Origin of the sequence: Duganella sp. CF458 (assembly GCF_900113115.1) — a bacterium.
Lineage (GTDB): Bacteria > Pseudomonadota > Gammaproteobacteria > Burkholderiales > Burkholderiaceae_D > Rugamonas.
Genome location: NZ_FOOF01000001.1, coordinates 1 through 57,671, shown reverse-complemented (window position 1 = coordinate 57,671; position 57,671 = coordinate 1). Strand labels below are relative to the sequence as shown.

Genomic DNA, 57,671 nt, shown 5'->3' with positions numbered 1-57,671 from the left:
TGCCGGCTTCTTTCAATTGCTGTTGTGCTGCCTGGAACAATTCCGTCTGGGTCTTGCTGGCAATGCTGAACAGCTCGCGGTTATAGGTGAACAAGCCATCCAGGCTCGGCACGCGTGCACTGCTCTTGGCGAAGAATTCTTGCGGATCTTTCGCCTCCAGCAGTTCGCGCGCGGCGGCGGAACTCTTCTCGACGGTGGCTTTGGTGGTGCTCAGGTTGAGCGCGATCACCTGTTGCGCGCCTTCGAAGGCAGTGGTGGCGAAGTGGTTGAGGATTTTCAGCTGCGCTTCCAGCTGCGACTTGGTGGCTGCGGAAAATTGCTCGGGAATCGAAAACATATTTTCTCCTGGATCGATGGGAAATGGTGCGCTGCAATAAACCCATTCTAGCGACGAAATATGGTAATGGAAAGACATTTTTGCCGACTATTGAAGCAAAAGTTATGCGGTGCAGCATTGCGTGCCCTGCGCGGCCTGCCTACAATCGGCCATCCTTACCTGTGGAGCGATGCAATGGATCTTGTAATCCGCAATGCCAGCTTGCCCGATGGCCGCCGAGGCATCGATATCGCCATCGACCAAGGCCGCATCGCCGATATGGCTCCTGTGTTGCAAGTAAGGGGCGCGCGCGAGATCGATGCGGAAGGCGACCTGGTCACGCCGCCTTTCGTCGATGCCCACTTCCATATGGATGCCACACTCAGTTACGGCCTGCCGCGTGTCAACCAGTCGGGCACGCTGCTGGAGGGTATTGCGCTGTGGGGCGAACTGAAGCCGCAGCTGACGCAGGATGCTTTGGTGGAACGCGCGCTGCAATATTGCGATTGGGCGGTGGCGCGTGGCCTGCTCGCCATCCGCAGCCACGTCGACGTGTGCGACGATCGCCTGCTGGCTGTGGAAGCGCTGCTCGATGTGAAACGGCGCATGGCGCCTTATCTCGATTTGCAATTGGTGGCCTTCCCGCAGGATGGCGTGCTGCGCAGCCCTACTGCAATGGCCAACCTGGAACGTGCGATCGCGATGGGTGTCGATGTGGTCGGCGGCATTCCGCATTTCGAGCGCACCATGGCCGATGGTGCGGAGTCGGTGCGCGTGCTGTGCGAATTTGCGGCGGAGAAGGGTTTGCGCGTTGACATGCATTGCGATGAATCGGACGACCCTCTGTCGCGCCATATCGAGACCTTGGCGTATCACACGCAACGCCTTGGCCTGCAAGGCCGCGTGGCGGGTTCGCACCTGACTTCCATGCACTCGATGGACAACTACTACGTCAGCAAGTTGCTGCCCTTGATCCGGGAAGCTGGCGTTGCGGCCATCGCCAATCCGCTGATCAACATCACGCTGCAAGGCCGTCACGATACTTACCCCAAGCGCCGCGGCATGACGCGTGTGCCGGAAATGCTGGCCCATGGCATTGACGTCGCCTTCGGCCATGACTGCGTGATGGACCCCTGGTACAGCCTGGGCTCGGGCGATATGCTGGAGGTGGCCCATATGGGCCTGCATGTGGCGCAGATGACCGGGCAGAATGCCATGCATGCCTGCTTCAATGCGGTGACGGAAGCGCCGGCGAAGATCCTTGGCCTGGAGGGCTATGGCCTGCGCCCGGGCTGCCACGCCGACCTGGTGCTGCTCGATGCGGGCGACCCGGTGGAAGCCATCCGCCTGCGCGCTGCACGGCGCCTGGTGTTGCGGCGCGGGCAGGTGCTGGCTGAAGCGCCGCGCGCCACAGCGCGCCTGGCCCTGCCGGGCAGGCCGCAGCAAGTCGATTTCCGCCTGTCCGGGCATGCTGGACTTGCACGCAAAAATGCATGAAAATTCAGCATCATTCCTGCAGCCGGGAGCAGACTTGAAAGACATCGTCATCCGCCTGGCCACCGAGGCCGATTTCGACCCCATGTGGACGATTTTCCAGGAGCTGATCGCCAGCGGAGATACCTATTACTTCGCGGCCGAGACCAGCCGCGATGACTGCCATGCTTTCTGGTTCGGGCGCGGCATCAAAACCTGGGTCGCGGTGCTGAACACGGGCCGCCTGCTCGGCATGTATCGCTTGCTGCCCAACCAGCTTGACCGTGGTTCCCATGTGGCCAACGCGTCCTTCATGGTCAGCCCCGCCGCGCAAGGCGTGGGCATCGGCAAAATGCTGGGCCGTCATTGCCTGGAGCAGGCGCGGCGCGACGGTTTTCTCGCCATGCAGTTCAATTACGTTGTAAGCACCAATGTTTCTGCCGTGCTGCTGTGGAAGCGGCTCGGGTTTTCCGTCCTAGGCACGCTGCCGCGCGCCTATCGGCACAAGCAGCTCGGTTTTGTTGACGTGTATGTGATGTACAAGTTCCTGGCCGACCCTAACGATTGGCCGGAGCAATGATCGATACCAAACGACTGACCCTGCGTCCCGCAACTGTTGATGATGCTTCGTTTTACCTCCGACTGGTGAACGAGCCTTCCTTCCTTGAGAATATTGGCGACAAAGGCGTGCGCGACCTCGATGGTGCGCGTGCCGCCTTGCTGGCCGGTCCGATCGCCATGCAAGCCCAGTTGGGCTATTCCTTGTGGATGGTTGTCCGCAAAGAGGATGGCGCCGCTATCGGCATGTGCGGCTTGATCAAGCGCGACACCTTGCCGGATACCGATATAGGCTATGCCTACCTGCCCGCCTTTTGGGGACAGGGATATGCGTGGGAGGCAGCGTCGGCCGCGCTGGAGTATGGCCGCGATGTTGTTAAACTGCCGCGCTTGCTCGGCATCGTTTCGCCCGACAATGCCCCTTCTTCAGCACTACTGAAGAAACTCGGCATGCACTTTGTCGAGCGGTTCGCCACGGGGAAAACCGACCTTTATCGCATGGAGTTTCCCCCGCGCCACAACTAGGTTGTAGCGAAAACAGGTTTCTTGGCTTTTAGTACTTTAGGGCGCATGATGAAGATTGCAGTCCTGAAGGCTTAATGCGGCCTTTTACCTAGGGGAGAATAATCATGAACTTCGGCAATCTCAAGATCGGAGTGCGGCTGGCCTTGCTGGGCGCTTTCTTCATGCTGGCCTTGTTTACGGTCGGCTACCAGGGCTGGAGCGCCATCAGCTTTATCAAATCCAGCAACGCCCAAAGCATGCAGCGTTCGGTCGACCTGACCCAGGCTGTCGATACTGCTCGCGGTGCGCAGGTGGAATTCAAGATTCAGGTGCAGGAATGGAAAAACATCCTGGTGCGCGGTCACGATCCTGCGCAGCTCGAAAAATACTCCGCGGCTTTCGTCAAGAGCGGCCAGGCCACCAATGCGGAACTGCAGAAACTGTCAGGCATGCTGAGCAAGCTGAACCTGCAGACCACCCTGGATGACGAAGCGATCAAGATGCATGAGGAGTTGGGCAAGAGCTATATGGCCGCGCTCAAACAGTTTGATCCTGCCAACCCGGAAAGCTACAAGATTCTCGACAAGGCCGTTGCGGGCATGGACCGGGCGCCGACCAAGAAGATCGATGAGATTGTGGAGTTCATCGATTCCCAATCCAAGAAGAATGCGGCAGAAGCGGTGGCGACAGCGGAAGCGGCCAACCGCTCCGCTACCATTACGCTGATGGTGGTGCTGCTGGTCACCACCGCGGTCGGCGCTGCCATCGTGTGGTGGATCGTGAAGGGCATCACGCGTCCGCTGGACCAGGCGATTGATATCGCCAAGAACGTGGCAGCGGGTGACCTGAGTGTCGACGTGGATGTGCGGACCAAGGACGAGGTGGGTGAGCTGTTGGCGGCCTTGAAGCAAATGAGCGGCAATCTTTCGGATATCGTGAGCCGGGTGCGCACGGGCACGCAGACCATTGCCAGCGCGTCGAGCGAAGTGGCCACCGGCAGCATGGACCTGTCGACCCGTACCGAACAGCAGGCCAGCTCGCTGGAGGAAACGGCATCGTCGATGACGGAGCTGACCAGCACCGTACGGCAGAACAATGAGAACGCGACCCAGGCGCGCAAGCTGGCCGACGAAGCTTCCAATGTCGCCGTGCGCGGCGGCGCCACCGTATCGGAGGTGGTGCAGACCATGGGCGCGATCAACGAGTCCTCCCGCAAGATTGTCGACATCATCGGCGTGATCGATGGCATTGCGTTCCAGACCAATATCCTGGCGCTGAATGCGGCGGTGGAAGCTGCCCGGGCTGGTGAGCAGGGCCGTGGCTTTGCCGTGGTGGCAGGCGAGGTGCGCAACCTGGCGCATCGCTCCGCTGCTGCGGCCAAGGAGATCAAGGAGTTGATCGGCAATTCCGTCGAGCGCGTGGAAGAGGGCAGCCGCCTGGTGGGCGAAGCCGGCGTGACGATGGAGGAAGTGGTCAACAGCGTACGCCGCGTTACTTCGATCATCGGCGAGATCGCCATAGCAACCGGCGAGCAGCGCGATGGCATTGAGCAGATCAGCGATGCCATCACCCAGATGGACACCGTGACGCAGCAGAATGCAGCACTGGTGGAGGAGGCTGCGGCGGCTGCCGAGGCTTTGCAGCTGCAGGCGGCAAGCCTCGAGCAAGCTGTGTCGGTGTTCAAGGTGCGCGAACAGGCCGGCACCAGCTCGCGCATGCAACTGTCGGCAAGCCGCGGCCTGCGGGTCTTGCCGGCTTAAGGCGCTTCCTGTTGCGTGGCGCGGCCTGGTTTGCCGAAGAACCAGGCCAGCGCAACGTGCACGCGGCCGGCCCACGATTGCTCGTTATGGCGTCCCCCCTCGTCGAGCAGGAATAGCAGGTCGCGTCCCTCACGATAGCCGTTCTTCTTCAAAGCCCGGCGGAAAGCTTCGCTGTCCTCCTGGCCGTCATATACCGTTCCCACGTCGATGTAGAACCTGAGCGGCATTTTCTTTGGCGGATGCTTCACGTGTTCCTGGTTGTTCCACCAGAAGGAGCTGGAAACGCCGCCTGCCATCGAAAATATTTGCGGGTAGCGCTGGGCGATACCGATTGAAGCCAGGCCGCCCAGCGATGAACCCATCACGGCCGTGTGCCGGCGGCCAGGCTGGGTGCGGTATTGCCTGTCCACCCATGGCTTGACGGTTTTCGCCACGAAGTCGGCGTAGGCATTCAGCTTTCCCCCGCCGTGTTTTGGGTCGCAGCAGGGTGTGTATTCGGCGATGCGGTCGGTGGTGTTGTCGATGCCGACCACGATCACTTCTTCCATATCGCCCTGGTGCGCCAGCCGGTCCGCCACTTCGTCGATATTCCATTCGGTGCCGTAGCTGGCGGACTTGGCATCGAACAGATTCTGGCCGTCGTGCATATAGAGCACAGGGTAGCGGCGCTTGGTGTCGCTGCCGTAGCTTGGCGGCAGGTAGATGCGGAGCGTGCGTTCGTTACCTAGTTGGGGGGATTTGAACTTTTCCACCAGTTGCAATGTGCCGTGCATTGGCGGCTTGGCAGCCGCGGGGGCGGGCAGCAGGCGCGCGGCCTGCACCTCGGCGTGGTTGCGCGGGCCGCTGCTGCCGCCGGCATCCGCATAGCTGGCGTTGGCTTGCAGGCTGCTCATATTGTAGAAGGGCTGCAGTTCGAGCCGGTAGCTGCCTTGCTTTAGCGTGGCGTGCAGGGGCGTCGACCACGATGGGCCGTTGGCTGGGGTGTTGTGCGGCATCTGGATAATGCCTTCCGCCGCGATCGCGCCATGTTTGTCGCGCAGTCGAAGGAGCTGCACGGCGTTGGTGATGCCCAGGTTGATCTGGTGGGCGTGGTTGTTGTAGCGGAGTTGGACGTTGTAGAGGCCGTCTTTTGCGGCGGTCACGCTGTCTGCCGCGCCGTCTGCGGCTGCAGGGCAGAGTGGTTGCGAGTGATGGCTGCGCAAACCGGTGGCCGGGTACACCGCCTCCACGGCGTAGCAGGATGCCATTGTGGATGGCCAGTTGCCGGCAGCGACGTTGGCGCCAACGAGTTGTCCGTCGCGGTACACATTGAAGCGGACATCTTCCTGCGTCCCTGCGCCCGGGGCGATGTGAAGCACGGTTGCGCCGGTTGATGGCGTTCGCTGGACGACGGGTTCCGGCGGTGCAGTGGAGGCGGCTTCGGGGCCTGCGAAGGTGATCTGCTTGCGCCCGGGCACAAGGGTCCCCATTTCCACTTCAATCAGGTTATCGTCCGCCAGCTCGCTCCAGGCAACGGGGCTGCGTGCATCTTTGCCATTCAGCTTGCCGCCGACCGGCATGTAATACCCTTCGAGCGCGACGGCCGGTGGCAGCTTGATCCTGATCTGCAGGCGTTTGCCGTGCAAGACCAATCCGGACAGTTCGATCACATCGCTGCCTGCAAACCACTCGCGCCGCAGCCTGGAGGTGATGAACGGATTAACGTGCAGACGCTCGGTATCCACACCGATGCCAAACACCTGCTGTACCACCATGCCCAGGAAGCCTCCCACCGACCAAAGCTGCCGGCGCGAATTGATGGCCGGTGCGGACGGATCGCCGCCCTGCCACTCCATGTTCTCCATATTCGACAGATTGAGTGCCGCGCCCTGCAGCAAGCTGGCGTAGGCGGCATCCGCCACCGCCACGTTCCCGTACTGCGCTGCCGCCTTCAAACCATAAGCGGTAACGAAAGGCCACAAGGCACGGTTGTGATACACCGGAACGCCCGGCTGCTGCGGCCAGATCACCGGCGCGCCCAATGGGCCGTGAGGGTAGCGGGCCAGTATCGATTGCGCCTGCTCGGCGTCGGCCACGCCGGTGACGATGGCGAGCGACTGTCCAAGCCAGTCGAACTTGTGCATGGCGGCGCCGTCGAAGTGTCCTGCGGACAGGCTGCTGTACATGCCCGCTTCCTTCAGCCAAAGGCGATCGTTGATGGAGATCTTCAGGGCGGATGCCCAGCGCGCGTAACGCTGCGTGCCTTCGTTGTCGCCGGCCTGCTGCGATAGCTCGGCCGCCAGCGTCAGCGCCTTGTAATGGGCGACGTTTGTGGACAGCGACTTGGACGTGGCCATGCTGGACAGGTCGTTCGGAATCCACGCCGCATACGACTGTTCGCGCCAGTCGAGGAAGGATTGCTCGCCGTTGTATAGGCCGCTGGCGGCGTCATAAGCAGCGATGCGGTCGTTCTCGACGGTGTTGCGCAGCGCTTGCAGGGCGGTGGCGGCAAACTGCGCCCGTTCTTCGGCCGGCAGCGACTTCAGCGCCTGTTCCGCGCCGAAGGCCCAGCTTACGCGGTCGGTGCTGACCGGCCAGCTTCCGCCGCTGCCGGTGTCCTGCACGATCTGCAGGCCATCGTCGCTGCCCGCGGCCGACGCCGGCTTGCCATTGCGGTAGACGGAGAGCTTGAACAACAGGGAATTGCGCGCGCGTTGCGGGTCGAGCATGGCCAGCCCGAGGTTGGCGGCATAGGACAGGTCGCGCGTCCAAACGTAATGCCATTTCTCGCCGGTTTCGAAGCACTCGCATGCTATCGGCTGCCCGCTGTTGTAGCTGCCGTCACGGATGGCTTGCACCGAATCCTGCTTCATCTCCGTGACTGCCAGCGCGAACAGGGCGTCGAAGGCCAGGCTGCCGCTGCGGACCTTGGGTTGGCCGGCCTGTTCGCTGAAGGTGATTGTTTGCGGCGCGTTGTCGCGCAGAGGCATCGTCGTGGACTGCGTGTAGCTGCGCAGCGTCGCTTGCGGGTCCGGCGTCGCGAAGCGCGCCTTGTAGGAGCCGAACGGCAGTTCGACGCTGGTATTTGCCAACGCGCCTGCGCTCACGAAGACGGCGCCGATGGCCGCCGCCAGCATCGCGCGGCCCGGCATTACTGGATCTCCATCACTAGCACTGCGCGGGCGGGAAGCGTGAATTTGCCCGTGAGCGGGACTTTCTGGCCGGTGATCACGTCCGTGCCGGCGCGAACGCCAGCCAGCATTTCACGGAAGCGGTGCGCATCGAGGGTGATGTCCTTGGCATTCTTGTTCAGCGCAACCATGACTTTCTGCTTGCCGTCATAGCGGAAGTACACATAGGTATCCTGTTCCGGGCCATATTGCATCATCTTCCCATGCTGCACCGCGCTGGAAGTCTTGCGCCAGTTGGCCAGCTTCTTCACGAAGGCTTGCATATCGCGCTGCCCGGCGCTCAGGCCTTCGCCAGTGAAGGCGTTCACTTTATCACCCGCCCAGCCGCCGGGCATGTCGTGGCGGTAGGATGGGTCGTCACGTCCTTTCACGGTGCTTGGCATCAGGATCTCGGTCCCGTAATAGAACTGTGGGATGCGCGGAACGGTGAGCGTGAAAGCCAATGCCATGCGCAGCAGGGCCGGGTCGCTGTTCACCATGCTGAAGCTGCGCGACAAGTCGTGATTGCCTTCGAACAGTACCAGGTTGGACGGATTGGGGTAGAGGTAATCCTGCGCCAGCGTCTCATAGACATCGTACAGGCGGTAAGTGCCGTCGGTATCGCCCAGCGCCTTGCGCAGCACGTCGTTGAGGGGGAAGTCCATCATGCTTGGCGCGTTCAGCGCCTGCCAGCGCGCCACGATAGGAATCCGCGTGCTCCATTCCTCGCCCACCATGTTCAGCCGTGGGTATTCCGCCAGCAGCCGTTTCGACCATTCGGTCAGGAATGCGGTATCGGAATAGCCGTAGGTATCGACGCGCAGGCCGGACAGTCCGGCATACTCGATCCACCAGATATTGTTCTGGATAAGATAGTTCGCCACATAGGGATTGGTCTGGTTCATGTCCGGCATATGCGGCCCGAACCAGCCCTGGGTGAAGTTGCGCGCATCCTCCTTGCTGCCATATGGATCGATGTTGGCGACGCGGTGGTGGGCAGTCGGTGTGTACTTGCCGTCGTAGCTGAGCCAGTCCTGCATCGGCATGTCCTTCATCCACCAGTGACGGCTGCCGATGTGGCTCAGCACCACGTCCTGGATCACCCCGATCCCGCGCGAACGCGCCTGCCCCACAAAGGCGCGATAGTCCTCGTTGCTGCCATAGCGGGCGTCGATCTTGTAGTGGTCGGTCGCCGCGTAGCCATGGTAGGAGTGCATATCCTGGTTGTTCTCAACAAGGGGCGTTGGCCAGACCTGCGTGAAGCCCATGTCCTTTATATAGTCCAGGTGCGCCGCCATGCCGGCCAGGTCGCCGCCGTGACGGCCGTTGCCCTCGGCGCGATTGGCCTTGTCCGGCATGCCGGCCACGTTGTCGTTGGCTGGATTGCCGTTGGCGAAGCGGTCGGGCATGACCTGGTAAATCGCGTCGGAAGTATTGAAGCCTTGCCGCTGCGCCGAACCCGCGTCGCGCGCCAGCAACCGGTAGCTGTATGTAAGGCCTTGCTTGCCCGGTGCGGTGAAGCGGATGTCGAAGTGTCCCGGCGCCACGTCCGGCGCCAGCACCAGGTCGATGAACAGGTAATTGCGGTTGGCCACCCGGCTCACGCTCCCGATCTGCACACCTGGGTAGTGAATGGACGGTTCCAGCTCCGCCACGTTTGGCGCATTCACCATCAGTTGCAGCTTGGGGTTCTGCATGCCAGCCCACCAGAACGGCGGTTCCATATGCTGGACGGTTGGCTGGGCTGCGTAAGCGGCTTGCAGCAGGGCGATGCCAAGCAGGGCGGCGCAGGCGGTCTTCTTCATCTGTTCTCCGGTGGGACGTCTTATGGGCCCGACAATACACCGAAATTCAATGTAGTTCTACTACACCTACATTTGTCTAAATTTGTAGCCGAAATACAACGTGACCGTCGCAATTCACAGAGAGAGCCCGCCGGGAAAGGCAGAAATACATGGTGATGATGATGGTCATTCATTGACATCAAATCTAGTTTTAGTACAGAATCCGCTTCAGAGCGTCCGTAAGAGCGTTCGCTTTCCAAGGATTCCCGTGTAGTCGAAATAAACCGGTCTGTGTAGGTTGCGGGAAAGAATGTTTAATGAGTGAGGGGACTTTGATGACTATCTTCGCCAACAAGCGAGGCAATACCGCTTTCCGACTGAGTCCGGTTGCGGCTGGGTGTGCAGTATTTGTATCCGCATTCGCGGGCTCTGCGTACGCGCAGACCGCAACCACCACCGGCCAGGCAGCTGACGCGCCGATGCAAACTGTGACCGTGTCCGGCATTCGCCGCGGTATTGAAGACGCGATCTCCGTCAAGAAAAACGCCACTTCCATCGTCGAGGCTATCTCCGCGGAAGACATCGGCAAGCTGCCGGATACCTCCATCGCCGAGTCCATCGCCCGCCTGCCAGGCTTGGCCGCACAACGTGTTGCCGGCCGCGCGCAAAACATTTCCGTACGCGGTCTCTCGCCGGACTTCGCTACCACCCTGCTGAACGGCCGCGAGCAAGTCTCGACCGGCGACAATCGCAGTGTGGAATTCGACCAGTACCCGTCCGAACTGATCGGCGCGGTCACCATTTACAAGACCCCTGACGCAGGCATGGTCGGCCAGGGCCTGTCCGGTACCCTGGACCTGCAGACCGTGCGTCCGCTGGCTTTCGGCGGCCGTACCGTGTCGCTGAACGCCCGCATGGAAAAGAATTCGCTGGGCAGCATCGCCGATACCGATTCGCGCGGCGGCCGCTTCAGCGCCACTTACATCGACCAGTTCGCAAACCGCACCATCGGTGTGGCGATCGGCTTTGCCCACCTGGATTCGCCGGTGCTGGCCCGCGAGACCGGGCTGTACGAGCCATGGAAGAATGAATCCCGCCCAGGCGTGCCTGCCGGTACCATGGTCACCGACGGTATCAAGTCCCTGGCGCGCAGCGGCTACAACAAGCGCGATGGCCTGATGGGCGTGCTGCAATACCGTCCGAGCAAGAACTTCACCTCGATGATCGACGTGTACGCGTCGCGCTTCAAGCATGAAGACACCGCCAACCAATTCGAAGTGCATGTTGGCGGCTATAACGGCAACAACACCCCTGGCCTGAATTTCGAGAACGTCACCACCAACAACGGTTCGTTCGCCACCGGCACCGCGACCGGCGTGTACCCGCTGGTGCGCGGCATGTACGACAAGCGCAAGGATGATATCCGCGCCATCGGCTGGAACAACGAATGGAAGATGGATGGCTGGTCGCTGGTGGCTGACCTGAGCCGCTCCACCGCCAAGCGCGATGAACTGAGCCTGGAAAACAACCTGCAGATCAGCGATGTAGCCGGCAATCCATACCTGGATTCCGTCGCCCTGTCATTGGGTACCGGCGGCTTCCCGACCATGAACCCGGGCCGCGATTACAGCAACCCGGCCAACCTGTACGTGCGCAACACCATCTACGGTTCCGGCTACGGCAAGACCCCGCACGTGGAAGATGAGCTGAACGGCTTCAAGCTGGCTGCGAATATCCAGTCGTCCGGCGCCCTGGAGAAGTACTTCTCGAGCTTCGATTTCGGCGTCCACTATTCCGACCGCAGCAAGGAGAAGCACCAGCCGGAAGGCGACATCAAGCTGGCCGGCGCCGCGTCGACGATTTCGTCGGACCTGCTGTACGCACCGGTTGACCTGGGCTTCGCGGGCGTAGGCACCATCCCTTCGTGGAACGTGCCAGGCGTTGTGGCCAAGTACATGACTTTCGCACCGAGCGAAGACAAGAGCTTCCTGATCGCCAAAGCTTGGACCGTGAAGGAGAAAATCACCACGACCTTCGCCAAGGCCAATATCGAGCACGAACTGGGTGATGTCAGCCTGCGCGGCAACTTCGGCGTGCAGGTGCAGCGTACCGACCAGTCCTCCGATGCCAAATACTGGGACGGCACCGCCCCAGCCGGCCAGGAAGTCAAGCCTGTCCATGACGGCAAGACCTACACCGACGTGTTGCCTAGCATGAACCTGGCGTTCCAACTGCCGAACGACCACACCGTGCGCATGGCCCTGGCCAAGCAGATCGCCCGCCCACGCGTTGACCAACTGCGTTCCGCGCTGGATTTCAACGTCGGCACCAACGACTTCAAACCAAGCGGCAGCGGCGGCAACGCCCAGCTGGACCCATGGCGCGCCAAGGCATTCGACTTGTCGTATGAAAAATACTTCGGCAAGAAAGCCTACGCGGCGCTGGCCTTCTACTACAAGAAGCTGGATACCTACATCTTCACCGAGACCCGCACCCGCGACTTCTCGGAGCAGATTCCAGGCACCAACGCGATTACCCCGTTCGGCAACTACACCGCTCCTTACAACGGCAAGGGCGGCAATATGAAAGGCCTGGAGCTGACCGCTTCGCTGCCGCTGAACATGGTGACCCCGGTACTGGACGGCTTCGGCCTGAGCGGCAGCTATTCGTACAACGACAGCGCCATCGTCATCAAGGAACCTAGCGCCAACCTGGGCCAGACCATCATGCTGCCGGGCCTGTCGAAGCACACCAGCAACCTGACCGTGTACTACGAGAAGGCCGGCTTCGAAACCCGCCTGAGCCAGCGCAAGCGTTCGGACTTCGTGGGTGAGATCGGCAACTTCGCCGGTGAGCGTTCGCTGCGCTACGTGGTTGGCGAGAACATCCTGGACTTCCAGGTTGGCTACACCTTCAACGAAGGCATGTTCAAGGGCGTAGGCCTGGTACTGCAGGTGAACAACCTGCGTGACGCGGCTTACGAGACCTACAACGGCAACCGTAACCAGCAACTGGAATACCAGAAGTATGGCCGCACCTTCCTGCTGGGCGCGAACTACAAGTTCTAAGCGTTCAGGTGCAAAAAAAATCGGGGGCCGCGGCCCCCGATTTTTGTATTTACTTAGCCTTCGCGGCCAGTTGCTTGTTTTGTTCGTCCAGCCAGACTTTCAGCGGGGCGAAGTAGTCGAGCAGGGCCTGGCCGTCGATACGCTCTTCGCCGGTAGCGGCTTTCAAAGCTTCAGGCCATGGCTTGGAAGTACCCATCTCCAGCATGGTCCACAGCTTCTTGCCGGCTTTTTCGCTGCCGTAGATCGAGCACTGGTGCAGCGGGCCGGTGTAGCCGGCTTCCTTGCACAGGGCGCGATGGAACTGGAACTGCAGCAGGTGAGCCAGGAAGTAGCGGGCGTAAGGCACGTCGGCAGCAACGTGGTACTTGGCGCCGGCGTCGAAGCCGTCAGCCAGCATCGGCAGCGGACGCTTCACGCCCATGTACTGCTCGCGCAACTGCCACCAGCTCTTGTCGTAGTCGGCAGGCTTGGTCTTGCCGCTGTAGACGTCCCAGCGCCATTTGTCGACCGAGTAGCCGAACGGCAGGAAGGCAACCTTGGCCAGGGCACGCTTCAGCAGCACGCCGATATCGGCGTTCGGGTCCGGGTTCTCGTTCATCAGGCCGACCTTCTTCAGGTAGCTCGGGGTGATGGACAGCGCAATGGTATCGCCGATCGCTTCGTGGAAGCCGTCGTTGGCGCCGGTGCGGAACAGGTTGGATTGGTTCTTGTAAGCCAGGTCGTAATAGATATGTCCCAGCTCATGGTGGATGACGGCAAATTCTTCTTCGGTCGGACGGATGCACATCTTGATGCGGACGTCGTCCTTGCCATCGAGCTGCCATGCGGAGGCGTGGCAGACCACGTCGCGGTCACGCGGTTTTTCCAGCAGCGAACGCTGGTAGAAGGTTTCCGGCAGCTTAGGCATGCCCAGCGAAGTGTAGAAACGCTCGCCATATTGCACCATCTCTTTGGCGCTGGTCTTGCGCTCTTCCAGCACCTTGCTCAGGTCGAACTTGGACGCGCCGGTGGCAGGCATCAGCAGCGGGTAGATGTTCTCCCAGCTCTGGCTCCACATATTGCCGAACAGGTGGGCCGGGATCGGGCCGGTCATCGGCACCTGGTCCGGGCCGTAGGTTTCGCGCAGCTTGTAGCGGGTGTAGGTGTGCAGCGAATCGTACAGCGGCTTCACTTGCTGCCAGATGCGTTCCATCTCGGCCGAGAATTCCTCCGGCTTCATGTCGTAGCCCGAGCGCCACAGCGCGCCGGTATCGGCATAGCCCATCTCGCGCGCGCCCTTGTTGGACAGCTCAACGTAGTCGGTGTACAGCTTTTTGTAGGAAGGCGACTGCATGTGCCAGCCGTTCCAGGCGTCCAGCAGGACTTTAGGGTCGCGGTTGTTGGCCAGCGTTTTTTCCAGTTCACCCAGCGGCATGCATTGGCGGCCGTCGGTCGGGCAGTACTTGGCTTTGCCATAGGCGCCATTCAGCTTGGCGTTGGCGTCGGCGTAAGCCTGGCGCTCCTTCGGATCCGGCAGCATCAGCGTCAGTTGCAGCAGCTTGATCTTGCGAGCCTCGTCGTCCGGCAGTTGTACACCGTTAAAGCGGCGCGCTTCCAGCGCGGCCTGGCCAGAGGCATCCAGTTGCAATTCGCCGAAGTAGGCGGTCAGCGCTTCGGTGTCGTCGGTAATGAAGTTCTGCGCCACCCAGGCGGCTTTGTTGCCCTCGTTACCCAGCTTGTCGAACTTTGCTTCGGTCTGGGCGATGAACTTCTTCGCTTCGGCAGGGGTGCCTTTGCCTTTTTTCTGTGCCGGCGCGGCGTGGGCGAAACCCGCTGCCAGTGCCAGGCCCAGGGCCAGAACCATCGGTTTTTTCATAATCGTTTTATTCAATTCAATCTCCTCTCAGATAAAACTGCCCGCTAATATATCACTCCATGAAACTAATTAAATTTGCAATATTGGCCCTTATTAGCCAAGCCGCCATGGCGCAGAACGCGGATCGCCATTTCTTGTCTGCCGCGAAAAACGGCAATGCCCTGGAAATCGGCACAAACGACGGCACCTACATCATCAAGGCGTATTCCGCGGCGGTAGTGGAAACCACCTTCATTCCAAAGGGAGAAGTGGCCGATACGGTGTCGCACGCGGTGGTATTGCCGCCTGCTGTCGTGGCCAGCACCTTGCGCGAGGAGGGCGGGGTGCTGGAATTGGCCACCCAGGGCATCACCGTGCGCGTCGAGAAGCAGCCATTCCGCATCAGCTATTTGTATAAGGGACAGCCATTGGTGGCCGAAAAGCGCGGCTATCGCCGTGAGGGCAGCATGGAAACGATCGAGTTCGCGCTGGATGGCGACGAAGCCCTGTACGGCGCCGGCGCCCGTGCGACCGGCATGAACCGCCGCGGCAACCGCTTCCAGCTGTATAACCGCGCCCATTACGGCTATGAAGCGCGTTCGCAGTTGCTGAATTTCACCATCCCGATGGCGCTGTCGTCGAAGAAGTACGCCATCCACTTTGATAACCCGCAGATTGGCTACCTCGATTTCGACAGCAGGAAAGACGGCACGCTATCGTACGAAACGATTGGCGGCCGCAAGACTTACCAGGTGATCGCCGGCGAGCAGTGGGAAGACGTGGTGGCCAACTACACCAGCCTGACCGGCCGCCAGCCACTGCCTCCGCGCTGGGCCTTCGGTAATTTCGCCAGCCGCTTCGGTTACCACACGGAGGCCGAAACCCGCGCCGTGGTCGACAAGTTCATCGCCGACAAGATCCCGGTCGATGCCGTGGTGCTGGACCTGTACTGGTTCGGCAAGACCGTCAAAGGCACCATGGGCAACCTGGCCTGGGACAAGGAGAGCTTTCCCAATCCGAAAGGCATGATGGCCGACCTGGCGGCGAAGGGCGTGAAAACCGTCGTCATCACCGAACCTTTCGTGCTCACCACCTCCAGTCGCTGGCAGGAAGCGGTGCAAAAGAACGTACTGGCTACCGATGCCGCCGGGGCGCCGTTCAAGTATGACTTCTACTTTGGTAACACCGGCCTGGTTGACCTGTACCGCCCTGAAGGGCGTGACTGGTTCTGGAATATCTACAAGGAGCTGAAGGAAGGCGGCGTGGCTGGCTGGTGGGGTGACCTCGGCGAGCCGGAAGTGCATCCGTCCGCTCTGCGCCATGGCAGCAACGGCCAGCTTGGCGCCGACCAGGTCCACAATATCTATGGCCACGATTGGGCGCGCCTGATTGCGGAAGGCTACAGGAAAGACTTCCCGAACGAGCGTCCTTTCATCCTGATGCGTGCCGGGTATTCGGGCTCGCAGCGATTCGGCATGATCCCCTGGTCGGGCGACGTGCAGCGCAGTTGGGGCGGCCTGCAGTCGCAAATGGAAATCGCGCTGCAGATGGGCATGCAGGGCCTGGCTTATATGCACTCCGACCTGGGCGGCTTTGCCTCGCCGATGCTGGACGATGAACTGTATGTGCGCTGGCTGCAGTACGGCGTGTTCCAGCCGGTGTTCCGTCCGCACGCGCAGGAGGAAGTGCCGGCCGAGCCGGTGTTCCGCGCCGATCGCACCAAATCGCTGGCGCGCGACGCGATCCGCCTGCGCTACGCCATGCTTCCGTATAACTACAGCGCGGCCTTCGACAACAGCCAGACCGGCTTGCCGCTGATGCGCCCGATCATGTTCGAGGGCGGCGACAACGGCGTGGCAGCGACCTACCTGTGGGGCAGGGACTTCCTGGTGGCGCCGGTCACCGATCCTGGCGCGCAGCGCAAGGAAGTGAATTTCCCGGCATCGGCCAAGGTCTGGTTCGACTTCTACAGCGGCGCCGTGCACAAGGGCGGCATCAACGAGGTGGTACCGGTGGTCGCCGAGCATATTCCAGTCTTCGTGCGCGCAGGCGCCTTGGTGCCGCTCGCTAAGGTGGTGCAGACCACCCGCGATTACGACACCAGGCAGGTCGAGTTGAATTACTACTACGACGCCAGCGCAGGTGCGACCAGCGGCAAGCTGTACGACGACGACGGCGCAACCGCCAATGCTTACGAGCAGGGCAAATACGAGACCGCCCATTTCGCTGGTGCCGCCTCGGCATCGAAATTCGAGATCGGAATCGAGACGGAGGTTGGCAAGGCCTGGCAGCCGGTGGCGCGCGCTTACACGGTCAAGGTGCACAATGTGGCCAACCGCCCACGCAATGTAAAGCTGGACGGCAAGGCCGTGGCCTCCCGTTGGGATGCCCGTTCCCGCATCTTGGAGCTGGCGCTGCCAGCGCGTAGTGCAATGAAGGCAAAACTGGTGGTAAATCTGTAGCCTGACTACAAAATCGTCGCGAAATGGCGATTTTAAGGGCTGTCTTTGCATTGACAGCCCTAATTCTCCATGTTATTTTGCTACAAAATTAATCGGGGACAGTGATGCAAATGCATTCCATCATCAGCAAGCCGCGGCTGACCTTCTGGCAGTTGTGGAACATGAGCTTCGGCTTCTTCGGCATCCAGTTCGGTTTCGCGCTGCAAAACACCAATACCAGCCGCATTTTCTCGACCCTGGGTGCAACCCCGGATGAACTGCCGCTGTTCTGGCTCGCCGCCCCGGTTACCGGCCTGCTGGTGCAACCGATCATCGGCTACCTGAGCGACAACACCTGGCATGCGAAATGGGGCCGCCGCCGTCCTTTCTTCTTCATCGGCGCGCTGCTGGCGAGTATTGCATTGTTCCTGATGCCGAATTCGAGCGCGCTGTGGATGGCTATCCTCGTGCTGTGGCTGATGGATGCGTCGATTAATATCTCGATGGAGCCGTTCCGTGCCTTCGTCGGCGACAAGCTCGATGAATCGCAGCAGACCGCCGGCTTTGCGATGCAGACCTTCTTCATTGGCCTGGGCGGTGTGATTGCATCGCTGCTGCCGATGATCTTCACCAATTTCCTTCACGTCAGCAATGAAGTGGTCAACGGAGCGATTCCCGATTCCGTGCGTTACTCCTTCTATGCCGGCGGCGCCGCATACTTCCTGTCCGTGTTGTGGACCGTGCTGACCGCCGACGAACTGCCGCCGGAAGATGTCGAGAAATTCCGCATGGAGAAAGCACAGCGCCGCGGCTTCCTGTTCTCCCTGAAGGAAGTGTTTGGCGGCTTCGTCCACATGCCGAAAACCATGGTGCAACTGGCCCTGGTGCAGTTCTTTACCTGGTTCGCGCTGATGGGCATGTGGGTCTTCACCACGCCGGCAGTGGCTGAAAATGTGTTCGGCACCACCGACGGCAAGTCGGCCATCTTCCAGGAAGCGGGCAACTGGGTCGGCAACCTGTTCGCGATCTATGGCGGCGTATCGGCACTGGTAGCTTTCTTGCTGCCTAAGCTGGCGCACGTCACCAGCCGCAAAATGGTGCACATGCTTTGCCTGGTGATCGGTGGCCTGAGCCTGATCAGCATTGCCTTCATCCACGACAAGAACTTGCTGATGCTGCCGATGATCGGCGTTGGTATTGCATGGGCAAGTATCCTGACCATGCCGTATGCGATCCTGGCAGGCGCGCTGCCGGCCAAGCGTATGGGTTACTTCATGGGCGTGTTCAATTACTTCGTGGTGCTGCCGCAGATCGTCGCCAACCTGGTGCTCGGCCCGGTCATCAAGCACCTGTTCGACGGCCACTCGGTCAACGTGCTGGTGCTGGGTGGCGTCTCGATGGCGGTCGGCGGCATCGTAACCCTGATCGTCAGCGACTCCGCCAAGAAAGAAGCGTAAGCCATCCAGCGGCGCGCACCGATCGCGCCATTCGCAGGAAAATAAAGGGGACGGCCCCCTTTTATGGAGCGAATATGGCAATTCAAACGGTAGCAACTTCGCCCATCCCCGGACAGCGTCCGGGGACTTCCGGACTGCGCAAGAAGGTCGCAGTTTTCCAGCAGCCTCACTATCTCGAAAATTTCGTGCAGGGCGTGTTCGATACGCTTGGCGACGTCGCCGGCAAGACGCTGGTGCTGGGCGGCGATGGCCGCTTCCACAACGGCCAGGCGATCCAGGTCATACTGAAGATGGCCGCAGCGCACGGCTTCGCGCGCGTGTTGCTGGGGCAGGGCGGTATCCTGTCGACACCCGCCCTGAGCTGCGTGATCCGCAAACATGGCGCGATTGGCGGCATCATCCTCTCGGCGAGCCATAATCCCGGCGGCCCGGAAGGCGATTTCGGCATCAAGTACAACGCCTCCAACGGCGGCCCCGCGCCCGAAGCGCTGACCGAAGCAATTTACGAACGCACGCTGGCGCTGGCTCAATACCGCATCAGCGATGCGCCCGATATCGGCATCGATACACCCGGCGCGCACGCAGAGCTCGAAGGCATGGCGGTCAAGGTCATCGACCCAGTTGCCGATTATGCGGAACTGATGGCGCAACTATTCGACTTCGACGCCATTCGCCGCCTGTTTGCAGGCGGCTTCACCATGTGCTTCGACGCGATGAATGCGGTTTCAGGCCCTTACGCGCACGCCATCCTTGAGGGGTTGCTGGGTGCGCCGGAAGGCACTGTGATCAACGGCATGCCGCTGGAGGACTTTGGCGGCCTGCACCCCGACCCCAATCCGGTCAACGCCGAAGAGCTGATCGACATCATGTGCGCCAACGCGGCACCCGATTTCGGTGCGGCATCCGACGGCGATGCCGACCGCAATATGATTGTCGGCCGCGACTTTGTCGTCACGCCATCCGATAGCCTTGCGGTGCTGGCTGCCAATGCAACTGTGGCACCAGGCTACGCCGAGGGAATTGCCGGCATCGCGCGCTCCATGCCCACCTCGCGCGCCGCCGACCGGGTGGCCGCGGAACTGGGGGTGCCTTGCTTTGAAACGCCAACCGGCTGGAAGTTTTTCGGCACGCTGCTCGATTCCGGCAAGGCCACCCTGTGTGGAGAAGAAAGCTACGGCACCGGGTCGCGCCACATCCGCGAAAAAGACGGCCTGTGGGCTGTCCTATTCTGGCTCAACCTGTTGGCAGTGCGCGGCGGATCGGTGCAGGACATCGTCACAGCGCACTGGCGGCGCTTCGGCCGCCATTACTATTCGCGTCACGACTACGAGGCGATAGCGGCCGATGCGGCACAACTGCTGATGCAGGACTTGCGCATCAAGCTTCCCAACCTGGCGGGCCAGAAGCTGAACCACTACGAAGTGCAGGCCGCAGATGATTTCGAGTACACCGACCCGGTGGACGGCTCGCATGCGAGCCAGCAAGGCACCCGCATCATGATGACGGACGGCTCACGAATTGTGTACCGCCTGTCCGGCACCGGCACCGAAGGGGCTACCCTGCGGGTCTACCTTGAACGTTACGAGGCCGACCCGGAGCAGCACCATATCCCAACGCAGCAAGCCCTGGCAGGGTTGATCGCAATTGCCGACAGTGTGGCGAGCATTGCCATGCATACAGGCCGCAGTAATCCAACAGTCATTACATAGGAAAAGCCGAATGAAACTTTCATCCCTCGCATTGTCCCTATTGCTTGCCATCGGCGCGCATAGCGCACTTGCAGCGCCGCCCAAGCCATTCCTTTGGGAGAATGCGACCGTCTACTTCCTGGTCACCGACCGTTTCGCCAACGGCGACAAGGCGAACGACCTGTCTTACGGCCGCAAGGCAGACGCCGCGCCGTTGCGTGGTTTCATGGGCGGTGATTTCAAGGGATTGACGGCAAAGATCAAGTCCGGCTATTTCGACGACTTGGGCGTGGATGTGATCTGGACCACGCCACCGATCGAGCAAATCCACGCCGGTACGGATGAAGGCACCGGCAAGTCCTACGGCTTCCATGGCTATTGGGCGCGCGACTTCACTGCGATGGATGCCAACCTCGGCACGGAAAAGGACTTCCGCGACTTCGTGGAAGCTGCCCATGCGCGCGGCATTCGTGTGCTGCTGGATGTCGTGATGAATCACACCGGCCCCGTAACCGAGGCCGATCCCGCCTGGCCGGAAGGCTGGGTGCGCACCGAACCTCAGTGCCAGTACAAGGACGCGCCGTCCACCGTGAGCTGCACGCTGGTGAAGAACTTGCCTGACTTCCGTACCGAGAGCGATACGCCGGTGGAACTGCCGCCGGCGCTGGCAGCCAAGTGGAAAGCTGAAGGCCGCTACGAACGCGAGGTCAAGGAGCTGAACGATTTCTTCGCCGGCACAGGCTTTCCCCGCGCACCACGTTACTATTTGATGAAGTGGCACGCGGACTGGGTGCGCAAGTACGGCGTCGATGGCTTCCGCGCCGATACGGCCAAGCACGTCGAACCTGCGGTGTGGGCGGAGTTGCGCAAGGTTGCCCTGGCGGCGCACGACGAATGGAAAAGCCTGAATCCTAAAAAGGTCTTGGGCGATGGCCGTTTCTACATGCTGGCGGAGGTGTACAACTACAACATCGCGCACGGCCTGGAGTTCGATATGGGTGGTGGCGAAAAGGCCGCTTACTTCGCCAACGGTTTCGATGGCCTGATCAATTTCGGCATGGTGCATGATGCAAAGGGCGATTACGAGTCCATGTTCAGCAAGTACGCCACGCAACTCGCGGGGCCGCTGAAAGGGCATTCGGTCGTGAACTACATGGACTCGCACGACGATGGCAACCCTTTCGACCCGGCGCGCCAGAAACCTTACGAGACCGCGAACAAGCTGCTGCTCGCTCCAGGTGCGGCGCAGATCTACTACGGCGACGAGATTTCGCGCCGGCTAGACGTGGCAGAGGCGAAGGGCGATGCGAAGCTGCGCTCATTCATGAATTGGGGCGACCTTAAGGCAAACGCGAAGATCCGGACGCACTGGGCGAAGCTGGGCAAATTCCGCCAAGCGCATTCATCGATTGGGGCCGGCGAGCACAGGAAGTTGGCGGACCTGCCGTACACGTTCAGCCGCATGCGCGGAGATGACAAGGTTGTCGTGGCGCTGGACGCGAAGACGGGCCAGCCAGTAGACATCGCTGTCGGCGGCGTGTTTGCAGACGGCGCAAAGGTAAGGGACGCATACTCCGGCGCTTCCTACATCGTGAAGAACGGCGTGGTCCGAACCAACGGGAAGAGTGCGACCATCCTGTTGGAACAGTAAGTCCGGCTAAGCTTCCGGGTAGGTGATGCGCAAACCGTCAACGTGGGCAAACGGCGTCAGTTTATGCGGGCGCCGTTGCCGTGCATCGATGATGTCATCCACATGCACGCCGCGAACGAGCAATGCATCCGCCACCAGGGAGCGATGGCAGCGCCACGGGAGCGCCTCCGCGCACATGAGCACACAGCACTTGCTGTGGCCGATTTCCATCACAGCATCGACGTTCTCCGCAAACTCTTCGGTCTGCATGTAGTCGGCATAGCCGCGAAAGGACAGGTTACGCCAGCCGGCATTCTCTGAATCCTTGCGCGGGTGACGCAGACCGCCAAGGCCGCGCATGTAGCGGTACTCGATCCCTGCATCGGCCAGCGATGCAGTTAACTGGTCTTGTCCGAACTGCGGGTTATGGCGCGACTTCGGCACCGTCCTGATGTCGAGCAAGCATTCAACGCCATTCTTGTGCAGTAATTCGATGAATTCCTCGATGCTGCGATTCGAATGACCGATGGTGCAAACACGTTCGCACGTCATGCTCAGCTTTCTCGGTGGCTTTACTCACATTCTGGCATGAACGCACATTTATTCGCGTCCAGATGAAATGGCGTACCCGCCTGTTGAGCAGTCCATCCCCTTGCAAGTGCATGCCTGATAAACGCGGCCACGTGTCGCGGTTTCAATTTCAGGTAAGTATCCGCTGTTTCGACCTTAGGGAGATCAAGCCAGGGATCGCGGGTGCTCAGCCCCGTTACCTTAAGAATTCCGCCTCCGCCGCTCTTGACCTGGATAGCCAGGTTCAACGAGAATTCACCATCATGCCCCACTGCCGATGTCGAAATAATGTAGCGATAGCGGACTTGTTCGACTTCGATTGGACGGCTATTTCTTCGTGGAAGAGTCACAGTTCAAGGACCTCCCGGTGGATCGCCAAGTCGCCTTGCGAGGAGCCGCCACCGAGAAGCGAAGAGTTGGCCGCGTTGACGATTGCATCGACCGGGAGCTTGGTGATATCGCCTTGAAGTGCGCGCAGGATGGTTGACATGGCTGGGTGGCCAACGGCCTCGAAGTTATTCAACGAATACTATAGCCGTCCTGGGCGGAATGGTGAAGCTACCTGTCGCGGCGTCGTATCGAGCCGCCGATCCGGCCTGCACCCGATGCAGGCGATAAGCTTTTCCTGCCTCGCTGGCGGCGCTGATTGTCTGCTCCACCTTGTCCACGTTGATAAAGTAGGCCACTGTCTTGAAGCCTGCGCCTTCATAACCGGCGCCGTCCAGGCGTGCAGCAACGACGGTGGCCACTTGATCGGGACCTGTATTCAGAAAAAGCAGGCGCTTCTTGATATCGTCCGCAGTACGCATGCGGAATAGCGTGCTGCTGGCGCGGATGCGCAGCAAGTCGCGGAAGGTGTCGCGTGCGAATGCAATATCGACCGGCGTTGGCTGCAGCGCGCGGTTGGCCAGCAAGGGCTGGAGCAGCGCGTAGTCCTTGCCGTTGTCCGCCGCAGGCGGCAGGCCGGAGCCGAAGTAGTTGGTCTGGTAGGTCCAGTCGAGGCGATTGAACCAGTCGCCCGATTCAAAGCTGTTACGGTCCATCGACTTCGAGCGCAGGATTTCAAATCCGGCGTGGTAGTAGGCCACGCCCTGCGAGAAAGCGTTGATTGCCGCCGCCAGCATTTGCACGCGTGCCCGGTCCGCGCTGGTGGTGGAGACAGGCAGTTTGAGGGCATTGATGTCGTACAGCGTTTGGTTGTCGTGATTCTCTACGTAGTTGACCACTTCGCCGGGTTGGCTGGCATAGCCGGCCGGCTGGCTGCCGCCATAGACGATGGCCCGCAGCTCCTTGGTTTCGCCGGTAAAAGTCTGCATTCGGTAGCTGCGGATCGATCCGGCCAGGCCGACCTTCACGAGATCGGAAGCCGCCATCAAATCCGTCACAGGCCGCAAGCCGGCGCCTGCATTCGGGTCGTACACCAGGCCATTGACGTAACCCTGCTGTGAGACTACTTGCTGTCCCGAGTCGCCGGCGCCGCCGCCACGCACGGCATCGCGCGCGCGGTCGCTGAAGGTGCCGATGCCGCTGCCATTCAAAGACAGTTGCGATGCCTGCACGAAGCGCGCCCCATCCGCCACTTCGCCGAAGTTCCAGCCTTCCCCGATCAGGTTCACATGGCGTCCCGCGGCCTTGTTAACGCGCGCCTGAAGCGCTTCCATCGCGGCGCGCGGCTGGTGGCCCATCAGGTCGAAGCGGAAGGAGTCGATGTGGTAATGCTTCGTCCACAGTTCGGCCGAGTCGATCATCAGCTTGGCCATCATGCGGTTCTCGGTGGCCGTGTTGAAGCAGCAGGTTGAACTCTCGATTTCGCCTTTGGGGTTCAGGCGCTGGTAATAACCGGGCACGATGCGGTCCAGTACCGAGCGCTCGTGCTGGCCGCCACGGTAGGTGTGGTTGTAGACCACGTCGGTGCCAACGCGCAGGCCGGTTTTGTGCAGCGCCATGACCATTTCGCGCAGTTCGATGATGCGGCGTGCGCCGTCGGAAGCATCGGTGCTGTAGCTGCCCTCGGGGGCGTTGTAATGCCATGGGTCGTAACCCCAGTTGAAGCAGTCTTTCAGCGCGTTGTCGCTGACGATTTTCTGCTGCTGGTCGCTGTCCGGGTCGCCATGCACGACTGGCGCGACGCAGCCTCTTTCCGGCACACTGCCCAGGTCATAGACCGGCAGAAGGTGCACGTCGGTCATGCCGGCCTTGGCCAGCATGGCAAGGTGCTTCATGCCGTTGGAGCCAGTCTCGCGGAATGCGGTGTATTTGCCGCGGTTCATGGCGCTGACCGTCTGGTCGTTGATCGAAAAGTCGCGCACGTGCAGTTCGTAGATCGACATGTCCGGCTGCGCTGCCACCTTGGCGGGCGGCTGGTCCTTGTTCCAGCCGGCAGGCGCCAGGCGCGGGTCGGCCAGGTCTGCGATATAGCTGCGGGCGGAATCCGTGGTCAGGCTGACCGAATATGGATCAGTGACGACGTTGCGCACCAGGCCAGTCTGCGGGGCGACGACGTCCACCACGTATTTGTAATAGCGGCCGGACAGGTTGCCGCGCGCGCTGGCAGACCAGATGCCGGTTTTCGCGTCGGCGCGCAGGGTGGTGATGGCTTTCGGTTTGCTGCTGCCGGTATCGAATATGCAGACGGATACGCGTTGCGCGGTCGGCGCCCAAAGCTTGAAGGCTGTTCCGCCTTTGCCGATGGTGGCACCCAGATCGGTCGCCTGTTCTGCGGAGGCGTAGATGTCGTCGAGTGCACCGGGGACTTGCAGCGCAGTGGCGTCGCGCACGGTGCCGTCGGCGTTTTCCCGCACCAGCACGAGTTGTTTCGCCAGCAGGGCAGGCAGGCGGGCGCGGTCGGCGTCGGCGAGCGCGAGCAGTTGGCCGTCGCCGGCGTATTTGAAGCGTTGGGCCAGCGGGGCGGGAAGTGGATCGCTCGTCGCAGCGAGCGGCAATACACCCTCCGCGCCGCTGACGGTGCCGCCTTGCGGGGCGCTGATGCCTGCGGCGCCTGCGTAATAGAGTTTGAAGCTGCCCTCGCCTTGGACGCCGGGCCATTTTGCCAAGCGGCCGTCCAGCCACAATGCGCGGGCGTCAAAGCCCTGCGTGCGTGCCAGCACGGTTTCGTGCGGGCCGTCGCAGGACGCCAAGGTGTGCGGCGTGGCGGCGGTGGGAGCTGCAGTCAGGGCGGTGGTCGGTGCCGCGGCGGCGGAACTCGCCGCGAAGACCGCCGGGAGGGCCGCGACGAGGATGCACTGCTTCATTTTGTCTCCGTAGTAGTGACGCTACAGAAATCTTAGCGCAAATAGTGTAGCTTTACTACATATTAGTCGCGCTGGATCTGGTGCTTCTTCAGTTTGTCATAGAGTGTTTTACGCGGCAGGAGCAGGCGGTCTGCCGCTAGCGCCACATTGTTGTCGGCGGCGGACAGGGCGCGCAGGATCAGGTCGCGTTCAAACGCGTCGACTTGCTGGGGCAACGAGGGGAGATCGGCGTCCGCAGCCAGCGCGCCTGCGGCCGGGACGCCGGCTGCCATCGCGACCCCCGCCGCCGATGCGGCTCCCGCGGTCATCGCGGCGCTGCCCGTGGTGCCCGCGCCGGCGGCCCACTCGATGCCCGCACCAGTCGCGGCGCCTGCCGGCGACGAAATGCCTGCGCCGGTCGCAAATGCCGCGCCGGAGCCGATGCCCGGGGCATGCGACGGCGCGCTGGGCGCAGCGGCAACCAGCCCGAGCGTCAGGCGCTCTGCGAAGTTGCGCAGTTCCCGCACATTGCCCGGCCAATCCGCCGCCTGCCACGCCGCCATCTGCGCGGGTGTCCACATCGGCATCGCCCGTTGATAGCGTTGGGCTGCCTCGGCGACGAAGTGCGCCAGCAGCAGCGGGATATCCTCGCGCCGGTCGCGCAAGCGCGGCAGGTCGATGCTGATGACGCCGATCCTGTAATACAGGTCTTCGCGGAACAATCCCTGCGCCGACAGGGCAAGCAGGTCGGCCTTGCTGGCCGCGACGACCCGGCAATCGAGAGGCACCGACTCGTTCCCTCCCAGCCGTTCAAGGCGCCGTTCCTGCAACACGCGCAGCAACTTGACTTGCAGCGCCATTGGCATGCTCTCGATCTCATCGAGGAACACTGTCCCGCCGTTGGCGAACTCCAGCTTCCCGATGCGACGTTTTTGCGCGCCGGTGAATGCCCCGGCTTCGTGACCGAAGATCTCGCTTTCGAATACGGATTCCGGCAGCGCGCCGCAGTTGATGGCGACGAAATTACCCTTGCGCCCACTAGCCGCATGAATCAGGCGCGCCATCACTTCCTTGCCGGTACCGGTCTGGCCATTGACCAGGATATCCACCCCGGTCGGCGCCACATTGCGCACTACCACCTTCAAATGCTCGATGGCTTCCGAGCGCCCGACAAGATCGGGCATGTCCGGGTGCTGCGCACGTTCGCTGCGCAGGCGGCGGTTTTCCAGCACCAGGTTACGGCGCTCCTGCGCGCGCTTGACCGCATCCATCAGGCGTTCGGAGGCAAAGGGCTTTTCGATGAAGTCATATGCGCCGGCACGCATGGCCTCGACCGCCATGCTGACGTCACCGTGGCCGGTGACGACGATGACAGGCAGTTCGGCGTCCAGCGTCGCCACGCGCGCCAGCAGGTCCAGGCCCGAAAGCCCCGGCAGCCGCACGTCGGTCACTACCACGCCCGCGAAGTTCGCCAGCAGCAGCGGCAGTGCCTCCTCCGCACTCGCGCAAGCCTGCACTGCAAAACCGCCCAGTTCCAGCGTTTGCGAGGTGGCCAGCCGCAGCGCGGCCTCGTCTTCAACCAATAGCGCCTTCATCGGGCAGCTCCTTCTTTAATCAGCGGTAAGCGTAACTCAAACTGCGCGCCGCCGCCGTCCAGGTTGCGGGCTGCCAGGCGGCCGTTCATGGCCTGTACGATCGACGAGGAGATCGCCAATCCCAATCCCAGTCCCTGCCCGGCAGGCTTGGTCGTAAAGAATGGCTCAAACAGGTGAGCGGCAACTTCCTGCGGGATGCCAGGGCCGTTGTCGCTGATGCGCGCGACCCCCTCGGCACCCTCGCGCGATAGCGCGACAGACACGCGTGGTTGCGGCGTGCCCTCGACCGCATCCAGGGCATTGCGGAGCAGGTTGATCAATACTTGCTCGATGCGCACCGTATCGCCAGCCACGGTCAATTGTTCCGCGCCAGTATCGATCTCCAGCGCCACATTGCGCCGCTTGCTTTCGCTCTCCAGCAGGAAGGCCGAACTGCGCGCGGCGCGTCCGAAATCGACCGGACCGATGGTTTCATTCTTGCGCGCAAAGCCTTTCAGCTGGCTGATGATGGCTCCCATGCGTGCGCTGGCATCGCCAATGTGGCCAAGGTTGCTGGCTGCCTGCTCCGGCTGGCCGCGTTCCAGGAAAGTGCGCGCATTGTCGGCAAAGGCGCGGATCGCCGCCAGCGGCTGGTTCAGTTCATGCGTCACGCCGGCCGCCATCTGGCCCAGCATGGCCAGTTTTCCGGCCTGCACCAGCTCATTCTGCGTCGTGCGCAGGATGCGGTTGGTTTCGCTCAGTTGCTGCGTGCGCTGGGCAATGCGCGATTCCAGTTCGCGGTCGAAGGCCATGCGTTCCTCGCGCCGACGGCGGCGCTGATGCATGGCCCAATACGACACGGCGCCGCAGGCCAGCAGCAGCGCGGTGGCGAGCGCCCAGTTGATGCCGCTGCGGACCACGCGCAGCTGGCTGGGGAAGATCATCAGCTGCCAGCCAAGGCGACCCACCTCTTGCGTGACGCGTGGGCCAGGATTGCGCGCCAGCGGCGTCACTTCGCGGCCGATGTATTGCTGCGTGCTGGCCAATTCCGCCACGGCCTCGGGCGGCAGAGGCGTTAAGCTGTGATAACGCCAGTTCGGCCGGTTGCTGAGGAAGATCACGCCATGGCGGTCCGCCAGCAGGATCGGGTCTTCGCTGCTGTTCCAGTTGCGTTCCAGTTCTGCGAGGCTGATCTTGACCGCGATGACGCCCGCGATCTCGCCGTGGCGGAGTACCGGCTGCGCGATGAAATAGCCCGCTTCGCTGGTGCTGGTGCCGATGCCGTAAAAGCGGCCGGCTTGACCTTGCAGCGCAGCCTTGAAATAGGGGCGATAAGAGAAATTCTTGCCGGCGAAGCCGAGCGGCTGGTCCCAGTTGCTGGCGCCTAGCGTCAGGCCATTGCGGTCCATCAGGTAAAGCGCACCGACCTTGGCTTGCTGCTGGATGGTTTGCAGCGTCTCGTTCAAGCGGGCGATGGCTTGCGGGTCTTTGGGGCGGGCGAGGGCGTTGGTCAGGTCGGGCTGCTGCGCCAGGACGAAGGGAAGGGTTTCAAAGCGTTCCAGCACCGACTGCAGTTCAGGTGCCATGAGTTGCAACTGGCGATGGCCTTGGGCCAACTGTTCATTGCCGGCGCGGTAGGCGCCAAGCACATAGGCGGCCACGATGATCGCGGCCGCCGGTAACAGCAACAGGGTGAAAGGTTTGCGCATGAGCGCAATTTTAGTCCACTGCGGCCATCCGCAGTTCGTCGCTGTGGTGGCGCTGCTGTTCTTCCATCACCAGGGCGCCCAGTTCACGTTTCAGCGCATTGAAGTCGGCCGACGCGGGATCGCGCATGCGCGGCAGCTCCACGATCATGTCGCGCTTGACGGTGCCTGGACGATAAGTCATGACCACGATGCGGTCGGCCAGGTAGATCGCCTCTTCAATACTGTGGGTGACGAAGATGATGGTCTTCTTCAGTTCCGACCAGATGCGCAGCAGCTCGTCCTGCAGGTTGCGGCGGGTCAGCGCGTCCAGCGCACCGAACGGTTCGTCCATCAGCATGATCGGGGAGTCCAGTGCCAGCACACGGGCGATCGCCACGCGCTGGCGCATGCCGCCCGACAGGTCCTTCGGATAGCGGTTGCGGAAGTCGGACAACGACAGCATGGACAGCAACTGGTCCACGCGCTGCTTGATTTCCGCTTGCGCCATGCCTTTGACTTCCAGGCCGAAGGCGATGTTCTTTTCCACGGTCATCCATGGGAACAGGGCGTATTCCTGGAATACCATGCCGCGCTCCGGGCCCGGGCCGGTGATCAACTGGCCGTCGGCCGTGATCTCGCCGCTGGACGGCAGCGAAAAGCCGGCGATGGCGTTCAGCAGGGTGGACTTGCCGCAGCCGGATGGACCCAGCAGGCAGACAAACTGGCCCTGCGGGACCTGCAGGTTGATGTCGCGCAGCGCCACCACTTCGCGGTTATCGGTCTTGAATACCTTGTTGACGTGTTTGACGTCGATATGGGTTGCGCTCATCTTAGTTCTCCAGGCCGCGGTGCCAGCGCAGCAGGTGGTTATTCAGTTTGTTCATGCCGATGTCGATTGCCAGGCCAAGCAGGCCGATGCTGATCATGCCGGCGATGATCTTGTCCGACCAGAAGTACTCGCGTGCTTCCAGAATGCGGAAACCGAGGCCGTTGTTCACCGCGATCATCTCGGAAACGATCACCACGATGAAGGCGGTACCGATGCCGATGCGCACGCCGGACAGGATGTAAGGCACGGCGGCCGGCAGCATCACACGGACGAACATGGTGCGCTGGCTGACGCCCAGGTTGCGGGCGGCGCGCACGTAGATGCCGTCGACGTGGCGCACGCCGGCGATGGTGTTCATCAGCACCGGGAAGAAGGCGCCCAGCGCAATCAGGAACACGGCCGGCGCGTCACCCAGGCCGAACCACAGGATCGCCAGTGGGATATAGGCGATGGGCGGAATCGGGCGCAGCACCTGCAGCAGGGGATTGAGCCAGTCGTACATGCGCTTGCTCGATCCCATCACCAGGCCGAAAGGCAGGGCCAGGCCGGCGCCGACTGCGAAGCCGACCACCACGCGGTACATGCTGCTGATGGTGTCGCCAATCAGCTCGCCGGACAGCGCCCAGGCCAGCCAGGAGCTGGCAGCCGGGTCGTAAGCCTGCAGCGGCAGCAGGTATTCCACCCACTTGGTGACTACCGCCCATGGGGAGGGCAGCACTTGCGGATTGATCCATTCCAGCGAAGCGCTGGCCTGCCACAGTGCGATCACCAGGACGGGCACCACGGAGCCCGCTGCGATCTGGCGTAAATTCAGTTTTGCCATGATATGCCTCGCCTTACTTGATGTTCAGGCTCTTTTTCGCTTCGTCCAGCAGGTCGGTCTTGACCCACTCGGAAGCTACCGGCGCCTTGCGCATCTTGCCTACGCCGGTCTTGTTCATCACATCGGTGGTGATCTGGATGTGCTGGGGCGAGATGTCGTAGGTGTATGGCGAGTTGGCGATCGCGTCCTGGAAGTCGTCGGAAGTGATCTGGCCTTTGAAGATCACGTTGCGCACGTACTTTTCAGCAGTCGGCTTGTCGTCGATGAAGGTCTTGGTGGCCTGCACGAAGCAGTTCATGAACTTGGCGGCGGTGGCGCGGCGGGTGGAGTAGAACTTCTCGCTCATGACCATGGTGCGGACCGGTTCGCCGATCGGGGTGTCGTATGGCTTCATGACTTCCATGCCGAAGCCCTTGTTGATGGCTTGCGAGGATTGCGGTTCCGATTGCATGATCGCGTCCAGGTTCTTGCCGAGCAGGGCCTGGTTCAAGTCGGCGAAGGCCAGGAACACCAGTTGCACGTCCTTGCCTGGTGCATCGGAGAAGGTCAGGCCGGCCTGGGCCAGCTCGGCTGCCAGCAGCACCTCATGGATGCCGCCGCGGGTCACGCCGACCTTCTTGCCCTTCAAATCCTTGATTGCCTTGATGCCGCTGTCGGGGCGCGCGACCAGGCGCGCGCCACCTTTGGCGAAACCGGCGACGACATAAATCGGGGCGCCATTGGCGCGGCCCTGGATGGCGGCTTCCGATGCGGTGGCGCCGACATCGAGCTCGCCTGCCAGGATGGCCTGCATCACGTCAGGGCCTTTGGCGAAGATGTGTTCTTCGACCTTGATGCCGCACTTCGGTGCGATTTCCTTGATATACGAGACGGCGCCGTAGTGCGCGAATTTCAGGTTGCCGAGGCGGACAACTTCCTGGGCATGGGCGCCCGAAGCGAATGCTGCGGCGGCGAAGAGGGCTGCGAGTTTAAGCTTGGTCATGCTGGTCTCCTGGGTAAGGGGTGTTGTGACCAGCTATTAGCAGCTTCCATGCCAGTAGATTGATTGCGCGCAAGTCCTTGATTTGCAACGGGGCGCGCAGCGCACGCCGGTGGCCTGCCGGCTGAAATTCCGGAATCCCGCCCAGGCTTGTGCGGATATCCGCCGTGCCTAGTCGGCGTACTGCTTCAGGTACTTCGCTGTCAGCCGTTCATGTTCCGCCTGCCGGATGTCGGCCAGCGCTTTCCAGGCCTCGCTGACCAGTTCAGGGTATTTTTGCTGGAACTGGTGGCTGAACTGCAGATAGTAGTCCTTGCTGGCTAACGGTGGCGAGACTTTGACAATGCGGGCGAACTCGGGATTCTTGCGCAGCACGTAGTCACCTACTTCGCTTAATTGCGCCAGGCCGTCGGCGCGGCCCACCAGCAGCATGCGGAAGGCGTCCTCCGTGCTGCTGATTTCGTTGACCTGGACCTCCATCCGGCGCAGGTCGTCGACGATGGCGTAGCCGCGCATTGCGACCAGTCTCGGCGGCGATGAGAAACGCTTGCCATCCCAGGCCAGCGCTGAATCGGCCAGGCGGTACAGGCTGTAAGTTTTGGTGTCGATCCGGAAGCGCCGGTCTTCCCTGCCGTCGCGCATCGGGTACACGCCCATCCTGGTTCGCTCGGGCTTGAAGCTGCTGGAGAACACGGCATCCACGGCGCCCGATTCCAGTTCTGCCAGGCAGCGTGCCCATGGCTTGCGTGAGAATTGAAGTTTCAGGCGCGGTACGCGCGAAGGCAGCATGGCGACCATTTCCACCGCAACTCCCGGATTATCCGGAATTGCCGTACCGGCGCCGGTATGGTCGTAAGTATCCTTGTCTTCGAAGGCCACGCGCAGTTCGACCACCTGCGAGTGGGCGGGGCAGGCCGTCATGGCCAGGCACAACAGCAAGGCGCGCAGAGTGCTCATCCGTATCAGCCGGTCAAAGTCCGCTAACTTTTAACTTGTACCAGAGAGCATACAATGCAAAGCGGCTGTTGGCGAGCGCCCACGGCAGGAACAAAAAAGCCCGCCGAAGCGGGCTGCGGCCTCAGGCCTTTTGAGGCTCGGGCGTGCTGCCGTAGCAGGCTTGCGGCTCCGCTTCCTTGCGGTAGAAGTCCACCATCCTGTAGCGCATCGCGTACAGTGCGAAGCATCCCGCCACCAGCGCGGCGAAGGCGGCGAAGAAGTACATCTGGAAGGCCATCACCGAGAAGCCGGTAGTCTTTATATAGGCCGACACGGCATCGTTCTTCACGCCGGCGTTCAGGATCAGCACCCACAGGTTGCCGACGGTGACTGCCAGGTACCACAGCGCCATGATCACGCCCTTCATCGACGCAGGCGCCTGCGAATAGGCGAATTCCAGGCCGGTGGCCGACACCAGGACTTCGCCAAAGGTCAGCAGCGCATAAGGCAGGACCTGCCAGGCCATGGATACCGGCGTGCCGCCATCCATCACCACTTGCAGCGTGCCGATCACCACCCAGGCCAGTGCCGACACGAAGATGCCCGTGCCCATGCGGCGCAGCGGGGTCGGCTCGATGCCCAGCTTGCGCAGCAGCGGGAACAGGGCGATGTTATTGAACGGGATCAGCAGCATCACCAGCAGCGGGTTCAATGCCTGCATCTGTGCCGGCACGAAGGAGAACGACCAGCCCAGGATCTCGTAGGTCGGGTGCACCATGTCGTTGGCCTGCACGATCCAGGTCGAAGCCTTCTGGTCGAACAGGGACCAGAACGGCGTCACCATCGCAAACACGATGAAGATGCGCAGCACGGCACGCACGCCATCCACCGCCTCGTCGCTATGCTTGCCGCGTGCGCGTTCAAGCTGCATCGAAGTGCCGATGCCGCCGAAGGCCATCACCAGTACCAGCGCCGTGCAGGCGGCGATCACGAAACCCCAGGATGGGGTCATGGCCAGCGACGCCAGCGCGGCGACCACGCCCACCATGGCTACAGTCAGGCCCGGACGGGATTGGCCCGGTGCCGCCGACATCAGCGCAGTCTTGGCGACGCGGCTAAAGGATTCCTGGCTCGGCTCCGATGGCGGCACGTGCACGTACTTCCTGCGGCCGGCCCAGAACACCAGGGTGGCGACGAACATCAGGATGCCGGGAATGCCGAAAGCGACAGCCGGGCCATAGTCCCTCAGGAAGATCGGCATCAGCAGGGAAGCGAAGAAGGAGCCGAAGTTGATACTCCAGTAGAAGGCATCGAATACGACCTTGGCCTTCTTCTTGTTGGTCTGGTCGAACTGGTCGCCAACGAAGGACACCACCAAGGGCTTGATGCCGCCCGAGCCGAAGGCAATCAGGAACAGGCCGAAATAAAAACCTTCCAGATGGTTTTCGAAAAGCGCCAGGCAGGCATGCCCGGCGCAATAAATCAGCGAGAACCAGAAGACCGTGTTGTATTTGCCGAAGTAGCGGTCCGACAGCCAGCCGCCCAGCAGCGGGAAGAAATACACGCCGATCACGAAAGTATGGAACACATGCTTCGCTTCGCTGGTGCGGTGTTCGGAAGGGATGAACAGCAGCAGGGTGCTGATCAGGAATGGCACCAGGATGTTGCGCATGCCGTAAAAACTGAAACGTTCGCAGGCTTCATTGGTGATGATGTACGGGATTTGCCGGGGCATCGGCCCGTTACCCTGTTCCAGTTCTTGCGTCGACATGAGGTCTCCCGATTCGAATAATGGCCGCGATGCTATGCGAAGCCACCTGTGTTGGCAACTACCGGTTTCACTTATATGTAGTTTGGTTACATGAAAAATACTAAGTTGTTGATTTTTAAGGAATCATAGTATTTGAACTTCCCCTATTCATGATGTATATTATCTACATAATTGTTTTTTGTCGGGATTGGGAATATGAGCACACCTTGGTGGAAAGAAGCAATCATTTATCAGGTTTATCCGCGCAGTTACCTTGACACCAACGGTGACGGCATCGGCGACCTGAATGGCATCACCGATCGCCTCGACTACATCGCCAAGCTGGGTGTGGACATCATCTGGATCTCCCCATTCTTCAAATCCCCGATGCGCGATTTTGGCTACGACGTGGCCGATTACTGCGACGTTGACCCGATGTTCGGCACCCTGGCCGACTTCGACCGCATGATCGCCAAAGCCCACAGCCTGGGGCTGAAGATCATGATCGACCAGGTCATGTCCCATACCTCCGAAGACCATCCATGGTTCAAGGAGAGCCGTTCCTCGCGCGACAATCCAAAAGCCGACTGGTATATCTGGGCCGATCCGCTGCCGGACGGGAATCCCCCCAATAACTGGCTGTCCGTGTTCGGCGGCTCGTCCTGGCAATGGGATTCGCGCCGCAAGCAGTACTACATGCACAACTTCCTGGTCAGCCAGCCTGACCTGAACTTCCATCACCCGGAGGTACAGCAGGCCCACATCGATGCCCTGCGCTTCTGGCTGAAGCGCGGTGTCGACGGCGTGCGCATGGATGCCTGCAACTTCCACTTCCACGACCGCCAGTTGCGCAGCAACCCGCCCGCCCTGGTGCGCGACACTTCCACCGTGAGCGACGCCAACCCCTACGGCATGCAGGCGCACATCCACGACAAGAGCCAGCCTGAAAACGTCGCCTTCCTCGAAAAGCTGCGCGTGCTGCTGGACGAATATGGCGCGGTGGCGATCGGCGAGGTTGGCGCGGACGATTCCTTGGCCGTCATGGCTGAATACACCGCCGGCGGCAACAAGCTGCACATGGCCTACAGCTTCAACCTGCTGACCGCCGACAGCAGCGCAGGTCACATCCGCAAGCAGGTGGAAGACTTCAAGGCGCGCGTCAAGGACGGCCAGCCGTCATGGTCGGTCGGCAACCACGACGCGGTGCGTGTGGTGACGCGCTGGAACGGCATGAGCAACCAGGCGGCTTTCGCCAAGCTGGTGCTGGCCATGCAGTTGTCGCTGAAAGGCACGCCATGCCTGTATCAGGGCGATGAACTGGCCTTCAGCGAGGCCGACGTGCCGTTTGAGCTGATCCAGGACCCGTATGGCAAGACCTTCTGGCCGGAATTCAAGGGCCGTGATGGCTGCCGCACCCCGATCGCCTGGACTACCGGAGCGCATGGCGGCTTCACTTCCGGCACCCCATGGCTGCCGGTGGCTGAAGAGCACAAGGCTATCGCCGCTTCGGTGCAGGAAGCAGATCCGGATTCGCCGCTGAACTTCGCGCGCCGCATGATCGCCTGGCGCAAGACCATGCCGCAGCTGACCCGCGGCGACATCGTGTTCTACGACGCGCCGGAGCCGGTGCTGGCCCTGCGGCGCGACCTGGAAGGGGAACGCAGCGTGATCGCGGTGTTCAACCTGGGTGCCGCGCCGGTCAACTTCCCGCTGCCGGCGGCCCAGGGGGCGCAGAAGCTCGAACAGCCTGGTTTGCCGGGCGAAGTGGCGGGCGGCGAGGTCCAGTTGCCGGGCTACGGCGCCTGGTTTGGCTACGCGGTATAAATTAACAGGCCCCGTCTACGCACGGGGCCTTGTTTTTCGGGTATCCTCCCGCCTTTAAGGCATTATCTAATACTTAAAAGACAATGAAACAGATAGAGGCAGACCCAAAAGCTAACCGATCCGCTTTTGCGGACGGCCCCCGCCTGCTGGCTGACATCGGTGCCACCCACGCGCGCCTGGCGCTGCAAACCGCTCCCGGCGAGTTCCAGTCGGTGCGCGTGCTGCAGTGCGACGACTTCACCGGCATCGTCCCGCTGCTGCGCAGCTACCTGGCGGACCACGGAGACATCAGCCTCAATCACGGCGCGCTGGCGCTGGCCAACCCGGTGCATGGCGACTACATTCGCATGACCAACCGCGATTGGCAGTTCTCCACCGACGAGGTGCGGCGTGAACTGGGCCTGCATACCCTGCTGGTGGTGAACGACTTCACCGCCCTGGCAATGGCCATTCCGGGCTTCAAGGCGGGTGACCTGATGCAGGTCGGCGGCGGCTCCCCGGCGCAGAATTCGGTGATCGGCGTCCTCGGCCCCGGCACTGGCCTTGGCTGCTCCGGCGTGATCCCCACCACGGACGGATTCGTCACCCTCGGTTCCGAAGGTGGCCATACCAACTTCGCACCGGCCGACGAGCGCGAATACGCGATCCTGCAATATGCCTGGCAGACCTGGCCGCACGTCTCGAACGAACGCCTGATTTCCGGCCCGGGCATGGAGATCATCTACCGCGCCCTGGCGCGCCGCAACGGCCTGAGTGTGCGCGACCTGACCTCGCAGCAGATCATCGCCGGCGCGCTGAAAGACAAGAACGAACTGTGCATCGAAGTGCTGGAATGCTTCAGCGCGATGCTGGGCGGCGCCGCAGCCAACCTGGCGGTGACGCTGGGTTCCTTCGGCGGCATCTTCATCGGCGGCGGCATCGTGCCGCGCATGGGCGAATGGTTCAGGGAATCGCCGTTCCGCAGCCGCTTTGAAGCCAAGGGCCGTTTCTCGTCCTACCTGGCCGATATCCCGACCTATGTGATCACGACGCCGAATCCGGCCTTCTACGGCGTGGCGACGATTTTGTCCGAACACCTGCGCGGCCGCACCGGCGCCAACACGCTGATGGAGCGCGTACAGTCGCTGAAGTCGGAGCTGACCCCGGCCGAACAGCGCGTGGCGCAACTGGTGATCGAGCAACCGCGCCTGGTGCTGAACGAACCGATTGCCGATATCGCCCGGCTGGCGGAAGTGTCGCAGCCGACCGTCATCCGTTTCTGCCGCTCGCTGGGCTTCCAGGGCCTGGCCGACTTCAAGCTGAAGTTTGCCTCCAGCCTGACCGGCGCCATCCCGGTGCGCCACAGCCAGGTGCGCGTGTCCGACAGCACGCACGACCTGAGTGCCAAGGTGATCGACAACACCGTCTCCGCGATCCTGAAATTCCGCGACCAGATGGATGTGCATTCGCTGGACCGCGCGATCGAACTGCTGTCCAAGGCCAAGAAGGTCGAGTTCTACGCCATGGGCAATTCGCGCGTGGTGGCGCTGGACGGACAGCACAAGTTCTTCCGCTTCCGCATCCCGACCGCGGCTTACGGCGACTCGCATTTGTTCAAGCTGGCTTCCGAGCTGCTGAAGCCGGGCGACGTGGTGATTGCCATCTCCAATTCCGGCAAGCTGCCGGAGCTGCTGGAAGCGGTGGAGTCGGCGCGCAACGCCGGTGCCGACGTCATCGCCATCACCAGCAGCCAGTCGCCGCTGGCCAAGAAGGCCACGGTCTGCCTGGCGGTCGACCACGCGGAAGACAGCAGCGCCTTCCTGTCGATGATTTCGCGCATCCTGCAACTGCTGCTGATCGACATCCTGTCGGTCGGCATCTCGCTGGACGAGCAGAACGCCGAACTGGTGCTCGAGCACAAGGCCAACGGCGCGGTGCAGGAGAGCAGGCGATTGCAGATTTCCCACCTCGACAACTAAGAACGGGCCGCAAGGCCCGTTTTTTTTGCTTGCAATCTTCTTGGAATAGTTTACGATATATCTTAATGAGATATATCTTAACTACCCGGGAGGATCCATGTTCCATTTTTTCCGCGGCCACCATCGGCTGCACCATGAGCACCACCATCACCAGCGCGGCGGCGGCCGCGGCCCGAAGATGTTTGACGCGGGCGCCATGCGCTACGTCGTGCTGCAACTGATCGCCGACAAGCCGCGCCACGGTTACGAAATCATCAAGGAACTGGAAACGCTGACCGGCGGCAGCTATTCGCCCAGCCCCGGCGCGATTTACCCGCTGCTGTCGATGATGGCCGACATGGGCCACGTCGACATCGTCAAGGACGGCAACAAGAAGCTGTATTCGGTCTTGCCGGAAGGGCAGCAGTTCCTCGACGAGAACCGCAATATGGTCGACGCGTATATGGCGCGCCTGGTCGAGAACGCGCGGGGCGGGGATGGCGGCGACTTACGCACCCTGATGCATGCCCTGAAAGACGCGGTGATCACCCGTGGCCGCGGCCCCCGGACTACCCGCGAGCACGTCGATGCCATTCGCGCTATCCTCAAGCGCGCCATCAATGAAATTAACGACCTTAACTGATGACCCAGACTCTCACCCCACAACGCGAACGCACAGTCCTCTGGCTGCTGGCGTTCATACAATTCACCGTCATCATGGACTTCATGGTCATGATGCCGCTCGCGCCGCAGCTGATGAAGGCGTTCTCGATTTCGGCGGCCCAGGTTTCCGGCGCTGTATCGGCGTATGCCTGGTGCGCCGGACTTTCCGGCCTGTTGGCGGCGACCTATGCCGACCGCTTTGACCGCAAAAGACTGCAGCTGACCGTGTTCATGCTGTTCAACCTGTCGAACCTGGCCTGCGCACTGGCACCGAACTTCCACGTGCTGGTACTGTCGCGCGCCTTTGCCGGCATGACCGGCGGCGTGCTGGGCGCGATCAGCATGTCCATCATCGCCGACCTGATTCCGCAGGAGCGCCGCGGCGCCGCCACCGGCGTCGTGATGACTTCCTTCAGCATGGCTGCGATCGCGGGCGTGCCGATCGGCGTCATGCTCGGCGCGCACTTCGGCTGGCAGTCGCCGTTTTACCTGCTGGTCGTGCTGTCGATGATCGTGTGGCTGGTTGCCGCCCGCGCACTGCCACCGATGACGGCACACTTGGCAAACGCACCGGTACCATTGGCGCGCGTGCTGCCCGAGCTGTTCGGCCTGTTTACGGTGGGCGCCCACTTACGCGGCTTCCTGCTGTGCTTTGTGGTCACGGTCAGCGGCATGATGGTCATTCCGTTCATCTCGCCTATGCTGGTCGGGAACCTCGGCATCGAGCCGGCGCAGATCAGCTACGTCTACCTGTGCGGCGGCATCGCAACCTTGTTCAGCTCACGCCTGATCGGCGGATGGTCGGACCGGGCCGGCAAACACCATGTGTTCCGCTGGGTGGCGCTGTTCTCGATCATGCCGACGCTGTTCATGACCCATATGCCGCAGATCCCGCTGCTGGCGATCATGCTGTTCTTCCCATTCTTCATGGTGGCGATGTCGGGCCGCTTCGTGCCGATGCAGGCGCTGTTGACTACCATCCCTGAGCCGCAACGACGCGGTGCTTTCCTGAGCGCCAACGCGGCGGTGCAGCAGATGGGGACCGGGATCGGTGCCTTCGCCGGCGGTTTGCTGGTGCATACCGATGCGGCCGGCCATTTGCTTGGCTATGGCACCATCGGCATCCTCGCCTCGGCGTTGATATTCTTCGCGGTGTGGTGGGTCGGGCGGGTGCAGAGCGCACCCGCGCCGCTTACTGCGCGTTCCCCTGCTTGACCACCAGGTCCAGCAGGCGCTGGCCTTGCTCGAGTACGGGCTTGGCCAGCTCGTCGCGCACGATGTCGCTGAAGAAGCCATCCATTACGCGGTTGCCGTCCTGCGACAGGAAAGTGAAACGCAACTGGCCCGCGCCTGGCGCATAGACCGGCCTTTGCGTGGATGCCTTGATGAAGGCTGGAATAGCGCTAGCCACCAGGGTTTTCGCCTGGGCTGCCACATCGGCCGGCGCACCTTCGAATACGGCGGTGCGTCCGGTCTGGTTGATGTAGCGCACCCGCCCGTCGGCGTAGGCGGCCAGGGTGTCCATGCTGCCATCCAACGGTACTTCGATCACCACGCCCAGCACTTCCGGCGAGGCGGGCGCACGACCGTTGGCGCGCAGCCATTGCGCGGCCAGCAGGCGCACGCGCGATTCTTCATTGGCATCCTGTGCGATGGCTTGCACCACGCGCGCATCGGGCGCGTCGCCAAAGAGCTGGCCGACATCGTCGGCGAACAGCATCTTGTGCACGGTGTTTAATTCTTCCGTGCCGTACGCCGCGTCAGCACGGGTCTTCGATTTGGCGCTGAACGCCGCAATCAACTTCTTGAACATCTTTACCATCCAGTTAATGCTTCAACTTCCGTAATGTGGCGCCAGCTTGGGCGGGCGCGCATCATGTCGGCATATTTTTGCAGTGCCGGCCAGGCTGTCGCAGGGCGCGGCATATTGCGCGACCAGCGCATATACATGGTCAGCATCAGGTCCGCGCCGGAGGACGTGCCGCCCAACAGGTAAGGACCGTTCGCGGCCAAGCGGGCATCCAGGGTCGCCCAGGCCGATTCGATGCGCTGCTGGACCGCGGTGCGCAGCGCGCTGTCTTGATTCGTGCTGGCGACGTCGGCCGGGTAGAACCACAGCCGGAAGTTATTGCCCAGGTTATTGGCCATCGTCACCATCAATTCATACCACTGGGCCCGTGCCAGCGAACCGGCCAGCGGCGCCAGGTTCGATTGCGGATGGCGTTCGGCCAGCATCATCATGAGGGCGGCCGATTCAGTGAAAGGCTTGCCGTCGATGAGGAGGGTGGGGACCTTGCCCTGCGGGTTGATGCGCAGGTATTCAGGGCTGCGCTGCTGGCCGGCCTCGAGGTCGATCGCCACCAGGTCGTAAGGCACGCCGATCTCTTGCAGCGCCGCGTGGATCGCCAGGCTGGCCGCACCACGGCCGTAGTAGAGTGTGTACATGGTCTAGTCCTTCAGGCCTTTGCGCCATTGATCGATGGACATCAGCTCGCCGCTGATATCGTCTTCGACGAGGATTTCGCCGTTCGCGTGCGAGACCAGGAAGCTGGCCACCGCTTGGGCCATATCGTCGCCGTTCTCCACGAAAATGAGCTGGTAGTAGGGGCTGCCTTTCACATCGCGTGGCGCCGGATCGGTTTCAAGAAGTGCACCGTGGCGCTCACCGCCGCTGCGTTTTTCAATGGCATCCGCCAAGCCCTTCAACTCCGGCAGCGCCATCAGCCTTTCTACCGCCTGGTCGCGGCTGACGTTCGCTTTTGCCGCCGGCGCGCTCACTGGCGCGGGTGCCGCTGCGGCTACCCGCGTCGCTACGGTGGCTTTGTGATTGCTTGCATACCAGGCGCCGATACCGGCAACCAGAAGTCCGGCAACGGCACCGGCGATAGCGGATGTTCGGGAAGAAGACATATGTAGCGCATCCCTGCGGTGAAAGTGCGCCAATACTAACAGATCGAAGTCACAGGAATGGATTCCGGCGCCAGAGACTCCAATTGAGCATTGCCGCAAATGCAAGCCAGGAAAAGTATGGCCACATCAGCATTGAGGCAATCCGGCTTCTGGCCCAGAACTTGATGATGACCATGGCCACTGCCGCGATCAGCGCAAGGATATCAATGAAGGCGAACAGACCGCTATGCCAGCGGAAGAAGATCCAGCTCCACAAGGCGTTCAAGCCAAGCTGCATGGCAAATATCGCTGTCAATGCGGGATCGGCTTGGAGTGCATGCTTGCGCCACATGATCCACGCTGCGATGGCCATCATGGCATACAGCAGCGTCCAGACGGGACCGAATAGCCAGGCCGGCGGAGCCCACCCGGGACGCTGCAGCGCGTCGTAGAAAGGCTGCGCATCGGCAGTTGCCAGCGCGCCCAATGCGGCGGCAGCGAAGCAGGCGGCAAAGCTGGCAAGTAAGGCCAGGGGCGCAAATCCTTTGTGGGTATCCATGCGTGTGCAGCGTACACAGGTGATCGATTTTTCGGCGCGACAATGAGAAAAGCCTGCGAGGCACGCACCTGGCAGGCTTTGGGAAAATGGAGAGTGGACGCTTACTGCTTGCGGCGGCGCAGGGTAATGCCCATCAGGCCCAGGCCGAGCAGCATCGAGGCGATGGTTGCCGGCTCCGGTACGGCCTTCAGCGATACGTTATCGAGCGAACCGCCGATGCTGTCGCTGATGCCGGAAGCCTGGAAACTCAGGTTCGACAGGCTGCCGACGGCAAACATCGACAACTCGATCTTGAACCAGTTGGTCTTCGACGTGAAGTTGTCCTGTTCGACGTGCTTCAGCAGATTGCCGTTCCACAGCACGTCGATGCCGTTGGTGGCAGCGCGGGTGTTTTCACGTGGAGCGTAGTAGAAGGAAAGGTCGTACTTGCCGCCCACCACAGTATTGATGGTCTGGCTGATCCAGCTGTTGGCGGTGGAATCCAGTTCCAGGAAGTTGCTGCCGTTCTGCGCCGTGCCGGCCACGTTGTTGCGCACTTCAACGCCTTTTGCGCCAATGTTCCATCCATCCAGTGCGGATTTGATGGTCCACGAGTTGGCGCCTATACGGTTCTGTTCAAAGCTGCCATTGGTGATCAGTTCAATTGGGCCTGCGGAGGCAACGCCTGCGGCGAGGAACAGCATGACAGCGAGAAATTTCTTCATATTATCCAAAAATAATCAAAATTGCGCAAAAGATATCTAGATTGTAGCACGACAATTTCGCTGAAAGAAAAAAGCCTGCAAGGCGTCGCTATCAGCAGGCTTTTGGTGATGTACGGAAACTATGTGCGTAACTGGGCGGACATGACCACCATGAAAATAAAACCGTTATCGCTCGGAGCGCGATAGACGCCCAGGCCGCCGAGGACGTGCAGCGCTACGGCAGTCATATGCCAGCCATCCCCCGCATCAGCTTTCCACTTCGGCACCGTGAGCAGCGGGTAGTCATGCTCTTCGCCAAAGCCGCGCACAGCGGCGATGCGGGAGCGAACCGGCTCGAGCAGGCTGAAATTCGCCCACGACCACATCCAGGTATGGCTGGCTGTCGACAGCGTGCCGACGAATTCGACATCCGCAACCAGGTCGGCTTGTTCGCCGCCGGAAAACACCAGCTGCGCGGTTTCCTGGTAATAGTCCCAGCGCGGGTAGTCGTTGAGCCTCCAGTTGTCGACCATGGCTTGTTGTTTCACCCGCTGGACCTCGCATTGGGTCTGCAGGAACTGGACCCAGGCGCTGCCCGTGGCGTCGTCCATGCAGGTGACGCTTTGCGCAATGCCGTCTTCGTAGCAGTGGCCGCACAGCATGCCGATATCGGCCTCGCCTTCGTTATTCTCGTTCCACTCGCCTTCGCGCTCGAACGCTTCATTGCAGGCGGAACACCAGGCATCGCGCCAAGGCTCGTCTTCTTCCGGATAGCCGCAGTGCCATTTCTGGGCTGGATGTGCGATCAGGTGCTTGCAAACGAAAGCAAATTGGCTTTCGCCGTGGGTGGGGCAGGTGATGGTTTCGGCTGTCATGCCGGCATGTTACACAAAGTTAAGCAGTGCGAACGGTCGGGGCAAATGAAAAAGCCTGCAAGGCGCAAACCTTGCAGGCTTTTTAGTCAGCGGTGAGGCTGCCGGCTATTACATCATGCCGTCCATGCCACCCATGCCGCCCATGCCACCCATACCGCCCATGCCGCCGGCTGGCTTGTCTTCTGCGACTTCAGCAACCATGCAGTCGGTGGTCAGCATCAGGCCAGCGATCGACGCTGCGTTCTGCAGGGCCGAGCGGGTTACTTTAGCCGGGTCCAGAACGCCCATTTCAACCATGTCGCCGTAGGTGCCGTTGGCAGCGTTGTAGCCGTAGTTGCCGGAACCTGCCAGCACTGCGTTCACCACCACCGATGCTTCTTCGCCGGCGTTGGTGACGATCATGCGCAGAGGCTCTTCCATGGCGCGCAGGACGATCTTGATGCCTGCTTCCTGGTCGGCGTTGTCGCCTTTCACGTTCAGGTTGGCGCGGGCACGCAGCAGGGCTACGCCGCCGCCAGGCACAATGCCTTCTTCCACAGCTGCGCGGGTTGCGTGCAGTGCGTCTTCAACGCGGGCCTTCTTCTCTTTCATTTCGACTTCGGTGGCTGCGCCAACCTTGATCACGGCAACACCGCCGGCCAGCTTGGCCACGCGCTCCTGCAGTTTTTCGCGGTCGTAGTCGGAGGTTGCGCCTTCGATCTGGGTGCGGATCTGTGCCACGCGGCCTTCGATTGCGGAAGCTTCGCCTGCGCCGTCGATAACGATGGTGTTTTCCTTGCCCACTTCGATGCGCTTGGCTTGGCCCAGTTCTGCCAGGGTGGCTTTCTCCAGGGTCAGGCCGACTTCTTCAGCAACCACCTGGCCGCCGGTCAGGATGGCGATGTCTTCCAGCATTGCCTTGCGACGGTCGCCGAAGCCAGGGGCTTTCACTGCGCAGGTCTTCAGGATGCCGCGGATGTTGTTGACCACCAGGGTCGCCAGTGCTTCGCCTTCGATGTCTTCAGCGATGATCAGCAGTGGACGGCCGGCTTTCGCTACTTGCTCCAGTACTGGCAGCAGGTCGCGGATGTTGGCGATCTTCTTGTCGCACAGCAGAACGAATGGGTTCTCCAGGACGGCAACTTGCTTCTCTTGGTTGTTGATGAAGTATGGGGACAGGTAGCCGCGGTCGAACTGCATGCCTTCCACGATGTCCAGCTCGTCGTGCAGGGACTTGCCGTCTTCCACGGTGATGACGCCTTCCTTGCCCACTTTTTCCATCGCTTCAGCGATACGGTCGCCGATCGAGGTTTCCGAGTTGGCGGAGATCGCGCCAACCTGGGCGATTTCCTTGGAGGTGGTGGTTGGCTTGGACATGGTCTTCAGCTGTTCGACGGTGGCAGCAACTGCCTTGTCGATGCCGCGCTTCAGGTCCATTGGGTTCATGCCGGCGGCAACGTATTTCATGCCTTCGCGCACGATGGCCTGGGCCAGCACGGTTGCGGTGGTGGTACCGTCACCGGCGTTGTCGGAGGTCTTGGAAGCAACTTCCTTGACCATCTGCGCGCCCATGTTCATCAGCTTATCCTTGAGCTCGATCTCCTTGGCGACCGACACGCCGTCCTTGGTGACGGTTGGGGCGCCGAAGGAGCGCTCCAGCACCACGTTGCGGCCTTTCGGGCCCAGGGTGACTTTAACTGCGTTGGCGAGGATGTTCACGCCTTCGACCATCTTGGCACGTGCGGAATCGCCGAAAATGACTTCTTTAGCTGCCATGTTTGTTTCTCCTGAATTCTATCTGTCTAGGGGGCTGTGATTACTTCTGAACCACGGCCATGATGTCTTCTTCGCGCATTACCAGCAGTTCCTGGCCGTCAACTTTGACGGCTTGGCCGGCGTATTTGCCGAACAGAACGCGGTCGCCCACTTTCACTTCCAGAGCACGCACGGTGCCGTTGTCAGCAACTTTGCCGTTGCCAACTGCCAGCACTTCACCCTGGTCCGGCTTTTCAGCGGCGGCATCAGGGATGATCAGGCCGGACGCGGTCTTGGTTTCCTGGTCCAGGCGTTTGACGATGACGCGGTCATGCAAAGGGCGAAGGTTCATACAAAACTCCTTTTACTCGGTTTATTGACAGTTGTTAGCACTCTCGGCTAACGAGTGCCAACAATTATAGGGACGACACTTTCCCTTTTCAAGGGAATTTCTTTGCGCTTGATCAAGCGTTGGTTTGATGTCAATCATGCCAGGAAGGCAATGATGGGGCGCGCGAGCGCTTGGAAGGGGTAAGGCGGGGAGGGCGGCCATCAATGAAAATGGGACCGTCGCCGGTCCCATTTTCGTCATGCGTGGAGCTTAACGCTGTTTGCGGCGATGGACGCCGGCCATCCCGAGCAGGCCGATGCCCAGCAGTCCCAGCACGCCAGGTTCAGGGACGGCGGCGACGAAATCAAGGATGCCGCCTTCCTGGGTGATGGCAATGTCGAGGGCGTTGGTGCAGTCGACGGTATCGCAATCGACGCCTTGTGTGGTGTTGTTGAATGCCGCGAACGAGGCCGTGTAGAACGGATCCGGGTCGAAGAAGTAGTTTTTGCCTTCAGGGGTCAGGAACCAGCTCATGGTGACGTTCTGGAACACGCCGCCGAGATTGTCGATGCCGCCGACGCCGTTATAGGCGAAGTCGGACCAGGCCAGCTGGGTTTGCGCACCGGCAAAATTGACCGAAGGATCGGTGCCGACCACGGCCTGGTTATACGTATTGTCGTTGCCGACATCGGCCCACAGCTGCAGCGACAGGGCGGTCGGGGTGCAGGATACGCCCGGGCCAAGAATGCCGCTGCACGTGAAGTCCTGCTGGAAGGTGGCGTACAAGCCATAGTCGAAGTTGACACGGGTATCGGCGGTCGACACGTTGTTCGAGTTCAGGGAAAAGCCGCTGAACACGATATAGCCGTTGGACACGTAGTTGTTGCCCACGCCCGTATAAGCGACGCGTGCCGACGAAACGCCGTTCAGGGCGTCGGCCGTGAAGATATTGCCAGCAGGTGCCAGTCCGGTTGGGTCCACCTGGAAAGCAGGTGCTGCGGCTGCGCTACCGGTCGCCAGTGCGCCAAATGCTAGCAGCATGCTGGCGGCCAGGCCGCGAACGCGAGGTGTGAGAATCTTCATTACATTTCTCCGTTGAGAGGATAAAGCACCAGTTTTGGGATGACTGAGCATTAAATTTGTTCAGGTCATGATCTTTATCAAAGCAATACGTATGCCATATTTAAAATACGACCAAAAAACAAACGCTTAGTATTAACTTTCAAACCATGTTGTTTGCGCTGTGCGGCCTGCTCTGTAAAATATTCCGACATGTAGCTTCCTAAAATTAAGGAGCAAATTCAATGACTTGGACGGGATATTTGGTGAGCATTCGCAAGCGTTGATATTTTGTGTGACTTTTTATGTCGCGACCGGTGTGAGTATTAATTTAAAATTAAACCGTATTTATTTCGCCTGCGCGGCCAGCATTGCCGAGAATTTGCGCTTGGCGAATTGGATGGTGAGCCAATTCAAGGGATGGCGATTGCCGCCCGGGCGCCAGGTGGTGATGAACTTGTCGCGGTAGGCGTCGTACTGGAAGCCATGTGGCGCCGCCAGGATCTTGCCGCGCTTGAGCATCATCTTGATGGCCTGGGTGGCCGCCACGCCGGAACATAACTGGCAAGCCATGGCGGTGGAGGCGCCGCGCCGCTCGGCCAGGTTGATCCCGCCTGGCACCAGGTAGCTGCGGTGCAGGGCGGCCGGCGCCAGCCCGACCAGGAAGCGTATCGCCATGTCGAGCTCCGGCAGGTCGCCCCAGCCGAAGTATTCTTCAAAGGTCATGGCGCCCGGGACGAAGTTCAGGCCTGCCACGCTCATGCCCAGCGGCGCCGCGCAGGTGGCCGGTACGCCCAGCGCCTCGCACATGGCATAGGTTTGCTTGCGCGCTTCGAAGGCGAAGAAGTCCAGCCCGTCGACGTACACGTCGGCACCTTGCAGGAAATCGCGCAGGTTGCCCTGGTTGACGCCCTGCGGGAAGGTGCGGATCTTCACTTCCGGGTTGATGTCGCGCGCCATGCGCGCCATCACGTCGACCTTGGGCTGGCCCAGTGTCGACATGAAGGCGCCGGCCTGGCGGTTGAAGTTGGGGATGTCGAAGGTGTCGAAGTCGGCCAGGTGGAACGCTCCCACGCCCATGCGCGCCAGCGTCAGCAAGTGCACGCCGCCCACGCCGCCGGCGCCGGCAATGGCGACGCACTTGTTGCGCAGCGCTTCCTGTTCCGCCTCGGTAACCCAGCCGATATTGCGCGAGAAGGCTTGCGCATAGTTGAAGTGGCGTTCGGTGTTGGATTCAGCCATGGTGCTTATTCCTGTTGCCGCAGCCGATTGATGATTCCCGCTTCTTCATGCGGCGAGAAGAACAGCGGATAGAAGGAACGTTCGTCGGAATCGGGCTGGCCGCCGAAGCGGCGGATCTGCTCTTTCATGTACGACAGTTCGATATGCATCAGCACTCCGCGCACATTGACGCGCGGGTTGACCACCTCTTCGCCAAGCTGGCGGAAGCCCAGCATGCGCTGGTAGAACTGGCGATGGCGCGGCGTGACTTCGATGAACAGCACGTCGAAGCGATGAATGTCGTAAGCGTACATGACGGCCAGATGGATCAGCGCCGCCAGGTAGCTCTTCGATTTTGGCCCCATGTCGAAGGCCAGCTTGATGAATTCGCAGACGCGTTTGCCGCGCGCACGGAAGGCGTCGATCTCGGCGCGGAACAGTTGGTCGGCCAGGATGCCGGATGGACTGTCCAAGCCGAGCGTCAAGGTGCCGACCGCCTCTTCACGGTTGTGTGCCATGAGCGTGACGCGGTTCGGGTCATCGGACAGCGCATGGGTGCCTTCCAGGCCACGCCAGGCGTACATCTTGTGAATCAGCATGCTCGCCTTGCTACGCCCTTCGGGCGTGTCGACTAATCTGATTCCGAAGGTGCTCTCCCCGGTGACGATATCCTGCATTTCCGCCAGCAAGCGGTCATCGCGAAAGGGGTCGTCGGCGCGTGTGGCATCCAGCGCAGGGTCGACCCGTTCGACCTGCTTGTACTGCATAGTCCCTCCCAGCATGACTTTGTCAAAATTTGTGGTCTTTTCGTAAATAAATAATGACAAGTTCAGCTTGCTGTCGCAACGGCAGCTCATGCAAGCGTGCGCAGGGCCGGCGTGCGCGCCCGCCCGCTCTATGAGCGAAGGGTGTTTGGCATTTCCGGACGGTTATATTTCTTGGAAGCTTGATATGACTGAATTGCTAGTCAGTTGTCGCTGGCGCCGGCCGGCAAGGTCAGGCTGAACGTGACCTGGGTCGGCGTGCAGTCGGACAGGCGCAGTTCGCCGCCATGGGCGCGCGCGATTTCGCGTGCCAGCGCCAGGCCCAGTCCCACGCCTGCCACGCGGCGGTTGTAGGCGTGGCCGGCGCGGTAGAAGCGGTCGAACAGGCGGTCGCGCTGTTCGAAGGCGATGCCGGTGGAGGCATTGGCCACGTCGATTTGCCAACCGGCAGCGCTGCGCTGGCCGGCGATGGCGATCCAGCCTTCCGGCACGCCGTATTTGACTGCGTTGCTGACCAGGTTTTGCAGCACCTGGCGCAGCAGGTCGGCATCGCCCCGCACCGGCAGGCGCGGCGGCAGGTCGAGCCGCAACGGGCGCTCCGGCGCCATCATGTCCAGGTCGTCGGCCAGCTCGCGCAGGACCGGCACCAGGTCGAATGCTTGCATCGGAATCCGGAGTTGGCCGGCATCTGCGCGCGACAGCATCAGTAGCTTGCGCACCACGTTGTCGAGGCGGCGCACTTCATCCAGCATGTCGGCCAGCGACTGCTCCAGTTCCGGGTAGGCGCCGGCGCGTTCGAAGGCGCGTTCCAGTTCTCCCTGCAGGATCGAGACCGGCGTGCGCAGTTCGTGCGCGGCATCGCCGGAGAAACGCGCCGACTGCAGGAAGCTGCGCTCCAGCCGGTCCAGCATGTCGTTGAACACGGTCACCAGGCGTTCGAATTCCAGCACCTCTTCGTCGGCGGCCACGCGCTGCCGCAAATCGCTGGCGCGGATGCGTTCCATCACGCCGCTCAGGTGCTCGATCGGGCGCATGGCGCGCCCGGCCAGGTACCAGGCCACGGCACCCACCGCCAGGCAAAGCAGCACCACCGCGCCGCCGAAGCGCCAGATGGTTGCCATGAGCTGGGCCTCGGACAAGGTCGTGTTCACGCCCAGCTGCACCAGCACGCTGCCGCGCCGCGCCTGGCCGATGCGCCATTGGGTGCCGCCGCCGTAATACGTACGCAGTGCGCTGTCGGCTGCTTCCGGCACCAGCAAGGAGCCGGGCCAGTTCGGGCTTTGGTACAGCAGGCCGGCTTGGTTGTCGACCGCACGCAGGATGGCGAAATGCTCGGTGTTTTCGAGCGGCGCAAAGCCGCTGAAGCTGGCGTTCAGGTGGGCGTCGATGGCGGGCCATACGGCTGGCGCCTTGGTGCCGAAGCCCGGTCCCGCCAGGTGCGCCACCATCATGCGGTCCAGGATGCTGGCGCGGCGCGCTACGACGGCCAGGGTGGAGGCGACGAACAGCGCCGCCACCACGCCGACGGCCAGCCCGGTCGTGATCAGCGCGATGCGGATGCGGAAGGAACGGATGAACGGGCGGCGCGCCGTCTTCATGCGTCGCCGTCCGGCTTGCGCAGGCGGTAGCCGACCCCGCGCACCGCTTCGATGGCGACGTGCTCGGGCAGGGCCAGCTTCCTGCGCAGGCGCTGGATGCAGACATCGACCATATTGGTTTGCGGGTCGAAGTCGTAGCCCCGCACATGTTCGAGGATCTGGGTGCGGGTATACACCCGGCCCGGCGCGCGCATCAGGTATTCCATCAAGTTGAATTCGCGGCTGGTCAGCTCGACTTCGCGGCCATCGAATTCGGCCACGCGCGACAGGCGGTCCAGCGTGAGCGGACCGGCCGCCAGCACGTTCTGCCGTTCGCCGCTGACACGGCGCAGCAGGGCGTGGATGCGGGCGATCCGCTGTTCGTCTTCTACCAGTAGGGCTTTCATGCCCAGCATTGTCAGGAAATGCCAAAGCGCCGTCAATGCGGGCGGTGGCGCGGAAGATCGCAAGGCACGCTTACAAATGAGCTACAATCGTAAGCATGTATAACACCAGGTTGACCGTACAATCGTGCGGCTCTATAGTTTCGGGATGATCGCAGACTTCCAAGAACTTTCCGACAAAATCGACCGCCTTGCGGAGCTCGCGCAATCCTTGCGCCGCGAGAACGCCCAGTTGCGCCAGGCCAATGCAGCCCTGGTGGCCGATAATCTCGAATACCAACGCCGCCTCGGGGAAGCGCATGGGCGCGTGATGGCGCTGCTGGATAAAATTCCCGCCGCCGAAGCAGATACTCCTGAGGACGCACAATGATCCATGTCGACGTGACCATCATGGGCCAGCCCTACAAGCTGGCATGCAAGGCCGATGAAGAACGCGCGCTGCGCGAAGCGGCCAACCTGCTCGACAAAAAGATGAGCGCCATCCGCGACGCCGGCAAGATCAAGGGCAATGACCGCATCGCCGTGATGGCGGCGCTGGGCATGGCGGCTGAATTCCTGGCATCGAAAACCGCCAACGGCGGCCCGTCCATGCTGGAAGTGCAGGAGAAGCTGGGCGCCATGCACAAGGTGCTCGACAACGCGCTGACCCCGCAAGAGAATCTCTTCTAATTCCGAAAAATTGTCTTAAAGGCCTTTCGCACAAAACGTTTGAGGAGTAAACTTCGTGTCACCCTGCGGTGTTCGAGATTTGCCATATATTCCTTGAACCATTTACATGCACCGGTTGCGGAAATTTGTTCGACGGGCGTGAGCGTCACTAGTCTGATGAACCCGAAGTTGAACTAACTGTAACCACCTTGAACCGTAAGGTTCGGGATGCCGGCATAACGGCACAGGCGGGGCCTCATTCCATACGAAAGCGGTTGCCAGCACCCGAGGGTGCGCAACCGTTTTTTTACGTCCAGAGGAGCGCCATGCAATATTGGTTGATGAAGTCTGAGCCCGACGAGGTAAGCATCGACGACGTGATGTCTGCCAAAGGCAAGACGGTGCCGTGGTTCGGCGTGCGCAACTACCAGGCCCGCAACTTCATGCGTGATGCGATGAAGATCGGCGACGGTGTCCTGTTCTACCATTCCTCCTGTCCCGAGCCGGGCATTGCCGGCATCGCGGAAGTGGTCAGCGGGCCGTATCCCGACGCCACCCAGTTCGATCCCAAGAGCCACTATTACGATGCGAAGGCGACGCAGGAGCAGCCGCGCTGGATTTCCGTCGACGTGCAGGGCGTGCGCAAGACGCGCCTGTTGTCGCTGGCGGAAATGCGTTCGCTGCCGCAGTTGGAAGACATGGTGGTGCTGCAAAAAGGCAGCCGCCTGTCGATCACGCCGGTTACTCCGGGTCAATGGAAGCATGTGATGGCGCTGCTGAAGGGCGATTGATGGATTGGAGTCTGGTCGGCATCCTGCTCCTGATGGGGGCGGGCGGCGGATACGCGGCGGGCTTGCTGGGGATTGGCGGCGGCATGGTGCTGGTGCCCTTCATCACCATGATCTTCACGGCCAAGGGCTTTGCGCCCGCGCTGGTGGTGCATATGGCGATTGCGACTTCGCTGGCGACGATCATGTTTACTTCCCTGTCTTCGGTGCGGGCGCACCACCGGCATGGCGCGGTGCAATGGCGCATCGTGGCGCTGCTGGCGCCGGGCATCGTGATCGGTTCGTGGCTCGGGCCCTGGATCGGCAAGCAGATGAATACTTCGGCGCTGGCGCTGCTGTTCTCCGTGTTCGTGGCATTTTCGGCAGCGCAGATGCTGCGCAATAAGAAGCCTTCCGCCGGGCGTGATTTGCCTGGCACGGCGGGCATGTTCGCGGCAGGCGGGGTGATCGGCACCTTGGCTGGGCTGGTCGGTGCCGGCGGCGGATTTATTTCGGTGCCGTTCATGACCTGGTGTAATGTGCGTATTCACCAGGCAGTGGCGACCAGCGCGGCGCTGGGCTTCCCGATTGCCTTGTCGGGCACCTTGTCGAATATTTATTTCGGCTGGTCGGAGCCGGGCCTGCCGCAGCATTCGCTGGGCTTTGTCTATCTGCCGGCCCTGGCCGTGATCGTGGCCGCCAGCGTGACCATGGCGCCGCTTGGCGCGCGCATGGCGCACAAGATGGATGTGGCGGCGCTCAAGCGCGTCTTCGCCGTGGTGCTGTTCTCACTGGCAGGCTATATGTTCTATCGCGCATTCGCCTGAGGGGATGCGCCAGGCTGTACGGAGGATGCGATGCAGGATGCACGGGTCGGATGCTGGGCGCTGTTCAAGGTCTTCTCTCATATGGCATTACAGGGCTTTGGCGGCGTGCTGCCGTTTGCCTACCGCCACCTGGTGGAACGCACGCAGTGGCTGACCGCCGCTGAATTTGGCCAGCTTCTCAGCATCGCGCAACTCCTGCCTGGCCCCACAATCTGCAATCTTTCCGTCATGGTCGGCCAGCGCTATGCAGGCGTGGCCGGCGGCTTCTCGGCGCTGGCGGGGCTCCTGCTTGGCCCGTTCTTCATCGTGATCGCACTGGGTGCGGCGTACCAGGGGCTGGCGCACCATCCGCTGTTCGTCAACGCCATGCGCGGCATGGCCGCCGCTGCGTCGGGCCTGATCCTGGCGACGGCGCTCAAGCTGGCGGTTGGCATGTTGCGCGGAACCAGCCAGCGTGGACGCCGTCTGCTGCAGCTTGCGCTGCTGGCGGCGGCGTTTATCGGCCTGGGCGTGGCGAAGCTCGGGCTGATCACAGTGGTCGCCACGCTGGTGCCGATCGGCTTCCTGCTGTTTGCCTTCGTCTGGAGGAAGCCATGAACGACGACGTCAAACTGGGCGGGCTCGCCTGGCACCTGGCGGTGTTGTCGTTGACGGCAATCGGCGGCGGCGTGGTGCTGGTGGCGCCGGACGTGCACCATTACGTCTCGGTGCAGAACCACTGGCTGACGGACGAGCAGTTCGCGGCCATGTACGCCCTGGCGCAGGCTGCGCCCGGCCCGAACCTGCTGTTCGTGACGCTGATCGGCTGGATGATCAAGGGCTGGCTGGGCGCCGTGGTGGTGACGCTGGCGGCAATCGTGCCTTCGTCCTGCCTGGTGCTGGCGCTGGGAACCGTGATCAACCGCCATGGCGGCGGGGAAGGGCGCTGGGCCGGCGCGTTGCGCGATGCGCTGGCGCCGCTGGCGGCCGGCATGCTGGCCGGCGCCGCGTGGACCTTCCTGAGTGTGGCCGGCGCCGGGTGGCGCGGCATCGTGCTGGCGCTGGCTGCCGCAGCGGCGGCCTATGCGACCAAGCTGAATCCCTTGTGGCTGATTGCCTTAGGCGCGCTGGCCGGCGCGATTGGGCTGGTTTGAGCGGTAGGCCCACAGCAGCATGATGATGGCGCCGACGATCATCGGCAGCGACAGCATCTGGCCGGAGGTGATCGGCAGGCCGGCCACAGTGATTTCCCAGTCCGGGGTGCGGAACCACTCGGTGAAGAAGCGCGCGCAGCCATACAGCAGCACGTACAGGGCGCCGACTGCCAGGCGTGGACGGGCCTTGCGCGCGTATGGCCACAGGATGCAGAACACCAGGATGCCGTCGACCAGCATCTGGTAGATCGCCGAAGGGTGGCGCGGCAGCGGCCCCACGTTCGGGTAGATCATCGCCCAAGGCAGGCTTGGGTCGCTGACGATGCGTCCCGGCAGTTCGGCGTTGATGAAATTACCCATGCGGCCGGCCGCATACCCCAGCGGCACCAGCGGCGCGATGAAGTCATACACATCCAGCAGGTTGCGCTGGCGTTTGCGGGCCCACAGCGCCATGCCGATCAAGACCCCGAGGAAACCGCCGTGGAAGCTCATGCCGCCTTCCCACACCCTGAGGATGCGCAGTGGCGTCAGCAGCATTTCCGGCTGGTAGAAGAACACTTCACCCAGGCGCCCGCCGACGATCACGCCGAGCATGCCGTAGAACAGCATGTCGTCCAGGTCTTCCTTGGTCCAGCCTTGCGCGGCGATGTGCGCTTGCTTGATGCGCAAGCGGCCAAGTCCGATGAACATGGCAAAAGCCAGCACGTACATCAGGCCATACCAGTGGATCGCCACGGGGCCGAGGTGGATGGCGACCGGATCGGGCATTGGATGCATTAACGGCATTCAGATTCTCTTTCTCATCAATTCCAAGAAGCCGCGCAGCACGGGCGAGGCATTGTCGCGCCGCCAGGCCAGGCCGGTTTCCACCAGCGGCGTGCTCTGGACCAGGGGCAGGTACTCCACCCCCGGCCGGCGCAAATTCGACACGGATTGTGGCACAAGTGCGATACCCATGCCAGCCGATACGAGGCTGACGATGGTCTGCATCTGGATCGCTTCCTGCCCCACCTCGGCGGTGATGCCGGCTGCGCGGAACACTGACAGGATGGCGTCGTACAGCCCGGGCGAGATATGGCGCGGGAAAATGATCAGCGGCAGGCCGGCCAGCTGGCGCAAATCGGCGGCGCGCGCGCGCGCCAGGGCAGGCAATCCTGCCGGCGCGGCCAGCACCAGCGGTTCGCTCAGGACCGGCAGGTATTCCAGCTCCTGGCGCGCGCGGTCGGGCAGGGGAGGGATCAGCAGGCCGGCGTCGACCCGGCCGTCCAGCAGGTCGTCGAGCTGCAGGTCCGACGTGGCTTCCTTGAGTGTGATTTCAACTTGCGGATACTCGGCGCGGTAAGCGCGCAGGGTAGGCGGCAGCACGCTGTAATCGGCGGACGACACGAAAGCCAGCGACAGCCGCCCGCTGGCGCCCGTGGCTGCGCGCTGCACCAGTTCCGCCAGCCCGGCCGATTGCTCGAGCAGGCGGCGCGCTTCCGGCAGCAGGGCTTCGCCGGCCGCGGTCAGCGCCACGCCGCGCCGGTTGCGCTCGAACAGCGGCGCGCCCAGCATCTCTTCCAAGGCCATGATGGTTTGCGACAGCGGTGGCTGCGTCATGTGCAGGCGGCGTGCGGCGCGGCCGAAATGCAGCTCCTCGGCGACGGTGGCGAAATAGCGCAGCTGGCGTAGTTCAATATTCATTCGCAAAGAATATCACAGCAGTGGTTATCATATATTTGACAACTTGCCAGGGGCAAGGCACCCTTAGTCTCTTACCGAGGAGACCCCACCATGCCGCAATACCGTTCCTACACCACCACCCAAGGCCGCAACATGGCAGGCGCGCGCGCCCTGTGGCGTGCCACCGGCATGAAAGATGGCGATTTCAATAAGCCGATCATCGCGGTGGTCAACTCCTTCACCCAATTCGTACCGGGCCACGTCCACCTGAAGGACCTGGGCCAACTGGTTGCGCGCGAGATCGAAGCATCCGGCGGCGTGGCCAAGGAATTCAACACCATCGCGGTCGACGACGGCATCGCCATGGGCCACGGCGGCATGCTGTACTCGCTGCCATCGCGCGACCTGATCGCCGATTCGGTGGAATACATGGTCAACGCCCACTGCGCCGACGCCATGGTCTGCATCTCCAACTGCGACAAGATCACCCCGGGCATGCTGATGGCTGCCATGCGCCTGAACATTCCGGCGGTGTTCGTCTCCGGCGGCCCGATGGAAGCGGGCAAGGTGATCAAGACCGTCAACGGCGGCGAGAAGATTATCAAGCTGGACCTGGTTGACGCCATGATCAAGGCCGGCGACAGCAGCGTATCCGATGCCGACGTGGCGGAAATCGAGCGCTCGGCCTGTCCGACCTGCGGCTCCTGCTCCGGCATGTTCACCGCCAACTCGATGAACTGCCTGACCGAGGCGCTGGGCTTGTCCCTGCCGGGCAACGGCACCATCGTCGCCACCCACAGCGACCGCAAGGAACTGTTCCTGCGCGCCGGCCGCCTGATCGTCGACCTGGCCAAGCGCCACTACGAGCAGGACGACTACAGCGTGCTGCCGCGCTCCATCGCCACCAAGGAAGCGTTCGAGAACGCGATGGCGCTGGACGTGTCGATGGGCGGCTCCACCAATACCGTGCTGCACCTGCTGGCCGCCGCGCACGAAGCGGGCGTGCCGTTTACCATGGCCGACATCGACCGCATCTCGCGCAAAGTGCCTTGCCTGTGCAAGGTCGCGCCGATGACCGATAAATTCCACATTGAAGACGTGCACCGCGCAGGCGGCATCATCTCGATCCTGGGCGAACTGGCGCGCGCCGGCTTGCTGGACACCACCCAGCACACCGTGCACAGCCCGACCATGGGCGAGGCCATCGAGAAGTACGACATCAAGCGCAGCGACGACGCAGCGGTGCACCAGTTGTTCCGCGCAGCGCCGGGCGGCGTGCCGACCCAGGTGGCGTTCTCGCAATCGGAACGCTATGCCTCGTCGGACCTGGACCGCAGCGCCGGCTGCATCCGCGACCTGGAGCACGCCTACTCGAAAGACGGCGGCCTGGCAGTCCTGTACGGGAACATCGCCGAGAAGGGCTGTATCGTGAAAACCGCCGGTGTCGACGAATCGATCCTCACATTCAGCGGCAAGGCACGCGTATTCGAAAGCCAGGACGCTGCGGTGGAAGGCATCCTGGGCGACACCGTGCACGAAGGCGACGTCGTCATCATCCGCTACGAAGGCCCGAAAGGCGGCCCGGGCATGCAGGAAATGCTGTACCCGACGTCCTACATCAAGTCGAAAGGCCTGGGCAAGGCGTGCGCGTTGTTCACCGACGGCCGTTTCTCCGGCGGCTCGTCCGGCCTGGTGATCGGGCACGCCTCGCCGGAAGCGGCGGAAGGCGGCGCGATCGGCCTGGTGGAGGAAGGCGACATGATCGACATCGACATCCCGTCGCGCACCATCAACCTGCGCGTAACGCCGGACACACTGGCGCAGCGCCGCGCAGCGATGGAAGCGCGCGGCGCCGCCGCCTGGAAGCCGGTCAACCGCGAGCGCTACGTCTCGCAAGCGCTGCAAGCCTATGCCGCACTGACCACCTCCGCCGACCGCGGCGCAGTACGCGACCTCAGCCAGCTCGCGCCTAAGTAATTAAAAGTCGGGGTCAGATACCGTCTTGAATGGCAAGCCCTTTTTCCAAGTATTTTGGGTCAAAGGGTTTGCCCGACTTAACTACCCCGTAAATCA

The 57,671-nt window shown here is 61.8% G+C and carries 48 protein-coding genes, 1 other RNA gene and 1 pseudogene (1 of these 50 running past the window's edge); 21 read left to right on the top strand and 29 right to left on the bottom strand.

Features of this window, described 5'->3' with window-relative positions; all coding sequences use genetic code 11:
- Nucleotides 1-337 carry the 5' portion of a TIGR01841 family phasin gene (gene phaP, locus BM269_RS00250; RefSeq protein ID WP_090434283.1) on the bottom strand. The gene continues 281 nt to the left of window position 1, outside the view, so 337 of the gene's 618 nt are visible here — the first part of the coding sequence; its start codon is at nucleotides 335-337; its stop codon lies off the left edge, out of view.
- A 174-nt stretch (nucleotides 338-511) separates the two neighbouring features.
- Here phaP and BM269_RS00245 point away from each other — a divergent pair, with 174 nt between their 5' ends.
- The 4 genes from BM269_RS00245 (at nucleotide 512) to BM269_RS00230 (ending at nucleotide 4,611) form a co-directional block, all read left to right on the top strand.
- A complete protein-coding gene (locus tag BM269_RS00245) occupies nucleotides 512-1,813 on the top strand; it encodes an amidohydrolase family protein (RefSeq protein WP_090435550.1) in 1,302 nt (433 codons plus the stop codon).
- A gap of 34 nt (nucleotides 1,814-1,847) precedes the next feature.
- A complete protein-coding gene (locus BM269_RS00240) occupies nucleotides 1,848-2,369 on the top strand; it encodes a GNAT family N-acetyltransferase (protein ID WP_090435549.1) in 522 nt (173 codons plus the stop codon).
- Nucleotides 2,366-2,872: a GNAT family N-acetyltransferase gene (locus BM269_RS00235; protein WP_090434280.1), complete on the top strand. Its 507-nt coding sequence runs from the start codon at nucleotides 2,366-2,368 to the stop codon at nucleotides 2,870-2,872. Before BM269_RS00240 ends, BM269_RS00235 begins: the two co-directional genes overlap by 4 nt.
- Before the next feature lie 104 nt (nucleotides 2,873-2,976).
- Nucleotides 2,977-4,611: a methyl-accepting chemotaxis protein gene (locus BM269_RS00230; protein WP_090434277.1), complete on the top strand. Its 1,635-nt coding sequence runs from the start codon at nucleotides 2,977-2,979 to the stop codon at nucleotides 4,609-4,611.
- Here BM269_RS00230 and BM269_RS00225 read toward each other — a convergent pair.
- Together BM269_RS00225 and BM269_RS00220 are read right to left on the bottom strand one after the other, a co-directional pair.
- Complete coding sequence (locus BM269_RS00225) at nucleotides 4,608-7,742, bottom strand: alpha/beta hydrolase-fold protein (RefSeq protein WP_090434274.1); 3,135 nt, start codon at nucleotides 7,740-7,742, stop codon at nucleotides 4,608-4,610. The genes BM269_RS00230 and BM269_RS00225 overlap by 4 nt on opposite strands.
- Complete coding sequence (locus tag BM269_RS00220) at nucleotides 7,742-9,565, bottom strand: glycoside hydrolase family 13 protein (RefSeq protein ID WP_090434271.1); 1,824 nt, start codon at nucleotides 9,563-9,565, stop codon at nucleotides 7,742-7,744. The genes BM269_RS00225 and BM269_RS00220 overlap by 1 nt, the downstream gene beginning before the upstream one ends.
- 458 nt (nucleotides 9,566-10,023) lie before the next feature.
- Here BM269_RS00220 and BM269_RS00215 point away from each other — a divergent pair, with 458 nt between their 5' ends.
- On the top strand, nucleotides 10,024-12,612 hold the full coding sequence (locus tag BM269_RS00215) for a TonB-dependent receptor (RefSeq protein ID WP_229204441.1): 2,589 nt from the start codon (nucleotides 10,024-10,026) through the stop codon (nucleotides 12,610-12,612).
- Nucleotides 12,613-12,661: 49 nt separating this feature from the next.
- On the opposite strand, the gene BM269_RS00210 is transcribed toward BM269_RS00215, so the two are convergent.
- Nucleotides 12,662-14,482 (bottom strand): M2 family metallopeptidase, encoded by a 1,821-nt coding sequence (locus BM269_RS00210; RefSeq protein ID WP_229204440.1) that lies wholly within the window; start codon nucleotides 14,480-14,482, stop codon nucleotides 12,662-12,664.
- Between the two features lie 119 nt (nucleotides 14,483-14,601).
- Between BM269_RS00210 and BM269_RS00205 the strand changes: the two genes are divergently transcribed.
- The 4 genes from BM269_RS00205 (at nucleotide 14,602) to BM269_RS00190 (ending at nucleotide 21,683) form a co-directional block, all read left to right on the top strand.
- The gene (locus tag BM269_RS00205) at nucleotides 14,602-16,908 is read left to right on the top strand and encodes a glycoside hydrolase family 31 protein (protein WP_229204439.1); all 2,307 of its coding nucleotides are present in this window, start codon (nucleotides 14,602-14,604) and stop codon (nucleotides 16,906-16,908) included.
- A gap of 104 nt (nucleotides 16,909-17,012) precedes the next feature.
- Nucleotides 17,013-18,344: an MFS transporter gene (locus BM269_RS00200; RefSeq protein ID WP_170860241.1), complete on the top strand. Its 1,332-nt coding sequence runs from the start codon at nucleotides 17,013-17,015 to the stop codon at nucleotides 18,342-18,344.
- A gap of 74 nt (nucleotides 18,345-18,418) precedes the next feature.
- Nucleotides 18,419-20,053 carry an alpha-D-glucose phosphate-specific phosphoglucomutase gene (locus BM269_RS00195; RefSeq protein WP_090434252.1) on the top strand — a complete coding sequence of 545 codons (1,635 nt, stop codon included), beginning with the start codon at nucleotides 18,419-18,421 and terminating at the stop codon, nucleotides 20,051-20,053.
- Nucleotides 20,054-20,063: 10 nt separating this feature from the next.
- Entirely contained in the window at nucleotides 20,064-21,683 is a 1,620-nt protein-coding gene (locus tag BM269_RS00190) for an alpha-amylase family glycosyl hydrolase (RefSeq protein ID WP_090434249.1), read from the top strand.
- 6 nt (nucleotides 21,684-21,689) lie between these two features.
- Here the strand turns inward: BM269_RS00190 and BM269_RS00185 are convergent, their stop codons facing one another.
- The 10 genes and pseudogenes from BM269_RS00185 to BM269_RS00140 all read right to left on the bottom strand — a co-directional run bounded on the left by BM269_RS00185 (nucleotide 21,690) and on the right by BM269_RS00140 (nucleotide 34,062).
- A complete protein-coding gene (locus tag BM269_RS00185; protein ID WP_090434246.1) occupies nucleotides 21,690-22,214 on the bottom strand; it encodes a DUF488 domain-containing protein in 525 nt (174 codons plus the stop codon).
- A 382-nt stretch (nucleotides 22,215-22,596) separates the two neighbouring features.
- Nucleotides 22,597-22,722: pseudogene (locus tag BM269_RS00180) on the bottom strand (O-acetyl-ADP-ribose deacetylase); the annotation flags it as partial.
- A gap of 25 nt (nucleotides 22,723-22,747) precedes the next feature.
- Entirely contained in the window at nucleotides 22,748-25,483 is a 2,736-nt protein-coding gene (locus BM269_RS00175) for an alpha-1,6-glucosidase domain-containing protein (RefSeq protein ID WP_090434244.1), read from the bottom strand.
- Between the two features lie 62 nt (nucleotides 25,484-25,545).
- Nucleotides 25,546-27,057 (bottom strand): sigma-54-dependent transcriptional regulator, encoded by a 1,512-nt coding sequence (locus tag BM269_RS00170; RefSeq protein ID WP_090434241.1) that lies wholly within the window; start codon nucleotides 27,055-27,057, stop codon nucleotides 25,546-25,548.
- Nucleotides 27,054-28,745, bottom strand: coding sequence for a sensor histidine kinase (locus BM269_RS00165; RefSeq protein ID WP_090434238.1), 1,692 nt, complete (start codon nucleotides 28,743-28,745; stop codon nucleotides 27,054-27,056). The genes BM269_RS00170 and BM269_RS00165 overlap by 4 nt, the downstream gene beginning before the upstream one ends.
- Before the next feature lie 10 nt (nucleotides 28,746-28,755).
- Entirely contained in the window at nucleotides 28,756-29,553 is a 798-nt protein-coding gene (locus BM269_RS00160) for an ABC transporter ATP-binding protein (protein ID WP_090434235.1), read from the bottom strand.
- A gap of 1 nt (nucleotide 29,554) precedes the next feature.
- Complete coding sequence (locus BM269_RS00155) at nucleotides 29,555-30,376, bottom strand: ABC transporter permease (protein WP_090434233.1); 822 nt, start codon at nucleotides 30,374-30,376, stop codon at nucleotides 29,555-29,557.
- A gap of 13 nt (nucleotides 30,377-30,389) precedes the next feature.
- Nucleotides 30,390-31,358, bottom strand: a complete 969-nt coding sequence (locus BM269_RS00150) for an ABC transporter substrate-binding protein (protein ID WP_090434230.1) — start codon at nucleotides 31,356-31,358, stop codon at nucleotides 30,390-30,392.
- A 168-nt stretch (nucleotides 31,359-31,526) separates the two neighbouring features.
- Nucleotides 31,527-32,312, bottom strand: a complete 786-nt coding sequence (locus BM269_RS00145) for a substrate-binding periplasmic protein (protein WP_090434227.1) — start codon at nucleotides 32,310-32,312, stop codon at nucleotides 31,527-31,529.
- A gap of 121 nt (nucleotides 32,313-32,433) precedes the next feature.
- Complete coding sequence (locus BM269_RS00140) at nucleotides 32,434-34,062, bottom strand: POT-type proton-dependent oligopeptide transporter (protein WP_229204438.1); 1,629 nt, start codon at nucleotides 34,060-34,062, stop codon at nucleotides 32,434-32,436.
- Nucleotides 34,063-34,257: 195 nt separating this feature from the next.
- Between BM269_RS00140 and BM269_RS00135 the strand changes: the two genes are divergently transcribed.
- The 4 genes from BM269_RS00135 (at nucleotide 34,258) to BM269_RS00120 (ending at nucleotide 39,680) form a co-directional block, all read left to right on the top strand.
- Complete coding sequence (locus BM269_RS00135) at nucleotides 34,258-35,865, top strand: alpha-amylase family glycosyl hydrolase (protein WP_090434224.1); 1,608 nt, start codon at nucleotides 34,258-34,260, stop codon at nucleotides 35,863-35,865.
- A gap of 83 nt (nucleotides 35,866-35,948) precedes the next feature.
- Nucleotides 35,949-37,823 (top strand): glucokinase, encoded by a 1,875-nt coding sequence (locus BM269_RS00130; RefSeq protein WP_090434221.1) that lies wholly within the window; start codon nucleotides 35,949-35,951, stop codon nucleotides 37,821-37,823.
- A gap of 97 nt (nucleotides 37,824-37,920) precedes the next feature.
- Nucleotides 37,921-38,445, top strand: coding sequence for a PadR family transcriptional regulator (locus BM269_RS00125; RefSeq protein WP_229204437.1), 525 nt, complete (start codon nucleotides 37,921-37,923; stop codon nucleotides 38,443-38,445).
- Nucleotides 38,445-39,680, top strand: a complete 1,236-nt coding sequence (locus BM269_RS00120) for an MFS transporter (protein ID WP_090434218.1) — start codon at nucleotides 38,445-38,447, stop codon at nucleotides 39,678-39,680. The genes BM269_RS00125 and BM269_RS00120 overlap by 1 nt, the downstream gene beginning before the upstream one ends.
- Here the strand turns inward: BM269_RS00120 and BM269_RS00115 are convergent.
- The 13 genes from BM269_RS00115 to BM269_RS00055 form a co-directional block, all read right to left on the bottom strand.
- The gene (locus BM269_RS00115) at nucleotides 39,658-40,278 is read right to left on the bottom strand and encodes a hypothetical protein (protein ID WP_090434215.1); all 621 of its coding nucleotides are present in this window, start codon (nucleotides 40,276-40,278) and stop codon (nucleotides 39,658-39,660) included. The two genes, BM269_RS00120 and BM269_RS00115, sit on opposite strands and share 23 nt — an antisense overlap.
- Before the next feature lie 2 nt (nucleotides 40,279-40,280).
- Nucleotides 40,281-40,910: a glutathione S-transferase family protein gene (locus BM269_RS00110; RefSeq protein ID WP_090434212.1), complete on the bottom strand. Its 630-nt coding sequence runs from the start codon at nucleotides 40,908-40,910 to the stop codon at nucleotides 40,281-40,283.
- Nucleotides 40,911-40,913: 3 nt separating this feature from the next.
- A complete protein-coding gene (locus BM269_RS00105; protein ID WP_229204436.1) occupies nucleotides 40,914-41,375 on the bottom strand; it encodes a hypothetical protein in 462 nt (153 codons plus the stop codon).
- A 49-nt stretch (nucleotides 41,376-41,424) separates the two neighbouring features.
- A complete protein-coding gene (locus BM269_RS00100; protein WP_090434206.1) occupies nucleotides 41,425-41,913 on the bottom strand; it encodes a TspO/MBR family protein in 489 nt (162 codons plus the stop codon).
- Nucleotides 41,914-42,014: 101 nt separating this feature from the next.
- Complete coding sequence (locus tag BM269_RS00095; protein ID WP_090434203.1) at nucleotides 42,015-42,617, bottom strand: PEP-CTERM sorting domain-containing protein; 603 nt, start codon at nucleotides 42,615-42,617, stop codon at nucleotides 42,015-42,017.
- Nucleotides 42,618-42,736: 119 nt separating this feature from the next.
- The gene (locus BM269_RS29700; RefSeq protein ID WP_229204435.1) at nucleotides 42,737-43,471 is read right to left on the bottom strand and encodes a DUF6882 domain-containing protein; all 735 of its coding nucleotides are present in this window, start codon (nucleotides 43,469-43,471) and stop codon (nucleotides 42,737-42,739) included.
- Nucleotides 43,472-43,579: 108 nt separating this feature from the next.
- Nucleotides 43,580-45,226, bottom strand: coding sequence for a chaperonin GroEL (gene groL / locus BM269_RS00085; RefSeq protein ID WP_090434199.1), 1,647 nt, complete (start codon nucleotides 45,224-45,226; stop codon nucleotides 43,580-43,582).
- Nucleotides 45,227-45,266: 40 nt separating this feature from the next.
- Nucleotides 45,267-45,557: a co-chaperone GroES gene (gene groES, locus BM269_RS00080; protein WP_028101749.1), complete on the bottom strand. Its 291-nt coding sequence runs from the start codon at nucleotides 45,555-45,557 to the stop codon at nucleotides 45,267-45,269.
- 249 nt (nucleotides 45,558-45,806) lie between these two features.
- Nucleotides 45,807-46,619 (bottom strand): flocculation-associated PEP-CTERM protein PepA, encoded by an 813-nt coding sequence (pepA, locus tag BM269_RS00075; protein WP_170860240.1) that lies wholly within the window; start codon nucleotides 46,617-46,619, stop codon nucleotides 45,807-45,809.
- 324 nt (nucleotides 46,620-46,943) lie between these two features.
- Entirely contained in the window at nucleotides 46,944-47,837 is an 894-nt protein-coding gene (locus tag BM269_RS00070) for a ThiF family adenylyltransferase (RefSeq protein WP_090434194.1), read from the bottom strand.
- A 5-nt stretch (nucleotides 47,838-47,842) separates the two neighbouring features.
- Entirely contained in the window at nucleotides 47,843-48,583 is a 741-nt protein-coding gene (locus BM269_RS00065; protein WP_229204434.1) for an N-acyl amino acid synthase FeeM domain-containing protein, read from the bottom strand.
- A 200-nt stretch (nucleotides 48,584-48,783) separates the two neighbouring features.
- Nucleotides 48,784-50,178, bottom strand: coding sequence for a sensor histidine kinase (locus tag BM269_RS00060; RefSeq protein ID WP_090434191.1), 1,395 nt, complete (start codon nucleotides 50,176-50,178; stop codon nucleotides 48,784-48,786).
- A complete protein-coding gene (locus BM269_RS00055) occupies nucleotides 50,175-50,564 on the bottom strand; it encodes a winged helix-turn-helix domain-containing protein (RefSeq protein WP_229204433.1) in 390 nt (129 codons plus the stop codon). Before BM269_RS00055 ends, BM269_RS00060 begins: the two co-directional genes overlap by 4 nt.
- Nucleotides 50,565-50,709: 145 nt before the next feature.
- Between BM269_RS00055 and BM269_RS00050 the strand changes: the two genes are divergently transcribed.
- The 7 genes from BM269_RS00050 (at nucleotide 50,710) to BM269_RS00020 (ending at nucleotide 53,936) form a co-directional block, all read left to right on the top strand.
- On the top strand, nucleotides 50,710-50,931 hold the full coding sequence (locus BM269_RS00050) for a hypothetical protein (RefSeq protein WP_090434189.1): 222 nt from the start codon (nucleotides 50,710-50,712) through the stop codon (nucleotides 50,929-50,931).
- A complete protein-coding gene (locus BM269_RS00045; protein WP_090434186.1) occupies nucleotides 50,928-51,230 on the top strand; it encodes a cell division protein ZapA in 303 nt (100 codons plus the stop codon). Before BM269_RS00050 ends, BM269_RS00045 begins: the two co-directional genes overlap by 4 nt.
- Nucleotides 51,231-51,287: 57 nt before the next feature.
- Nucleotides 51,288-51,468, top strand: a non-coding RNA gene (gene ssrS, locus BM269_RS00040) — 6S RNA.
- A 67-nt stretch (nucleotides 51,469-51,535) separates the two neighbouring features.
- Nucleotides 51,536-52,000 carry an EVE domain-containing protein gene (locus tag BM269_RS00035; RefSeq protein WP_090434183.1) on the top strand — a complete coding sequence of 155 codons (465 nt, stop codon included), beginning with the start codon at nucleotides 51,536-51,538 and terminating at the stop codon, nucleotides 51,998-52,000.
- A complete protein-coding gene (locus tag BM269_RS00030) occupies nucleotides 52,000-52,803 on the top strand; it encodes a sulfite exporter TauE/SafE family protein (protein ID WP_090434180.1) in 804 nt (267 codons plus the stop codon). Before BM269_RS00035 ends, BM269_RS00030 begins: the two co-directional genes overlap by 1 nt.
- A gap of 30 nt (nucleotides 52,804-52,833) precedes the next feature.
- On the top strand, nucleotides 52,834-53,400 hold the full coding sequence (locus tag BM269_RS00025; RefSeq protein ID WP_090434177.1) for a chromate transporter: 567 nt from the start codon (nucleotides 52,834-52,836) through the stop codon (nucleotides 53,398-53,400).
- Nucleotides 53,397-53,936 carry a chromate transporter gene (locus BM269_RS00020; RefSeq protein ID WP_090434175.1) on the top strand — a complete coding sequence of 180 codons (540 nt, stop codon included), beginning with the start codon at nucleotides 53,397-53,399 and terminating at the stop codon, nucleotides 53,934-53,936. The genes BM269_RS00025 and BM269_RS00020 overlap by 4 nt, the downstream gene beginning before the upstream one ends.
- On the opposite strand, the gene lgt is transcribed toward BM269_RS00020, so the two are convergent.
- Both lgt and BM269_RS00010 read right to left on the bottom strand, forming a co-directional pair.
- Nucleotides 53,901-54,722 (bottom strand): prolipoprotein diacylglyceryl transferase, encoded by an 822-nt coding sequence (gene lgt, locus BM269_RS00015; RefSeq protein ID WP_090434172.1) that lies wholly within the window; start codon nucleotides 54,720-54,722, stop codon nucleotides 53,901-53,903. The two genes, BM269_RS00020 and lgt, sit on opposite strands and share 36 nt — an antisense overlap.
- Nucleotides 54,723-55,619: a LysR family transcriptional regulator gene (locus BM269_RS00010; protein ID WP_090434169.1), complete on the bottom strand. Its 897-nt coding sequence runs from the start codon at nucleotides 55,617-55,619 to the stop codon at nucleotides 54,723-54,725. It abuts the gene before it with no gap.
- Between the two features lie 90 nt (nucleotides 55,620-55,709).
- Between BM269_RS00010 and ilvD the strand changes: the two genes are divergently transcribed.
- Complete coding sequence (gene ilvD, locus BM269_RS00005) at nucleotides 55,710-57,575, top strand: dihydroxy-acid dehydratase (protein WP_090434166.1); 1,866 nt, start codon at nucleotides 55,710-55,712, stop codon at nucleotides 57,573-57,575.
- Nucleotides 57,576-57,671 lie beyond the last annotated feature (96 nt).

Bases quoted from the DNA above. Each gene is read 5' to 3' on its own strand.
- BM269_RS00105 (WP_229204436.1), bottom strand. From the start codon at position 41,375: ATGTCTTCTTCCCGAACATCCGCTATCGCCGGTGCCGTTGCCGGACTT.
- BM269_RS00115 (WP_090434215.1), bottom strand. From the start codon at position 40,278: ATGTTCAAGAAGTTGATTGCGGCGTTCAGCGCCAAATCGAAGACCCGT.
- groES (WP_028101749.1), bottom strand. From the start codon at position 45,557: ATGAACCTTCGCCCTTTGCATGACCGCGTCATCGTCAAACGCCTGGAC.
- BM269_RS00160 (WP_090434235.1), bottom strand. From the start codon at position 29,553: ATGAGCGCAACCCATATCGACGTCAAACACGTCAACAAGGTATTCAAG.
- BM269_RS00235 (WP_090434280.1), top strand. From the start codon at position 2,366: ATGATCGATACCAAACGACTGACCCTGCGTCCCGCAACTGTTGATGAT.
- BM269_RS00120 (WP_090434218.1), top strand. From the start codon at position 38,445: ATGACCCAGACTCTCACCCCACAACGCGAACGCACAGTCCTCTGGCTG.
- BM269_RS00155 (WP_090434233.1), bottom strand. From the start codon at position 30,376: ATGGCAAAACTGAATTTACGCCAGATCGCAGCGGGCTCCGTGGTGCCC.
- BM269_RS00200 (WP_170860241.1), top strand. From the start codon at position 17,013: ATGCAAATGCATTCCATCATCAGCAAGCCGCGGCTGACCTTCTGGCAG.
- BM269_RS00110 (WP_090434212.1), bottom strand. From the start codon at position 40,910: ATGTACACACTCTACTACGGCCGTGGTGCGGCCAGCCTGGCGATCCAC.
- BM269_RS00130 (WP_090434221.1), top strand. From the start codon at position 35,949: ATGAAACAGATAGAGGCAGACCCAAAAGCTAACCGATCCGCTTTTGCG.
- BM269_RS00065 (WP_229204434.1), bottom strand. From the start codon at position 48,583: ATGCAGTACAAGCAGGTCGAACGGGTCGACCCTGCGCTGGATGCCACA.
- BM269_RS00150 (WP_090434230.1), bottom strand. From the start codon at position 31,358: ATGACCAAGCTTAAACTCGCAGCCCTCTTCGCCGCCGCAGCATTCGCT.
- BM269_RS00170 (WP_090434241.1), bottom strand. From the start codon at position 27,057: ATGAAGGCGCTATTGGTTGAAGACGAGGCCGCGCTGCGGCTGGCCACC.
- BM269_RS00220 (WP_090434271.1), bottom strand. From the start codon at position 9,565: ATGAAGAAGACCGCCTGCGCCGCCCTGCTTGGCATCGCCCTGCTGCAA.
- BM269_RS00195 (WP_090434252.1), top strand. From the start codon at position 18,419: ATGGCAATTCAAACGGTAGCAACTTCGCCCATCCCCGGACAGCGTCCG.
- BM269_RS00100 (WP_090434206.1), bottom strand. From the start codon at position 41,913: ATGGATACCCACAAAGGATTTGCGCCCCTGGCCTTACTTGCCAGCTTT.
- groL (WP_090434199.1), bottom strand. From the start codon at position 45,226: ATGGCAGCTAAAGAAGTCATTTTCGGCGATTCCGCACGTGCCAAGATG.
- BM269_RS29700 (WP_229204435.1), bottom strand. From the start codon at position 43,471: ATGACAGCCGAAACCATCACCTGCCCCACCCACGGCGAAAGCCAATTT.
- BM269_RS00070 (WP_090434194.1), bottom strand. From the start codon at position 47,837: ATGGCTGAATCCAACACCGAACGCCACTTCAACTATGCGCAAGCCTTC.
- BM269_RS00225 (WP_090434274.1), bottom strand. From the start codon at position 7,742: ATGCCGGGCCGCGCGATGCTGGCGGCGGCCATCGGCGCCGTCTTCGTG.
- BM269_RS00010 (WP_090434169.1), bottom strand. From the start codon at position 55,619: ATGAATATTGAACTACGCCAGCTGCGCTATTTCGCCACCGTCGCCGAG.
- BM269_RS00135 (WP_090434224.1), top strand. From the start codon at position 34,258: ATGAGCACACCTTGGTGGAAAGAAGCAATCATTTATCAGGTTTATCCG.
- BM269_RS00145 (WP_090434227.1), bottom strand. From the start codon at position 32,312: ATGAGCACTCTGCGCGCCTTGCTGTTGTGCCTGGCCATGACGGCCTGC.
- BM269_RS00060 (WP_090434191.1), bottom strand. From the start codon at position 50,178: ATGAAGACGGCGCGCCGCCCGTTCATCCGTTCCTTCCGCATCCGCATC.
- BM269_RS00055 (WP_229204433.1), bottom strand. From the start codon at position 50,564: ATGAAAGCCCTACTGGTAGAAGACGAACAGCGGATCGCCCGCATCCAC.
- BM269_RS00045 (WP_090434186.1), top strand. From the start codon at position 50,928: ATGATCCATGTCGACGTGACCATCATGGGCCAGCCCTACAAGCTGGCA.
- BM269_RS00020 (WP_090434175.1), top strand. From the start codon at position 53,397: ATGAACGACGACGTCAAACTGGGCGGGCTCGCCTGGCACCTGGCGGTG.
- BM269_RS00140 (WP_229204438.1), bottom strand. From the start codon at position 34,062: ATGTCGACGCAAGAACTGGAACAGGGTAACGGGCCGATGCCCCGGCAA.
- BM269_RS00125 (WP_229204437.1), top strand. From the start codon at position 37,921: ATGTTCCATTTTTTCCGCGGCCACCATCGGCTGCACCATGAGCACCAC.
- BM269_RS00095 (WP_090434203.1), bottom strand. From the start codon at position 42,617: ATGAAGAAATTTCTCGCTGTCATGCTGTTCCTCGCCGCAGGCGTTGCC.
- BM269_RS00185 (WP_090434246.1), bottom strand. From the start codon at position 22,214: ATGACGTGCGAACGTGTTTGCACCATCGGTCATTCGAATCGCAGCATC.
- BM269_RS00245 (WP_090435550.1), top strand. From the start codon at position 512: ATGGATCTTGTAATCCGCAATGCCAGCTTGCCCGATGGCCGCCGAGGC.
- BM269_RS00030 (WP_090434180.1), top strand. From the start codon at position 52,000: ATGGATTGGAGTCTGGTCGGCATCCTGCTCCTGATGGGGGCGGGCGGC.
- BM269_RS00175 (WP_090434244.1), bottom strand. From the start codon at position 25,483: ATGAAGCAGTGCATCCTCGTCGCGGCCCTCCCGGCGGTCTTCGCGGCG.
- BM269_RS00025 (WP_090434177.1), top strand. From the start codon at position 52,834: ATGCAGGATGCACGGGTCGGATGCTGGGCGCTGTTCAAGGTCTTCTCT.
- BM269_RS00165 (WP_090434238.1), bottom strand. From the start codon at position 28,745: ATGCGCAAACCTTTCACCCTGTTGCTGTTACCGGCGGCCGCGATCATC.
- ilvD (WP_090434166.1), top strand. From the start codon at position 55,710: ATGCCGCAATACCGTTCCTACACCACCACCCAAGGCCGCAACATGGCA.
- BM269_RS00230 (WP_090434277.1), top strand. From the start codon at position 2,977: ATGAACTTCGGCAATCTCAAGATCGGAGTGCGGCTGGCCTTGCTGGGC.
- BM269_RS00215 (WP_229204441.1), top strand. From the start codon at position 10,024: ATGCAAACTGTGACCGTGTCCGGCATTCGCCGCGGTATTGAAGACGCG.
- BM269_RS00050 (WP_090434189.1), top strand. From the start codon at position 50,710: ATGATCGCAGACTTCCAAGAACTTTCCGACAAAATCGACCGCCTTGCG.
- BM269_RS00190 (WP_090434249.1), top strand. From the start codon at position 20,064: ATGAAACTTTCATCCCTCGCATTGTCCCTATTGCTTGCCATCGGCGCG.
- BM269_RS00035 (WP_090434183.1), top strand. From the start codon at position 51,536: ATGCAATATTGGTTGATGAAGTCTGAGCCCGACGAGGTAAGCATCGAC.
- pepA (WP_170860240.1), bottom strand. From the start codon at position 46,619: ATGAAGATTCTCACACCTCGCGTTCGCGGCCTGGCCGCCAGCATGCTG.
- lgt (WP_090434172.1), bottom strand. From the start codon at position 54,722: ATGCCGTTAATGCATCCAATGCCCGATCCGGTCGCCATCCACCTCGGC.